General features: G+C 71.2%; 57 protein-coding genes and 1 pseudogene (1 of these 58 only partly in view). 19 read left to right on the top strand and 39 right to left on the bottom strand.

The genetic code is table 11. From position 1 onward, the window contains the following. Both ABH937_RS01845 and lepB read left to right on the top strand, forming a co-directional pair. A protein-coding gene (locus ABH937_RS01845) for a transcriptional regulator (protein WP_370216900.1) crosses the window boundary here: on the top strand, positions 1-14 show its final stretch. It extends 748 nt beyond the left edge of the window; the window shows 14 of its 762 coding nt (coding positions 749-762); its start codon lies off the left edge, out of view; the stop codon is at positions 12-14. Positions 15-107: 93 nt separating this feature from the next. Then, the gene (gene lepB, locus ABH937_RS01840) at positions 108-968 is read left to right on the top strand and encodes a signal peptidase I (protein WP_370216899.1); all 861 of its coding nucleotides are present in this window, start codon (positions 108-110) and stop codon (positions 966-968) included. Here the strand turns inward: lepB and ABH937_RS01835 are convergent. Continuing rightward, on the bottom strand, positions 959-1,342 hold the full coding sequence (locus tag ABH937_RS01835) for a bleomycin resistance protein (protein WP_370216898.1): 384 nt from the start codon (positions 1,340-1,342) through the stop codon (positions 959-961). The genes lepB and ABH937_RS01835 overlap by 10 nt on opposite strands. Before the next feature lie 95 nt (positions 1,343-1,437). Here ABH937_RS01835 and ABH937_RS01830 point away from each other — a divergent pair, with 95 nt between their 5' ends. From ABH937_RS01830 to ABH937_RS01810, 5 genes and pseudogenes are all read left to right on the top strand, one after another. Next, complete coding sequence (locus tag ABH937_RS01830) at positions 1,438-2,277, top strand: hypothetical protein (protein WP_370216897.1); 840 nt, start codon at positions 1,438-1,440, stop codon at positions 2,275-2,277. Beyond that, positions 2,267-6,508, top strand: coding sequence for a caspase family protein (locus ABH937_RS01825; protein ID WP_370216896.1), 4,242 nt, complete (start codon positions 2,267-2,269; stop codon positions 6,506-6,508). The genes ABH937_RS01830 and ABH937_RS01825 overlap by 11 nt, the downstream gene beginning before the upstream one ends. Positions 6,509-6,613: 105 nt before the next feature. Continuing rightward, positions 6,614-7,384: pseudogene (locus ABH937_RS01820) on the top strand (ADP-ribosylglycohydrolase family protein); the annotation flags it as partial. Positions 7,385-7,393: 9 nt separating this feature from the next. Next, positions 7,394-7,894 (top strand): GNAT family N-acetyltransferase, encoded by a 501-nt coding sequence (locus ABH937_RS01815; protein ID WP_370216895.1) that lies wholly within the window; start codon positions 7,394-7,396, stop codon positions 7,892-7,894. A gap of 106 nt (positions 7,895-8,000) precedes the next feature. Continuing rightward, positions 8,001-8,981: a serine hydrolase gene (locus ABH937_RS01810; RefSeq protein WP_370216894.1), complete on the top strand. Its 981-nt coding sequence runs from the start codon at positions 8,001-8,003 to the stop codon at positions 8,979-8,981. Positions 8,982-9,043: 62 nt separating this feature from the next. On the opposite strand, the gene pyk is transcribed toward ABH937_RS01810, so the two are convergent. Further along, positions 9,044-10,489, bottom strand: a complete 1,446-nt coding sequence (gene pyk / locus ABH937_RS01805; protein WP_370216893.1) for a pyruvate kinase — start codon at positions 10,487-10,489, stop codon at positions 9,044-9,046. 268 nt (positions 10,490-10,757) lie between these two features. On the opposite strand from pyk, the gene ABH937_RS01800 reads away from it, so the two are divergent. The 3 genes from ABH937_RS01800 to ABH937_RS01790 are packed head-to-tail and all read left to right on the top strand — an operon-like array spanning position 10,758 to position 14,171. Continuing rightward, the gene (locus ABH937_RS01800; protein WP_280687076.1) at positions 10,758-11,870 is read left to right on the top strand and encodes a hypothetical protein; all 1,113 of its coding nucleotides are present in this window, start codon (positions 10,758-10,760) and stop codon (positions 11,868-11,870) included. After that, positions 11,870-13,579, top strand: a complete 1,710-nt coding sequence (locus ABH937_RS01795; protein WP_370216892.1) for a substrate-binding domain-containing protein — start codon at positions 11,870-11,872, stop codon at positions 13,577-13,579. The genes ABH937_RS01800 and ABH937_RS01795 overlap by 1 nt, the downstream gene beginning before the upstream one ends. Beyond that, complete coding sequence (locus ABH937_RS01790; protein WP_370216891.1) at positions 13,566-14,171, top strand: hypothetical protein; 606 nt, start codon at positions 13,566-13,568, stop codon at positions 14,169-14,171. Before ABH937_RS01795 ends, ABH937_RS01790 begins: the two co-directional genes overlap by 14 nt. A 52-nt stretch (positions 14,172-14,223) precedes the next feature. Here ABH937_RS01790 and ABH937_RS01785 read toward each other — a convergent pair whose 3' ends face one another. From ABH937_RS01785 to hisI, 22 genes are all read right to left on the bottom strand, one after another. Next, positions 14,224-14,535: a hypothetical protein gene (locus ABH937_RS01785; protein ID WP_370216890.1), complete on the bottom strand. Its 312-nt coding sequence runs from the start codon at positions 14,533-14,535 to the stop codon at positions 14,224-14,226. Positions 14,536-14,646: 111 nt separating this feature from the next. Then, entirely contained in the window at positions 14,647-16,104 is a 1,458-nt protein-coding gene (locus ABH937_RS01780) for an aldehyde dehydrogenase family protein (protein WP_280687072.1), read from the bottom strand. Positions 16,105-16,149: 45 nt separating this feature from the next. Continuing rightward, entirely contained in the window at positions 16,150-17,022 is an 873-nt protein-coding gene (locus tag ABH937_RS01775) for a helix-turn-helix transcriptional regulator (protein WP_280687071.1), read from the bottom strand. 154 nt (positions 17,023-17,176) lie between these two features. Further along, entirely contained in the window at positions 17,177-17,599 is a 423-nt protein-coding gene (locus tag ABH937_RS01770) for a PIN domain-containing protein (RefSeq protein WP_370216889.1), read from the bottom strand. Then, positions 17,596-17,874, bottom strand: a complete 279-nt coding sequence (locus ABH937_RS01765) for a CopG family transcriptional regulator (RefSeq protein ID WP_370216888.1) — start codon at positions 17,872-17,874, stop codon at positions 17,596-17,598. Before ABH937_RS01765 ends, ABH937_RS01770 begins: the two co-directional genes overlap by 4 nt. Positions 17,875-18,103: 229 nt before the next feature. Then, positions 18,104-19,564, bottom strand: coding sequence for a glutamate synthase subunit beta (locus ABH937_RS01760; protein WP_370216887.1), 1,461 nt, complete (start codon positions 19,562-19,564; stop codon positions 18,104-18,106). Continuing rightward, complete coding sequence (gene gltB, locus ABH937_RS01755; RefSeq protein ID WP_370217128.1) at positions 19,557-24,161, bottom strand: glutamate synthase large subunit; 4,605 nt, start codon at positions 24,159-24,161, stop codon at positions 19,557-19,559. Before gltB ends, ABH937_RS01760 begins: the two co-directional genes overlap by 8 nt. A 418-nt stretch (positions 24,162-24,579) precedes the next feature. Beyond that, positions 24,580-25,323, bottom strand: a complete 744-nt coding sequence (locus ABH937_RS01750) for a VIT1/CCC1 transporter family protein (protein ID WP_280687067.1) — start codon at positions 25,321-25,323, stop codon at positions 24,580-24,582. A gap of 231 nt (positions 25,324-25,554) precedes the next feature. After that, positions 25,555-26,481 (bottom strand): prolipoprotein diacylglyceryl transferase, encoded by a 927-nt coding sequence (lgt, locus tag ABH937_RS01745; protein WP_370216886.1) that lies wholly within the window; start codon positions 26,479-26,481, stop codon positions 25,555-25,557. Positions 26,482-26,601: 120 nt separating this feature from the next. After that, a complete protein-coding gene (locus tag ABH937_RS01740; protein WP_370216885.1) occupies positions 26,602-27,465 on the bottom strand; it encodes a DsbA family protein in 864 nt (287 codons plus the stop codon). A 105-nt stretch (positions 27,466-27,570) separates the two neighbouring features. Then, positions 27,571-28,089 carry a MauE/DoxX family redox-associated membrane protein gene (locus tag ABH937_RS01735; protein WP_280687064.1) on the bottom strand — a complete coding sequence of 173 codons (519 nt, stop codon included), beginning with the start codon at positions 28,087-28,089 and terminating at the stop codon, positions 27,571-27,573. A 114-nt stretch (positions 28,090-28,203) separates the two neighbouring features. After that, positions 28,204-28,407, bottom strand: a complete 204-nt coding sequence (locus tag ABH937_RS01730) for a hypothetical protein (RefSeq protein WP_280687063.1) — start codon at positions 28,405-28,407, stop codon at positions 28,204-28,206. A gap of 236 nt (positions 28,408-28,643) precedes the next feature. Continuing rightward, on the bottom strand, positions 28,644-29,453 hold the full coding sequence (gene trpA / locus ABH937_RS01725; protein WP_370216884.1) for a tryptophan synthase subunit alpha: 810 nt from the start codon (positions 29,451-29,453) through the stop codon (positions 28,644-28,646). Next, positions 29,450-30,691: a tryptophan synthase subunit beta gene (gene trpB, locus ABH937_RS01720; protein ID WP_370216883.1), complete on the bottom strand. Its 1,242-nt coding sequence runs from the start codon at positions 30,689-30,691 to the stop codon at positions 29,450-29,452. The genes trpA and trpB overlap by 4 nt, the downstream gene beginning before the upstream one ends. Before the next feature lie 40 nt (positions 30,692-30,731). Continuing rightward, entirely contained in the window at positions 30,732-30,884 is a 153-nt protein-coding gene (trpM, locus tag ABH937_RS01715) for a tryptophan biosynthesis modulator TrpM (RefSeq protein ID WP_370145997.1), read from the bottom strand. A 4-nt stretch (positions 30,885-30,888) separates the two neighbouring features. Beyond that, positions 30,889-31,701, bottom strand: a complete 813-nt coding sequence (gene trpC / locus ABH937_RS01710) for an indole-3-glycerol phosphate synthase TrpC (RefSeq protein WP_370216882.1) — start codon at positions 31,699-31,701, stop codon at positions 30,889-30,891. A 232-nt stretch (positions 31,702-31,933) separates the two neighbouring features. Continuing rightward, the gene (locus ABH937_RS01705) at positions 31,934-32,374 is read right to left on the bottom strand and encodes a DUF2752 domain-containing protein (RefSeq protein WP_370216881.1); all 441 of its coding nucleotides are present in this window, start codon (positions 32,372-32,374) and stop codon (positions 31,934-31,936) included. Between the two features lie 184 nt (positions 32,375-32,558). Continuing rightward, on the bottom strand, positions 32,559-32,852 hold the full coding sequence (locus ABH937_RS01700) for an HGxxPAAW family protein (protein ID WP_370216879.1): 294 nt from the start codon (positions 32,850-32,852) through the stop codon (positions 32,559-32,561). 118 nt (positions 32,853-32,970) lie between these two features. Beyond that, the gene (locus ABH937_RS01695; protein WP_370216878.1) at positions 32,971-33,597 is read right to left on the bottom strand and encodes a TIGR02234 family membrane protein; all 627 of its coding nucleotides are present in this window, start codon (positions 33,595-33,597) and stop codon (positions 32,971-32,973) included. 48 nt (positions 33,598-33,645) lie between these two features. Then, entirely contained in the window at positions 33,646-34,188 is a 543-nt protein-coding gene (locus ABH937_RS01690) for a Uma2 family endonuclease (protein WP_370216877.1), read from the bottom strand. A gap of 49 nt (positions 34,189-34,237) precedes the next feature. Further along, the gene (locus ABH937_RS01685; protein ID WP_370216876.1) at positions 34,238-35,755 is read right to left on the bottom strand and encodes an anthranilate synthase component I; all 1,518 of its coding nucleotides are present in this window, start codon (positions 35,753-35,755) and stop codon (positions 34,238-34,240) included. Between the two features lie 40 nt (positions 35,756-35,795). Next, positions 35,796-36,179: a phosphoribosyl-AMP cyclohydrolase gene (gene hisI / locus ABH937_RS01680; protein ID WP_280687054.1), complete on the bottom strand. Its 384-nt coding sequence runs from the start codon at positions 36,177-36,179 to the stop codon at positions 35,796-35,798. 111 nt (positions 36,180-36,290) lie between these two features. Here hisI and ABH937_RS01675 point away from each other — a divergent pair, with 111 nt between their 5' ends. Further along, positions 36,291-36,836: a hypothetical protein gene (locus ABH937_RS01675; protein WP_370216875.1), complete on the top strand. Its 546-nt coding sequence runs from the start codon at positions 36,291-36,293 to the stop codon at positions 36,834-36,836. Between the two features lie 22 nt (positions 36,837-36,858). On the opposite strand, the gene hisF is transcribed toward ABH937_RS01675, so the two are convergent. From hisF to hisD, 8 genes are read right to left on the bottom strand one after another with little or no spacing between them, the layout of a single operon-like run. After that, positions 36,859-37,629 carry an imidazole glycerol phosphate synthase subunit HisF gene (hisF, locus tag ABH937_RS01670; protein ID WP_280687052.1) on the bottom strand — a complete coding sequence of 257 codons (771 nt, stop codon included), beginning with the start codon at positions 37,627-37,629 and terminating at the stop codon, positions 36,859-36,861. Beyond that, on the bottom strand, positions 37,626-38,054 hold the full coding sequence (locus ABH937_RS01665) for a Rid family hydrolase (protein WP_280687051.1): 429 nt from the start codon (positions 38,052-38,054) through the stop codon (positions 37,626-37,628). Before ABH937_RS01665 ends, hisF begins: the two co-directional genes overlap by 4 nt. Further along, complete coding sequence (gene priA / locus ABH937_RS01660) at positions 38,054-38,776, bottom strand: bifunctional 1-(5-phosphoribosyl)-5-((5-phosphoribosylamino)methylideneamino)imidazole-4-carboxamide isomerase/phosphoribosylanthranilate isomerase PriA (RefSeq protein WP_280687050.1); 723 nt, start codon at positions 38,774-38,776, stop codon at positions 38,054-38,056. The genes ABH937_RS01665 and priA overlap by 1 nt, the downstream gene beginning before the upstream one ends. Positions 38,777-38,797: 21 nt before the next feature. Beyond that, complete coding sequence (hisH, locus tag ABH937_RS01655) at positions 38,798-39,433, bottom strand: imidazole glycerol phosphate synthase subunit HisH (RefSeq protein WP_280687049.1); 636 nt, start codon at positions 39,431-39,433, stop codon at positions 38,798-38,800. Between the two features lie 20 nt (positions 39,434-39,453). Next, entirely contained in the window at positions 39,454-39,603 is a 150-nt protein-coding gene (locus ABH937_RS01650) for a hypothetical protein (protein WP_266298987.1), read from the bottom strand. Further along, the gene (hisB, locus tag ABH937_RS01645; protein ID WP_280687048.1) at positions 39,600-40,199 is read right to left on the bottom strand and encodes an imidazoleglycerol-phosphate dehydratase HisB; all 600 of its coding nucleotides are present in this window, start codon (positions 40,197-40,199) and stop codon (positions 39,600-39,602) included. The genes ABH937_RS01650 and hisB overlap by 4 nt, the downstream gene beginning before the upstream one ends. Then, positions 40,199-41,317, bottom strand: a complete 1,119-nt coding sequence (locus ABH937_RS01640; RefSeq protein ID WP_370216873.1) for a histidinol-phosphate transaminase — start codon at positions 41,315-41,317, stop codon at positions 40,199-40,201. The genes hisB and ABH937_RS01640 overlap by 1 nt, the downstream gene beginning before the upstream one ends. Further along, positions 41,314-42,648: a histidinol dehydrogenase gene (gene hisD / locus ABH937_RS01635; RefSeq protein WP_370216872.1), complete on the bottom strand. Its 1,335-nt coding sequence runs from the start codon at positions 42,646-42,648 to the stop codon at positions 41,314-41,316. Before hisD ends, ABH937_RS01640 begins: the two co-directional genes overlap by 4 nt. A 128-nt stretch (positions 42,649-42,776) precedes the next feature. Here hisD and ABH937_RS01630 point away from each other — a divergent pair, with 128 nt between their 5' ends. Together ABH937_RS01630 and ABH937_RS01625 are read left to right on the top strand one after the other, a co-directional pair. Further along, entirely contained in the window at positions 42,777-44,579 is a 1,803-nt protein-coding gene (locus ABH937_RS01630) for an oxidoreductase (RefSeq protein WP_370216871.1), read from the top strand. A 4-nt stretch (positions 44,580-44,583) separates the two neighbouring features. Then, on the top strand, positions 44,584-46,557 hold the full coding sequence (locus tag ABH937_RS01625; protein WP_370216869.1) for a hypothetical protein: 1,974 nt from the start codon (positions 44,584-44,586) through the stop codon (positions 46,555-46,557). Positions 46,558-46,581: 24 nt separating this feature from the next. Here ABH937_RS01625 and ABH937_RS01620 read toward each other — a convergent pair whose 3' ends face one another. The 3 genes from ABH937_RS01620 to ABH937_RS01610 form a co-directional block, all read right to left on the bottom strand. Beyond that, positions 46,582-46,803, bottom strand: a complete 222-nt coding sequence (locus tag ABH937_RS01620; RefSeq protein WP_370216868.1) for a DUF397 domain-containing protein — start codon at positions 46,801-46,803, stop codon at positions 46,582-46,584. A 76-nt stretch (positions 46,804-46,879) separates the two neighbouring features. Next, on the bottom strand, positions 46,880-47,077 hold the full coding sequence (locus tag ABH937_RS01615) for a DUF397 domain-containing protein (protein WP_370216867.1): 198 nt from the start codon (positions 47,075-47,077) through the stop codon (positions 46,880-46,882). Between the two features lie 5 nt (positions 47,078-47,082). Beyond that, positions 47,083-47,943: a helix-turn-helix domain-containing protein gene (locus tag ABH937_RS01610; RefSeq protein WP_370216866.1), complete on the bottom strand. Its 861-nt coding sequence runs from the start codon at positions 47,941-47,943 to the stop codon at positions 47,083-47,085. Positions 47,944-48,219: 276 nt separating this feature from the next. On the opposite strand from ABH937_RS01610, the gene ABH937_RS01605 reads away from it, so the two are divergent. The 5 genes from ABH937_RS01605 (at position 48,220) to ABH937_RS01585 (ending at position 50,467) form a co-directional block, all read left to right on the top strand. Continuing rightward, a complete protein-coding gene (locus ABH937_RS01605) occupies positions 48,220-48,459 on the top strand; it encodes a hypothetical protein (protein WP_370216865.1) in 240 nt (79 codons plus the stop codon). Beyond that, positions 48,440-48,766, top strand: a complete 327-nt coding sequence (locus ABH937_RS01600) for a hypothetical protein (RefSeq protein WP_280687039.1) — start codon at positions 48,440-48,442, stop codon at positions 48,764-48,766. The genes ABH937_RS01605 and ABH937_RS01600 overlap by 20 nt, the downstream gene beginning before the upstream one ends. Next, on the top strand, positions 48,763-48,960 hold the full coding sequence (locus tag ABH937_RS01595) for a hypothetical protein (protein WP_370216864.1): 198 nt from the start codon (positions 48,763-48,765) through the stop codon (positions 48,958-48,960). Before ABH937_RS01600 ends, ABH937_RS01595 begins: the two co-directional genes overlap by 4 nt. A 423-nt stretch (positions 48,961-49,383) precedes the next feature. Beyond that, positions 49,384-49,839, top strand: coding sequence for a hypothetical protein (locus tag ABH937_RS01590; protein ID WP_370216863.1), 456 nt, complete (start codon positions 49,384-49,386; stop codon positions 49,837-49,839). A gap of 289 nt (positions 49,840-50,128) precedes the next feature. Beyond that, positions 50,129-50,467 carry an iron chaperone gene (locus ABH937_RS01585; RefSeq protein WP_370216862.1) on the top strand — a complete coding sequence of 113 codons (339 nt, stop codon included), beginning with the start codon at positions 50,129-50,131 and terminating at the stop codon, positions 50,465-50,467. Between the two features lie 106 nt (positions 50,468-50,573). Here ABH937_RS01585 and ABH937_RS01580 read toward each other — a convergent pair whose 3' ends face one another. Next, the gene (locus ABH937_RS01580; RefSeq protein ID WP_370216861.1) at positions 50,574-51,575 is read right to left on the bottom strand and encodes a hypothetical protein; all 1,002 of its coding nucleotides are present in this window, start codon (positions 51,573-51,575) and stop codon (positions 50,574-50,576) included. A gap of 195 nt (positions 51,576-51,770) precedes the next feature. On the opposite strand from ABH937_RS01580, the gene ABH937_RS01575 reads away from it, so the two are divergent. Next, entirely contained in the window at positions 51,771-52,727 is a 957-nt protein-coding gene (locus tag ABH937_RS01575; protein WP_370217126.1) for a LysR family transcriptional regulator, read from the top strand. A gap of 114 nt (positions 52,728-52,841) precedes the next feature. On the opposite strand, the gene ABH937_RS01570 is transcribed toward ABH937_RS01575, so the two are convergent. The 3 genes from ABH937_RS01570 to ABH937_RS01560 form a co-directional block, all read right to left on the bottom strand. After that, complete coding sequence (locus tag ABH937_RS01570; RefSeq protein ID WP_370216860.1) at positions 52,842-54,116, bottom strand: amidase domain-containing protein; 1,275 nt, start codon at positions 54,114-54,116, stop codon at positions 52,842-52,844. 7 nt (positions 54,117-54,123) lie between these two features. Further along, the gene (locus ABH937_RS01565) at positions 54,124-54,441 is read right to left on the bottom strand and encodes a type VII secretion target (protein WP_280687034.1); all 318 of its coding nucleotides are present in this window, start codon (positions 54,439-54,441) and stop codon (positions 54,124-54,126) included. 86 nt (positions 54,442-54,527) lie between these two features. Next, a complete protein-coding gene (locus ABH937_RS01560) occupies positions 54,528-54,953 on the bottom strand; it encodes a hypothetical protein (RefSeq protein ID WP_280687033.1) in 426 nt (141 codons plus the stop codon). Positions 54,954-55,140 lie beyond the last annotated feature (187 nt).

Genomic DNA, 55,140 nt, shown 5'->3' with positions numbered 1-55,140 from the left:
GCCCCAAGTACTGACCCGCCTCCTTACACCGCCCACAGCACGCCGCCGCCATGATGGCTGAGGCCCTCCCAGGGGCCAGGTCGCGTCAACAGGAACCGGGAGCGAACGTGGCGTACGTGGTGACCAGCGCGCAGGCGGACGCGAACGAGCCAGCCCCACCCTCACCCAAACAGCGCCGCCCCTTCTGGAAGGAACTCCCGATCCTGGTCGGCGTCGCACTCGTACTGGCGCTGCTGATCAAGACCGTTCTGCTGCAGGCCTTCTACATCCCCTCCCCCTCGATGACGAACACCCTGCGGGTCGGCGACCGCGTCATGGTCGACAAGTTGACTCCACTCCTGGGCGCGAAGCCGTCACGCGGCGAGGTGGTGGTCTTCCACGATCCAGGACACTGGCTGGACCAGGAGACCCTGAACAAGCCGAGCGCCAACCCCGTGCTGCACGGCGCTCAGACGGCGCTCAGCTGGGTCGGTCTGATGCCGTCGGCCGACGAGAAGGACCTGATCAAGCGGGTGATCGCGGTGGGCGGGGACACCGTCAGCTGCCAGGGCACCGGGCCGGTGTACGTCAACGGCAAGGCGCTGGACGAGCCGTACATCTACCCGGGCGCCACCCCGTGCGGTGACCGGAACTTCGGGCCGCTCACGGTGCCGGCGAACTCGATCTGGGTGATGGGCGACCACCGCAACGACTCCAGCGACTCCCGCTACCACCCGGACGAGCCGGGCGGCGGCGCGGTGCCGGACAGCGACGTGGTGGGCCGGGCGGTGGTGGTCGCGTGGCCGCTCACGCACTGGAGCGCGCTGCCGATCCCGGGCACGTTCACGCAACCCGGGATCGGCGTGCGGGCAGCGGGGTTGGCGGCGAACGCGCCGGCTGCGGCGGGGCTGTTGGGGGCCATCCCGGTCACGTTGCTGATTCGGCGCCGACGTGGGCGCGGGCGCGGGATCCGCCGGCATCAGGGCTGAGCGGGAAGCGGGCTGCCGACCCGCAGCAGATTGCCGCTGCGGTCGACGAGGGCGAATTCCCGCATCCGGTAGTCGGTGTCGGTGGGCGGTTCCAGGCGGCTGCCGGTGGCCGGGTCGTTGGGCACGCCGATCTCGGCCCACTGGCGGTGGAGGGCCCGCGCGTCCGCGACATGCAGGTAGCAACTGCCCGCCGTGGCGAGCGGATCGACGTCGGGCTGGTGCCAGAAGTGCAGTTCCACCGTGCCGCGGACCAGGATCAGGTAGTCGTACGTCTCCGGCGCCGGGCCACGCTGCTCGAAGCCCAGGCGAGCGTAGAAGTCGAGCGTCTCGCCCAGGTCGCGGCTGGGCAGGATGGGAACCGCGTACTCGTCCATGCGGCAGACGCTAGCGCGAGGCTCTGACTCCCGCCGTCACCACAGGCCCTACAGTGGCGTCTGCCAACTGGTGAGCGCGGAAGGGGAGTCGCGAGATGGCGCGGGTAGTCGCGGTGCACGGGGTGGGCCAGCAGCAGCTCGGCGAGCAGAGCCTGCTGCGGAGTTGGGCCCCGGCCCTGTCGGACGGCCTGCGCCGGGCCGGGGCAGCTGAACTCCCGGTTGCCGAGGTCGCGATGGGCTTCTACGGTGACCTGTTCCGTCCGCCGGGCGGGATGCTCGCGGCGGGCGACCCGCCGTACACCGCCGCCGACGTGGACGAGGGGCTTGAGCAGGACCTGTTGCTCGCCTGGTGGCAGGCAGCCGCCGAGGTGGACGAGCGGGTGGTGCCGCCCGGCGCCCAGACGCTGGCGCGGGCTCCGCGTTCCGCGCAGGCCGCGTTGCGGGCGCTGGCGAGTTCGCGGTTCTTCTCGGATCTCGCGCTGCGGGCGCTGGTGTTCGACCTGAAGCAGGTCAGTCGCTATCTGACGGATCCTCAACTCCGGTCGGTGGCGCGGGAACGGGTGACGGCACTGATCGGCGCGGACACCCGGGTGGTGGTGGGGCACTCGCTCGGCTCGGTGGTCGCGTACGAGGCGCTGTGCGCGCTGCCGGGGCACGGCGTGCGGGCGTTGGTGACACTGGGGTCGCCGCTCGGCATCCCGATGATCTTCGATCGGCTGCAGCCGGAACCCGGTGGCTGGCCGGGCGTGCTGGCCTGGACGAACGTGGCGGACGCGGGCGACGTGGTGGCCCTGGTGAAGGACCTGCGCCCCGCCTTCGGCGCACGGCTGCGCTCGGCGCTGGTCCACAACGGCAGCCACGCGCACGACGCGACCGCGTACCTGACCAGCGAGTTGACCGGCGCAGCCATTGCGGAGGGCCTGGATGGCGTCTGAGGTCCAGCCGCGCCGCTTCCTGATCGCCACGGCCGTCGCCCACTACAAGAACGCGTCCGCCTGGGACCGTCCGGGGCTGGTCGAGGCCCGGCAGGACATCATCGACCTGTTCACCGGCCGCTTCGGCTACCAGCACGTCAGCGATCTCGGCCTGGACCCGACGCAGAGTCAGCTGACGGAACGACTGAGGGCGTTCTGCCGCTCCGAGGAGCGCCGCGAGGACGACCTGATCGCCGTCTACATCGGCGGCCACGGCGAGGTACTGGACGAGGACGCGGGCGGCGGGCACGTGCTGCTGACCTCGGACACCGATCCGGACGACATCGCCGGCGCGCTGCTCACCGAGGAGTTGGCCCGCCAGTTGCTGGGCGGCACGAAGGTGCGCCGGCTGCTCCTGCTGCTGGACACCTGCTACTCGGGGCAGGGCGGTGCCGAGTTGGTGTCGGCAGCACTGGAGCGGATGAGTCCGCGCTGGGCTCGGCGGCCTGGCTCGGGGCTGGTGGTGGTGTCGTCGGCGCAGCCGTTGGAGCAGGCGGAGACGGGCGCGTTCCCGCGCCGGCTGCGGGAGGCGGCGCGCAGCCTGGCGACGGCGGGGCACGGTCCGCGGGCGCTGGCGCTGGACGCGGTGGTGCAGCACATGAACCGCGAGGGCGGGTTCCAGCGGGTGGGGCTGGCGCAGATCGGGTTGACGGGGGCGGTGCCGGAGTTCCTGCCGAACGCCCGGTACGAGCCGGAGTTGACGGAGGTCGACCTGGCGTTGCAGCAGACCTTGCGATGGCAGCGGCAGGCGGACCGGCGGGAGCAGGAGCTGAGCAACCGCTTCGCGTTGCGCGCGGCGGGTGGCGGCTCGAACTCGGGCGGGTGGGGCGACGGTCCTGACCCCTCGGGCTGGTGGTTCGCGGGCCGACGCACGGCGCTCGGCGAGATCACCGACTGGCTTCTCGCCCCGGCGGCGCAGCGCCCCGCGCTGGCGGTGACGGCCGGGCCGGGGTCCGGCAAGACGGCGGTGCTGGGGCTGGTGGCGATCTTGGCTCACGCCGAGCGTCGGCATACCGTCCCCGTCCACACGCTCGGCCTCGACGCCGGCCTGGTGAGCGCCGCGCGGGGCGTCGATGTGGCGATCTATGCGCAGGCCTTGACCGACCAGCAGGTCCTGGCGGGTATCGCGGCCGCGGCCGGGTCCGATGCGGTCACGGTCGGCACGTTGCTGGATGCGCTCACCGGACGGGAGCGGCCGTTGACCGTCGTGGTCGACGCTCTGGACGAGGCCGCCACTCCCGACAGTCTTTGCAGCACGGTGCTGCGCCCGCTGGTCGATTACGCGCGCGGGCGGATCCGCCTGCTGCTGGGGACCCGACCGCATCTGCTGCCGCAGCTCGGGGTGCGGCGCGAGGGCACGATCGATCTCGATGCGGAGCGGTACGCGGACCCGGAGGCGGTCCTCGTCTACACCGTCCGCAACCTGCTGCAGGGTGCGCCCGATTCGCCGTACCGTGTGTGCCCCGCCTCGCAGCGCCAGGCCGTCGCGGCCGCTATCGCGGAGGCGGCGGGTCGGTCGTTCCTGGTCGCGCGGATCACCGCGCGGACCGAGGCCGATGTGAGCGTTCCGGCCGACCCGGCCGATCCTGCGTGGCGCGCGGGTCTGCCGCGCCATGCGGGCCAGGCGATGGCCCGCGACCTGTCCGTGCGGTTGGGCCCGGACGCCGAGCGGGCGACCGACCTGCTGCGGCCGCTCGCCTATGCCCAGGGGCAGGGCCTGCCCTGGGAGAACCTCTGGGCCCCACTGGCGAGCGCGATCAGCGGGCGGCGGTACACGGACGAGGACGTGACCTGGCTGCGCCGGTCGGCGGGTTCGTACATGGTGGAAGCGGTGGAGGCGGACCGCTCGGCGTACCGGGTGTACCACCAGGCGCTGGTGGAGCACCTGCGGACCGGGGTGGACGCGGGTCGCGTGCACACGGCGTTCGCGCGGACGCTGGTCGAGCGGGTGCCGTACGGCTCGGACGGCACGCGGGACTGGGGGCACGCGCATCCGTATGCGTTGCGGTACTTGGCGGCGCATGCGGTGGGGGGCGGGGTGCTGGACGAGGCGCTGGGGGAGGTGGAATTCCTGGTGCACGCGGAGGCGGACGGGCTGGCGCCGCATCTGCGGGCGGCAGGGACGGAGGGGGCGCGGTTGGCGGCGGCGGTCTATCTGGCGTCCATCGGCACACACCGGAGCCTCGCCCCTGACCGGCGCCGCCAGTTGCTCGCACTCGACGCGGTCCGCTACCAGGACTCGGCGCTGTCCGCAGCGCTGAGCAGCAGGACAGGCCGAGGCGGCTGGACGGCGCTCCATGGCACCGCAGGGTCACTGTCGCACGCGCTTCGCAATGTCCTGAGCGGCCATGACGGTCCCGTGCAGGCCGTGGCGTGCACCATGCTGCACAGCCGTCCGATCGCCGTCAGCGGCGGCGACGACTTCACTGTGCGGCTGTGGGACCTGAGTACCGGTCGGCCTTTCCCCAAGCCTCTCCGCGGCCACATCAGCTGGGTGCAAGCGGTGGCGTGCACCATGCTGGACGGCCGCCCGATCGCCGTCAGCGGCGGCGACGACCACTCGGTGCGACTGTGGGACCTGGAAGCCCTGATTCCCCTCGGCGAACCTCTCACCGGCCACAGCGGCTCCGTACGAGCAGTGGCCTGCACCATGCTGGACGGCCGCCCGATCGCCGTCACCGGCGGCGACGATTCCTCGGTGCGGCTGTGGGATCTGATCACAGGTCAACCCATCGGTGTGCCCCTGACCGGTCACAACGGGTCCGTACGAGCAGTGGCCTGCACGATGCTGGACGGCCGCCCGATCGCCGTCACCGGCGGCAACGACCACACCATCCGAACCTGGGACCTGGAAACTCTGGCTCCCATCGGTGAGCCCTTCACCGGCCACATCGGCCGGGTGTATGCGGTGGCCTGCACCATGCTGCAAGGTCGGCCCATCGCCGTCAGCGGTGGCGAGGACCTCGCGGTGGGGATATGGGATCTGACTACAGGTCAACTCATCGGTGACCCTCTTGCCGGTCACAACGAGCCGGTGCGAGCGGTGGCTTGCACCGCGCTGGAGGGCCGCCCGATCGCCGTTACCAGCAGCAGCGACCGCAGTGTCCGAGTCTGGGATCTGACGACGAGTCGCCCCTTGGGCGGGCCCCTCTCTGGTCACAACGACTCGGTGTACTCAGTGGCGTGCTCGATGGTCAGCGGCCAGCCTGTTGCTGTCACCGGCAGCCTTGACGAGACGATGCGCGTGTGGGATCTGGCTGCCAACAGACCGATCGACGAGACATCCGAGGACGCCGGCATGGTGCAGGCAGTGACGTGCACCGTTCTGAACGACCGGCCCGTGACCGTCACCAGCAGCGACGACGGGACGGTCCGGGTGTGGGATCTGGCCACCGGCACGGCTCTCAGCAAGCCACTCGTCGGACGCCAATCCCGGGTGACTTCGGTGATGTGTACGGTGCTCGACAGACGGCCCGTCGCCGTCACCAGCGGGCGCGGCGGCTCGACGCGGATCTGGGACCTGGCTACCGGCACACCCGTCGGCATCCCCCTCTCCTTTCGCGTGCGCGGGGCCGGCGAGGTGGTGTTCGCGGCGGTCGACAACAGGACCATCGCGGTCACCAACGGTCGGGGCAACACGGTGCAGCGGTGGGAGATGGCTACCGGTGAGCCCATCGGCGGCCCGCTCATCGGGCATTCCGACAGGGTGCAGGTGGTGACATGCACGGTGCTCGGCGACCGGCCCGTCGCCGTGATCATCGTCAGAGGTGACGACAGGACGCTGCAAGTGTGGGACCTGGCCACCGGTCAAGCCGTCGGAAGGCCCCTCAGCGGTCTCATCCGGGCACAGGCCGTGGCGTGCACGGTGCTCGACAACCGCCCTGTCGCCGCTATCGGGAGCGACGACGGCACGGTGTGGGTATGGGACCTGAATACGGCTCAACCCGTGGGGCAGGTCCTCTCCGGCCACAAAGGCCCGGTGCAGGCACTGGCGTGCACGGTGCTCGACAATCGGTCCATTGCCGTCACGGGCAGCGACGACTGCACAGTGCGGGTTTGGGACCTGGCCAGCCGAACCTGCACAGCAGTCGTCCAGTTACCGTCGCCCTGCACCAGCCTTGCCGCCACCGATGGTGGCTACCTGGTCGCGGCCTTCAACCGCGACTTCGCGGTCTTCAAGCAACGACCGTGAGCACGCTGCCGCCACCCACAGCGGTCAGCAGTCCCCCACGAACTCCCCTCGCCCGCACGCCCACCAGGAACGCCCGCCACGCCTCGGCGCCGAACACCAGCGCCGGAGCACGGCGGGTTGGACCTGCCGGACATCTTCGCCCGGTTCCAGCGCTGGGCCGCGTCCGAACCCAAGGACATCGGGCTGCAGACCGAGGACGTACTGAGCAACGGCATGCCGTGGAACCTCGCCGCAGCCGTCCATTTCCAGGTCAACCTGCGCGCCGCCGGCAACGGTTCGCTGATGCGGGCCGCGACCTCGGCGGTGTACTTCGCCCGCGACGGGCGGCAGGCGACCATGGACGCCGCCCGCCGGATCGCCGCCCTGACCCACGGCGACGGCGCGGCCTGGGAGGGGACCGCCGTCTTCCACGAGTTGGTCCGGCTGGCCTTGCAGGGCGACGACCCGCTGGCCGCGCTCCCGGAGATCCTCACCCACGTCGACCCGGGGCACCGTGACCGCTACGCCACCGTCCTCGCGCCGACCTGGCACCCTGCCGACGCCACCGAGTTCAACGGCGCGGTCTGGCCCTGCCTGGGCTCCGCCGTCTGGGCTGTGCGCACCACCACCTCGTTCGAGGCGGCCGTGCGTGCCGCGGTCGACCTGGGCGGCGACACCGACACGGTAGCCGCCGTCACTGGTGGCCTCGCGGGAGCGATGTACGGTGTCGGCGCCATCCCCGGCCGCTGGACCGAGTCCCTGCACGTCCCGCTTCCCGGCCACGGCGGGCGGGTGCTGCAACTGGCAGAGCTGCTCGACCTCGCAGAGCGTCTCGCCTTGCGCGAACCTCCCGGCGCGCCACCCCACTCAGGTGGTCCCGGAGCACCAGCTGGGTAGAGTCGGCCAGTGCCCGAGCTGATACGGCTGCATGCCGACCATGCCCCAGCGGTCCTGGCCTTCGAGCTGGCGAACCGCGCCTATTTCGCCACCTCGATCTCCGACCGGGGCGACGAGTTCTTCGACCAATTCGCCGACCGGCACCGCGCGTTGCTGGCCGAGCAAGCGGCCGGCATCAGTGCCTTCTACGTGCTCGTCGCCGAGGATGGCTCGGTTCTGGGCCGGTTCAACCTGTACGACCTCGAGGACGGCACCGCCGTACTCGGCTACCGGGTCGCGCAGCACGTCGCCGGGCGTGGCGTGGCGACGGCGACGGTCCGGGAGTTGTGCCGGCTGGCGGCGGAGCGGCACGGGCTGCGCACCTTGCGGGCGGCCACCTCTCGCGCCAATGCCGCGTCGCAGAAGGTACTGGGCAAGGCCGGGTTCGTCCCGGTGGGCCCGGCCGATCCGGCCGACCTCGGCGGTAAGTCGGGCACCTGGTATCAGCGCGACCTCGTGCTCCAGCGGTAGACCGCGAGCAGGCCTGAAACCGCCGACGATCAAACGCGCGTGTTACGGACCGCGTGATCCAGTAGCGGTCCACGTACGGCCCGTCCAGTCCCACCAGAGGAGCCTCATGGCCACATTCCAGCACATCCGAATACCCCGCCCGCTCGCCCGCCTGAGTGTCGGCGCGGCGGCGACGCTGCTGGCGTTAGCCGTCCCCGCCGCCGCGCAGGCGGCGCCCGCCTCGGCGCCCGGCACCCCGACCTACTGCACCTCCGCCCACGATCCCCAGCTGGCGGCCCGGCTGTCCAAGGACATCGCCAGCGCCCTGGCGGGCCGTCAGGACACACTGGCCTTCGCGGTCTCGGACGACAAGACCGGCCTGTCCTGCACCGACCACGCCACCCAGCACTTCGACTCGGCGAGCGTCATCAAGGTGACCATCATGGGCGCGGTGCTGCGCCGCGCCGAGGACGAGCACCGGTACCTGACCGACTGGGAGGACAGCAACCTCCAGCAGATGATCGAGGCGTCCGACAACACGGCGGCCACCAACCTGTGGCAGAGCCTGGGCATGCCGCGCCTCCAGGCGTTCGTGAAGCAGGTCGGGATGGACGACACCCAGCTGGGCGCCGGCGGCTACTGGGGGCTTTCGCAGGTCACCGCGGCCGACGAGCTGAAGATGCTGAACGTCTTCTCCGGTACCCCGAGCGTGATCACGGCGGCGGCGCAGGCCTACGGCCTGACTTTGATGAACCAGGTGGATGCGGACGAGCGTTGGGGCACACCCTTCGGGGCGCCGGCGTCGATCTCCGTGCACGTGAAGAACGGCTGGCTGCCGCGGGCGACGCACGGGTGGCGGGTGCACAGCCTGGGCATCTTCACCGGGCCGGGCAAGGAGTACCGGATGGCGGTGCTGACCGAGGACAACACCACCGAGTCGGACGGGATCGACACGATCCAGGCGATCGCGCAGGCGGTGCACCGCGACCTCAACGGTGCTTCCGGCGGCCCGGCCGCCAAGGCGCTTCCGCATGCCGAGAGCAACGCCAAGGGCGCGGCCTCGGAGTCCTCCGACGGATCCGCACCGTTCGGGTCTGTCGCGAACTGACGGCCCACACGCAGTGGGGGCGCCCGCTCCACGCGGACGCCCCCACCCTGCGACGGACGACGTCAGTTGTCCAACTCCCCTACGTGGTGCACCCGCACCAGGTTCGTCGACCCCGCGAGGCCGGGCGGTGACCCGGCGGTGATGATCACGACGTCACCGCGCTCGCACCGCCCCAGGCTGAGCAGTTGCGCGTCCACCTGGGCCACCATCTCGTCGGTCGTCGGCACGAACGGGCCGAGGAAGGTCTCCACGCCCCAGGTGAGCGACAACTGGCTGCGCACCGCGGGCTCGTAGGTGAAGGCCAGGACCGGGATCGGCGAGCGGTACCGGGTCAGGCGGCGGGCCGTGTCGCCGCTCTGGGTGAAGGCGATCAGGTACTTGGCGCCCAGGAAGTCGCCGATCTCGGCGGCGGCGCGGGCGACCGCGCCGCCCTGGGTGCGGGGCTTGTTGCGGGCGGTCAGCGGGGGCAGACCGGCGTCCAGCACCTCCTCCTCGACGGCCTCGATGATCCGGCCCATGGTCTTGACCGTCTCGATGGGGTACTTGCCGACCGAGGTCTCGCCCGAGAGCATCACCGCGTCCGTCCCGTCGAGCACGGCGTTGGCGACGTCGGAGGCCTCGGCGCGGGTCGGGCGGGAGGCGTGGATCATCGAGTCGAGCATCTGGGTGGCCACGATGACCGGCTTGGCGTTGCGCTTGGCCAGCTTGATGGCGCGCTTCTGGACCAGCGGGACCTGCTCCAGCGGCAGTTCGACGCCCAGGTCGCCGCGGGCGACCATGATGCCGTCGAAGGCGTCGACGATCGAGTCCAGGCTCTCCACGGCCTGGGGCTTCTCGATCTTGGCGATGACGGGCAGGAAGCGGTTCTCCTCCCGCATCACGCTGTGCACGTCCTCGATGTCCTTGCCGCTGCGGACGAAGGAGAGGGCGATCAGGTCGGCACCGATCCGCAGGGCCCAGCGCAGGTCGGCGACGTCCTTGTCGCTGAGCGCGGGCACGGAGACGGCGACTCCGGGCAGGTTGAGGCCCTTGTGATCGGAGATCAGGCCGCCTTCGATGACGATGCAGTGGACGCGCGGGCCGTCCACGTGGGTGACTTCGAGGCAGACCCGGCCGTCGTCGATCAGGATCCGCTCCCCGCGCGCGACGTCGTTGGCGAGCCCGGGGTAGGTGGTTCCGCAGCGCTCCCGGTCACCGGAGACGTCCTCCACCGTGATGGTGAACTCGTCGCCGCGTTCGAGGAGTACAGGGCCTTCGGCGAACTTGCCGAGGCGGATCTTCGGACCTTGAAGGTCGACCAGGATGCCGACACTTCGGCCGGTCTCGTCGGCGGCCTTGCGGACCCGGCGGTACCGTTCCTCGTGTTCGGCGTGGGAGCCGTGGCTCAGGTTGAAGCGGGCGATGTCCATTCCGGCGTCGACCAGGGACTTGATCTGGTCGTACGAGTCGGCGGCGGGCCCGAGAGTACAGACGATTTTTGCTCGGCGCATGGCTCCGAGGGTATGCATTACCCGCGCGTAACAACGACGTTCCGACGGACCGTCATGTGACCACTGCGCAAAGCTTCGTTGAACTTTCTGACGCGCCGTGACATCGCTTGATCAACAACGAAATCGGGTACGGGAGAACCGAGCCGATACGGATCCGTGAAGGCCTGTTCACCCCCGGTTCACCGGGGTGACAGGCGCAGCTCCGGGGGCGGCGGGACGCTCTGGCCCTACAGTGCGACGGGGACGTGAACGGAACGGCGAACAGGGGACGGGGGATCGGATCGCCATGAGGCGACTGCTCGGGGTGTTGGTGGCCGTGTGCCTGCTGATCGGCGTGGTGGTGCTGGTCCAGGTGCAGCACCATGCGGCCAAGGCCGGGTCGACGAGCGGCGGCACCGTCGCGCTCTCCGGCGTGATCGGCTCGGAGAAGGCGGACTTCTTCGCCGACGGCCAGGTCCAGCAGGCCTTCCGGTCCCGGGGGCTGTCGGTCTCGGTCCAGCACTCGGGCTCCTGGCAGATGGGCGACGACGTGACGGGCAAGCCCTTCGACTTCGCGTTCCCGGCCAGTTCGGTGGCGGCCAAGGCGATCAGCACCACGATCACCACCACGCCGGTGCGGCCGTTCTACTCGCCACTGGTGGTGATCGCGCACGCGGACACCGCCCAGTTCCTGGCGCAGAACAACCTGGCGACCGAGGACAAGACCTCGCACGTCTGGACCTTCCACATGGCCGCCTACCTCAAGGACGTCCAGAGCAAGCTGAGTTGGGAGGATCTGCCGGGCGGCGCCCGGCCGGGCTACGTGGCCGGGAAGATCTACGTCGCGACCACCGACCCGAACAGCTCCTCCTCCGCCTCGCTCTACCTCGCGGTGATGTCCTACCTCGCCAACAACAGCCAGGTGGTTTCGGACCAGACCGGAATCGACCAGGTCACCCCGCTTCTGCGCTACCTGATGGCGAATCAGGGGGCGCTGCTCTCCAGTAGCGACCAGCTGTTCCGGGACTTCGTGGCCAACACCGGGAAGCCGCTGAGCTGGACCTACGAGTCCGAGGTCGCCGAGCAGGCGATGAAGGGCACGCTGCCCGACGACACCGTGGTGCTCTACCCTGACATCGACATCCAGAGTGACCACACCGTGGTCGAGTTGACGAAGCCGGCCGACGCCCTCGCACAGGCCCTGCTGACCGACCCGACGCTGATCAAACTGGAGGCCCAGTACGGCTTCCGGCCCACCAACGACCCGCAGGCGATGGTCCAGGCCCTGACCGCGAAGACCAAGAAGCAGCAGACCGGCTTCCCGCTCGACCTGAGCTCGCTGGGCACCTTCCAACCGCCGGCACCGACCACCGACATCCTGAAGAAGCTGGTGGCGGCGTCCTCCTCGGGGAGCAGCTGATGAACGAGCCGATCACCCGCCGCTCCCTGGTGGGCGCGGTGGCGCTCGGCCTCGCGGCGCTGGCCACCGGCTGCGACAGCGGCGGCAAGCCCGGGCCCGGCCCGACCGCGAGCGATCCGGCCGGCCCGGTCAGCCCCACCGCCGCCGGCTCCGCCCCCACCGCCCCGCCGTCCAGCGGCGCCCCGTACACCCTGCGGGTGCTGGCCGGCAGCGAGGTCCAGGACATGCAGCCGGTGCTGGAGGACGTCCAGAAGGCCACCGGGGTCACCGTCCAGCTCAGCTACACCGGCACCCTGGCCGGCGCCGCGGCCCTCGCCTCGGGCCAGGCGGACGGGCACTACGACGCGATCTGGTTCGGGTCCAACCACTACCTGCGGCTGGACCCGGGCTCGGCCGGCAAGCTGCTCTCGGAGACCTCGGTCATGGTCTCGCCGGTGGCGCTCGGGGTGCGCGCCTCGGTGCTGGCGGCGCTCGGCTGGGATCCGGCGAAGACGACCTGGTCGCAGGTGGGCCAGGCGGTGACGGCGGGCAAGCTGACCTTCGGCATGGCGGACCCCTCGCAGTCCAACTCGGGTCTCTCCGCGCTGATCGGGCTGGCCTCGGCGTTCTCCGGCGCCCAGGCGGCGCTCACCCAAGACGACGTGACGAAGGCCGCCCCGGCGCTGCAGAGCTTCTTCACGGGGCAGAAGCTGACCTCGGGCTCCTCCGGCTGGCTGGCCCAGGCCTACCAGCGCGCGGCGCAGGGCGGTTCGGGCGCCTCGGTGGGCGCGCTGGTGAACTACGAGTCGGTGTTGCTCTCGCTGAACCGCACGCTGCCCGCCGACGCCCAACTGACCGTGATCCGGCCCACCGACGGCGTGGTGTCGGCCGACTACCCGCTCACCCTGCTGAGTTCGGCCGGTGCCCCGGCCCGGGACGCGTTCGCCCGGCTGACGGCCGACCTGCTGCGTCCCGAGGTCCAGCGCGAGATCTCGGACACCACCGAACGGCGCCCGGTGGTGCCGGGCGTGGCGCCGGGGGCGGGCCTGGGCACCGACCGGCGGCCCGAGTTGCCGTTCCCCGGCAGCCGGGCCGTGGCGGACGCGCTGCTGGCCGCGTACCAGAACCAGCTGCGCCGGCCCTCCCGGACGGTCTACGTGCTGGACACCTCGGGGTCGATGGCGGGGCCCCGGCTGGACGGGCTGAAGCAGGCGCTCGGCCAGCTCACCGGTGCCGGCGGCAGTCTGGCGGCCAACGGGTTCCGCGAGCGCGAGGAGGTCACCCTGATCTCCTTCGCCGACGGCGTGAAGTGGGAGCACACCCACCAGGTCCCGGCCACCGCGCCGCAGGCCGAGCTGGCGGCGATCGCGGCGGACGTGCAGAGCCTGACGGCCGGCGGCGGCACCGCGATCTACAGCACGCTGGAGCACGCCTACCAGCTGGTCGAACAGCAGCAGCAGGCGTCGGCAGCGGACGACCGGTTCACCTCGATCGTGCTGATGACGGACGGCGAGAGCAACGAGGGCGCCACCACGGACGACTTCGCCGCCTTCTACAAGGTGCTGCCGCCCGCTCTCCAGGCGGTGCCGGTCTTCCCGATCCTCTTCGGCGAGGGCGCGAAGACCCAGTTGCAGGGGATCGCGGACACCACCGGCGGCAAGCTGTTCGACGCGACCGCGGGGCCGAGCGCGCTGGACGGGGTGTTCGAGGAGATCCGTGGCTACCAGTAACCGGCGCCGGGGCGGGCTGCCGGGTTGGTTCGGCAGCCGGGCGCACTATCTGGGCAGCGGCGCCGCGGTGCTGGGCCTGGGGGTCTCGCTGGCCGAGGGGCTCGGGGCGACCGGGGTGGCGGTGGTGGGTGGGCTGTATGCGGCGGGGGCGGTGCTGGGGGTGGTCTTCGAGCCTCCGCAGCCGGTGCCGGATCCTGAACCGGATCCCCAGCCCGAACCGGTTTCACAGCCCGAGCCCGAGCCCGAGCCCGACACCGAGTTGTCGGAGTCGCTGGAACGGCTGGCCGAGCAGCGCGAGCGCGTGGCACTGGCGCGCTGGCCGGAGCAGGGCGGCACGCTGGCCCGCTACCTGCTCGACCAGCTGACCGAGAAACTGACCGAGAAGCTGAACGAGCGGCGGAACGACACCGAGGCCGCGCCCGAGCGACCGAGCCGGCTGGTCGATGCGGCGATGGCCGCGCTGGAGCACTACGAGCGGGACCTCTCCTGGCAGCGCCTGGAGCCGGGCGGGCGGCCGCCGGAGGAGGCGCTGGCCGAGCGGGTGGGGGAACTGCTGGACGGCCTGGCGCCGGCGGCCCCGCCACAGCGGTGAGGGCCGGTACGGCGTACCGGCCCTCACACCCTGCTACTGCGCTGCCTGCCGCTCAGTGCGCCGAGTGCCGCTCGGCGCCCCGGTGCCGGTGGCCCTTGAGTTCGGCGTGCGCGGGCAGCGCACCGGTCAGCGCCCGCTCCTCGGTCATCCGGCGCCCGCCATGGCTGAAGGGCGCCTCGCCGGCCAGCGCCGCGTAGGTGCCGTAGCCGACCGGGGTGCCGCCACCGGTGCCGGTGTGCAGCACCGGGCCGAAGGCGCGGGGCCTGCCACCACCGGAGGCGGCCATGCCGCGGCGCTCCAGGATCTCCTGGGTGCCGCGGCGGAGTTTGACGCTGGTCTTCTTGCCCGCCGGTCGCTTGGTCATCACTGGCCTCCCATCGACGCCTCTCTGCGATGGTATGTCCAGCCATGCCCTATTTCACCCGTTCGGGACTCCGCTCGATCACAGCTCCGTCCGATCGCGAGCTGCGCCCGATCAGAACGGGAAGCGGCTGCGCCCGTGCTGGATGGAGATCCACTTGACCGTGGTGAAGGCCTCCACCGTGGACTCGCCGTTCAGCCGGCCCACCCCGGAGTTCTTCTCGCCGCCGAACGGCACGATCGGCTCGTCGGCGATGGTGCCGTCGTTGACGTGGATCATGCCGGTCTCGATCCGCTGCGCCACCCGCACACCACGCTCGATGTCGCCGGTGTGCACGGCGCCGCTGAGCCCGAAGGGGGTGTCGTTGGCGAGCGCCACCGCCTCGTCCTCGCCGTCGAACGGGACCAGCAGGACGACGGGGCCGAACAGCTCGCGCCGCAGGATCGGGGCCTGCGGGTCCAGGTCGGTGAGCACCACGGGCGCCATCAGGGTCCCGACGGTGGTGCCGCGCAGCAGCGCGGTGGCGCCGTCGGCCAGCGCCTGGTCGACCTGGGCGACGAGCGCGTCGGCCTGGGTGGTGTTGATCAGCGGGCCGATCTGGGTGGCGGGGTCCTGCGGGTCGCCGACGGTGAGCGAGGCGACCTTGGCGACGAACTTCTCGGTGAACTCGGCGAGCACCGAGCGGTCCACCAGCACCCGGTTGGCGGCCATGCAGACCTGGCCCTGGTGCGCGAAGCGGCTGAAGGTGGCCGCGTCCACCGCGTAGTCGACGTCGGCGTCGTCCAGCACGATCAGCGCGCTGTTGCCGCCCAGTTCCAGCACCGAGCGCTTGAAGTGCGAGGCGGCCACGGTGGCCACGTGCCGGCCGACCCGGTCCGAGCCGGTGAACGAGATCGCCTTGGGCACCGGGTGCTCGAGCAGCGCGTCGCCGATCTCGGCGATGTCGGTGACCACCACGTTGAGCAGGCCGCCCGGCAGGCCGGCCTCTTCGAAGATCTTGGCGATCAGGGTGCCGCCGACGATCGGAGCGTCCTGGTGCGGCTTGAGCACCACCGCGTTGCCGAGCGCGAGCGCGGGGGCGACCGGCTTCATGGAGAGGAAGAGCGGGAAGTTGAAGGGGCTGATCACCCCGACCACGCCGACCGGCAGCCGGTAGAGGCGGTTCTCCTTGCCGTCCACCGGCGAGGGCAGGATCCGACCCTCGGGGCGGATCGCCAGCTGCATCGCCTCGCGCAGCATGTCCTTGGTCAGCGACAGCTCGAAGGCGGCCTTGAGGTGGGTGCCGCCGAGTTCGGCGATGATGGTCTCGGTGATCTCCTGCTCGCGGTCCTCGATGATCCGCAGGGCGCGCTCGAAGACCTGGCGACGGGTGTAGGGGTTGGTCGCCGCCCAGGCGCGCTGCGCCCGCTCGGCCGCCCGGTAGGCCTGGTCGACCTCCGCGACGGTGGCCACCGTGATCACGGCCAGCTTCTCGCCGTTGTAGGGGTTGATGTCGACGATGTCCCAGGAACCACTGCCCCTGCGCCATTCACCGTCGATGTACTGCAGGGCGAGTTCCGAAAAGTGCGACACCTGGCTCCCCTTCACAAGCTGACAGGGGATCATCCTACTGATATGTCAGGCGTCTTGGAGTAGCGAACGGAGAAGCTCGCGACTGCGTTCGGGCGTCAGGCTGTCGGCTCGCAACCGGGCCAGGGAGTCGGCGTACTCGGCCACCTCGCGCGGGCGGTCCAGGTAGAGCGCGGTGGTGAACTGCTCCAGGTAGACGACTTCGGCCAGGTCGGGCTCGCGGAAGGCCAGCAGCGAGAAGGCGCCGGTCTCGGCGGACAGGCCGTCGAAGCCCAGCGGCATCACCTGCAGCTCGATCTGCGGCCGGTCGGCCAGCTCCAGCAACCGGGTCAGCTGACCCTGCATCACCGCCGGACCGCCGCACGGGCGCCGCAGCGCCGCCTCGTCGATCACGGCGACCAGGCGCGGGCCGCCCTCGCGGACCAGCAGCCGCTGGCGGCGCATCCGCACCTCGACCCGGCGCTCGATCTCCTCCTGCGGGGCGCTCTGCGCGCCGAGCTGGATCACCGTGCGGGCGTACTCCTCGGTCTGCAGCAGCCCGGGCACGAACTGCACCTCGTAGGAGGAGATGGTGCCGGCCGCCTCCTCGAAGCCCAGGTAGGTCTGGAACCAGCCGGGCACCACGTCGGCGTAAGCGTGCCACCAGGGCGTCGCGTTGGCGGCGCGCACCATCGAGAGCAGCTCGGCGCGCTGGCCGGGGTCGGTGATGCCGTAGAGCGAGAGCAGGTCGGCGACGTCGCGCTCCTTGAAGCTGACCCGGCCCAGCTCCATCCGGCCGATCTTCGACTCGGAAGCGCGGATCTCGTACCCGGCGACCTCCCGGGTGACGCCCTGCGCCTCACGCAGTCGGCGCAACTGGGACCCCAGCAGCAGCCGTCGGACCGTCACCCCGCTCCCGGTCTGACCGGTGCCGCTGCTCATCGCGCCTGCTCCTCACCTTGGCTCCGGGCCGCAGTCTGCCATGTCCAACTGACACAAGCACGGGATGGAAGCTGTGAGTTCACCCAGGAGCGCACCTCGCGCACCCGACGAACCGTCATCTTTCCCAGCGGAGTTGACGCGGTGATCGCGTTACTCAGACCTTCTTGACGACGATGTGATCCGGCACGAGCCGCTCCAGGTCATCGATGTCGGACGTGAGGACCGTCACCTGGCCCTGCTGGCCCAGCGCGACGACGGCGAGCATGGCATCGATCGCGTACTTGTGACCCTGCAGGCCGGCTTCAGCGAGGAGCCGACGAGCCTGCCTGGCCTGGTCCCGCCCCAGTTCGGCCACCTTGACCCGGGACAACACCCAGTCCCAGCGCTGCTCGTGAGTCCTGGCGTCGTACGCCTCCGCCAACGTCATGGGTGAGGTCACGACCTCGGCCTCGCCCCGGGCGGCCAGGTCGAGCCGAGCGATCATCATCCGGTCGCCACGGACCGCGAGCGACAGCGCCTCGCAATCCAGTACGAACACGCGAAGCTGCTTGGCAGCCCCCTCACCGCGCTTCTTCACGCGGCGTCTCCGGCGCGCCCGCCCCGAGCGGCCCGGCGGCGCTCGTGCTCCGCGTCCAGGTCGTCCAGCTCCCGATGGGCAGCCGCGCGCTCGTCGGGCGTGACCGCCCCGTGCTCGTCCTCAAGCCATCCGACGAGTTCCTGGAGCCGATCTCGGTCGCGCTTGTACTGAAGGGCCTCGGCGACATACGCCGAAATGCCGCGCTCGGCCGCATCCGAGCGGATCTCCTCCAGGAGTTCCTCCGGGATGGTGACTGTGATCTTCTTCGAGGCCATATAATCAACCATACTTGCCATAATCCATGCCCGCAATGTCCGTGCCGAGGCTCGGAGAACACCGACGGCGCCTGCCCCCGCTTGGTCGGGGAGGGGCAGGCGCCGTCGTTCGTGCTCCGTTGCGGACCGGCGGCTCTGACGGTGCAACGGGTTTGGTGCGGCCCGCTGGGAAGCGGGCGGTGTGCGGGAGGGTTTTCCCGGTGTGGCTTTCGGTGGGGCTGTCGGTGTGTCAGACCACCAGCGGACGGTCGGTGGGGCGGATCGGGGCGGGCAGCGCGGTCTTGCCGCCCAGGTAGGCGTCGACCGCGGCGGCCGCCGAGCGGCCCTCGGCGATCGCCCAGACGATCAGCGACTGGCCGCGGCCCGCGTCGCCGCAGACGTAGACGCCGTCGACGTTGGTGGCGAACTTCGAGTCCCGGGCCACGTTGCCGCGGGCGTCGAGCTCGGCGCCCAGCTGCTCGACGAGACCGTTGCGAACGTCGGTCCCGGTGAAGCCCATCGCCAGGGTGACCAGCTGCGCGGGGATCGAGCGCTCGGTGCCGGGCACCGGCTCGAACCGACCGTCCTTGAACTCGACCTCGACCAGGTGGAGTTCCTGGACGTTGCCGTCCTCATCGCCGGAGAAGTGGGTGGTGTTCACGGAGTAGACCCGGTCACCGCCCTCCTCGTGCGCGGAGGTGACCTTGTAGGTCATCGGCATGGTCGGCCACGGCTGGTGGCCGGGGCGCTCGTCGCCGGGGCGCGGCATGATCTCCAGCTGGGTGACCGAGGCCGCCCCCTGGCGCAGCGCGGTGCCCAGGCAGTCGGCGCCGGTGTCGCCGCCGCCGATCACGATGACGTGCTTGCCCTTGGCGCTGATCGGGGCCTCGACGAAGTCGCCCTCCTGGACCTTGTTGGCCAGCGGCAGGTACTCCATCGCCTGGTGGATGCCCTTGAGCTCGCGCCCGGGCACCGGCAGGTCGCGGGCGGTGGTGGCACCGGCGGCGACCACCACCGCGTCGAAGCGCTCGCGCAGCTGCTGGCCGGTCAGGTCGGAGCCGATCTCCACGCCGGTGCGGAACCGGGTGCCCTCCGCGCGCATCTGCTCGATGCGGCGGTTGATGTGGCGCTTCTCCATCTTGAACTCGGGGATGCCGTACCGCAGCAGGCCGCCGATCCGGTCGGCGCGCTCGTAGACCACGACGGTGTGGCCGGCCCGGGTGAGCTGCTGGGCGGCGGCGAGTCCCGCCGGCCCGGAGCCGACGACGGCGACCGTCTTGCCGGAGAGCCGCTCGGGCACCTGCGGGCGGACCCCGCCGTTGTCCCAGGCCTTGTCGATGATGGTGACCTCGACGTTCTTGATGGTCACCGCGTCCTGGTTGATCCCGAGCACGCAGGCCGACTCGCACGGCGCGGGGCACAACCGCCCGGTGAACTCCGGGAAGTTGTTGGTCGCGTGCAGCCGCTCGATCGCGCCGGCCCAGTCGTCCCGGAAGGCGAGGTCGTTCCACTCGGGGATCAGGTTCCCCAGCGGGCAGCCGTTGTGGCAGAACGGGATGCCGCAGTCCATGCAACGCCCGGCCTGCTTGCTGATGATCGGCAGCAGGCTGCGCTCGACGTAGACCTCGTTCCAGTCCCGCAGCCGCACGTCCACGGGACGGCGCTCGGCGAGCTGCTTTCCGGTGGTCAGGAAGCCCTTGGGGTCAGCCATGTGCCGCCTCCATCATCTTGCGAGTGGTCTCGGACTCGGAGAGTCCATCGCGCTCAGCGGCGTCCTTGGCGGCGAGCACAGCCTTGTAGTCGGTCGGCATGATCTTGGAGAAGCGGGAGACCCCGCTGCCCCAGTCGGCCAGCAGCTCGGCGGCAACCGTCGAGCCGGTCTCCTCGTAGTGCTGCTGCACGGTCTCGCGCAGCCATTCGCGGTCCTTGGCGTCGGGGGCCTCGATGCCCACCAGACCGCCGTTGACGTTGGCCGGACGCAGGTCCAGCACGTACGCCATGCCGCCGGACATGCCCGCGGCCAGGTTGCGGCCGGTCTCGCCGAGGATGACGACCCGTCCGCCGGTCATGTACTCCAGGCCGTGGTCGCCCACGCCCTCGACCACCAGGGTGGCACCCGAGTTGCGCACCGCGAACCGCTCACCGGCCTTGCCGCGCAGGTGGATCCGGCCGCTGGTGGCGCCGTAGCCGATGGTGTTGCCGGCGATCACGTGCGCCTGCGCGTCGGCGCCGATGGCGGCCGCGTCGCGGGCCGGGCGGACCACCAGCACGCCGCCGGACAGGCCCTTGCCGACGTAGTCGTTGGCGTCGCCCTCCAGCCGCAGCGTGATGCCGCGCGGCACGAAGGCGCCGAAGGACTGGCCGGCCGAGCCGGTGAAGGTGACGTCGATGGTGCCCTCGGGCAGGCCCTCGCCGCGGTACCGCTTGGTCACCTGGTGGCCGAGCATGGTGCCGACCGTGCGGTTGACGTTGCGGATCGGCAGCTGGATCCGGACCGCCTCGCCGCGCTCCAGGGCGTCCTCGGCCAGCTCGATCAGCTGGTTGTCGAGCGCCTTGTCCAGCGCGTGGTCCTGCGTGGTGGTGCGGTGCAGCGCGGCGCCTTCGGGCAGTGCGGGGACGTGGAAGAGCGGGGTCAGGTCGAGCCCGGCGGCCTTCCAGTGGTTGATCGCGGCGCCGGCGTCGATGTGCTCGGCGTGGCCGACGGCCTCCTCGATCGAGCGGAAGCCCAGCTCGGCCAGCGTCTCGCGGACCTCCTCGGCGATGAACTCGAAGAAGTTGACCACGAATTCGGGCTTGCCGGAGAACCGCTCGCGCAGCACCGGGTTCTGGGTGGCGACGCCGACCGGGCAGGTGTCCAGGTGGCAGACCCGCATCATGACGCAGCCGGAGACCACCAGCGGCGCGGTCGCGAAGCCGAACTCCTCGGCGCCGAGGAGGGCGGCGATCACCACGTCGCGGCCGGTCTTGAGCTGGCCGTCGGTCTGCACCACGATCCGGTCGCGCAGCCCGTTGAGCAGCAGGGTCTGCTGGGTCTCGGCCAGGCCGAGCTCCCAGGGACCGCCCGCGTGCTTCAGCGAGGTCAGCGGCGAAGCACCCGTGCCGCCGTCGTGGCCGGAGACCAGCACCACGTCCGCGTGCGCCTTGGAGACGCCCGCCGCGACCGTGCCCACGCCGACCTCGGAGACCAGCTTCACGTGGATGCGGGCGTCCGGGTTGGCGTTCTTGAGGTCGTGGATCAGCTGGGCCAGGTCCTCGATGGAGTAGATGTCGTGGTGCGGCGGCGGCGAGATCAGGCCGACGCCCGGGGTCGAGTGCCGGGTCTTGGCGACCCACGGGTAGACCTTGTGGCCGGGCAGCTGGCCGCCCTCGCCGGGCTTGGCGCCCTGGGCCATCTTGATCTGGATGTCGTCGGCGTTGACCAGGTACTCGCTGGTGACGCCGAACCGGCCGGAGGCGACCTGCTTGATCGCCGAGCGGCGGGCCGGGTCGTGCAGGCGCTCCGGGTCCTCGCCGCCCTCACCGGTGTTGGACTTGCCGCCCAGCTGGTTCATCGCGATGGCCAGCGTCTCGTGCGCCTCCATCGAGATGGAGCCGTAGGACATGGCGCCGGTGGAGAACCGCTTGACGATCTCGGAGACCGGCTCGACCTCGTCGATGGAGATCGGCGCCCGGCCCTTGCCGTCCAGCTTGAAGAGACCGCGCAGCGTCATCAGCCGCTCGGACTGCTCGTTCACCCGCTCGGTGTACTGCTTGAAGATGTCATAGCGCCGGGTGCGGGTGGCGTGCTGCAGCCGGAAGACGGTGTCCGGGTCGAACAGGTGCGGCTCGCCCTCGCGGCGCCACTGGTACTCGCCGCCGATGTCCAGCGCGCGGTGCGCGGCGGAGATGCCGGAGGCGGGGTAGGCCTTGGCGTGCCGGGCGGCGGTCTCCTTGGCGATCTCGTCCAGGCCGATGCCGCCGAGCTTGCTGGTGGTGCCGGTGAAGTAGGCGTCCACCGTCTCCTGGGCGAGGCCGATGGCCTCGAAGACCTGCGCGCCGCGGTAGGAGGCGACGGTGGAGATGCCCATCTTGGACATCACCTTGAGCACGCCCTTGCCGAGCGCCTTGATCAGGTTCTTGATCGCCCTCTCGGGCTCGATCCCGGTCAGGAAGGTGCCCTGGGCGACCAGGTCCTCGACCGACTCCATCGCCAGGTACGGGTTGACCGCGCCGGCGCCGTAGCCGACCAGCAGCGCCACGTGGTGCACCTCGCGGACGTCGCCGGCCTCGACCAGCAGCGAGATCGCGGTGCGCTGCTTGGTGCGGATCAGGTGGTGGTGCACCGAGGAGGTGAGCAGCAGCGAGGGGATCGGCGCGTGCTCGGCGTCGGAGTGCCGGTCGGAGAGCACGATGATCCGCGCGCCGTCGGCGATCGCCGCGTCGGCCTCGGCCGCGATGGCCGCCAGCCGGGCCGCCAGCGCCTGGCCGCCGCCGGAGACCTTGTAGAGGCCGGAGAGCGTGACGGCCTTCAGGCCCGGCTGGTCGCCGTCGGCGTTGATGTGGATGAGCTTGGCCAGCTCGTCGTTGTCGATCACCGGGAAGGTGATGCCGACCGCGCGGCAGTGCGCGGCGTCGGTGGCCAGCAGGTTGCCCTCGGGGCCGAGGTTGCTCAGCAGCGAGGTGACCAGCTCTTCGCGGATCGCGTCCAGCGGCGGGTTGGTGACCTGGGCGAAGAGCTGCACGAAGTAGTCGAAGAGCAGCCGGGGCTTCTCGGAGAGGGCGGCGATCGGCGAGTCGGTGCCCATCGAGCCGAGCGCCTCACCGCCGGTCTTCGCCATCGGCGCCAGGATGACCCGCAGCTCCTCCTCCGTGTAGCCGAAGGTCTGCTGACGGCGCGTCACCGAGGCGTGGGTGTGCGCGATGTGCTCGCGCTCGGGCAGCTTGGCCAGTTCGATCTGGCCGGCCGCGACCCACTCGCCGTACGGGTGCGCGCCGGCGAGCTGGGCCTTGAGCTCCTCGTCCTCGACGATCCGGTGCTCGGCGGTGTCGATCAGGAACACCTTGCCGGGCTGCAGCCGGCCCTTCTTGACCACCTTCTCCTGGTCCAGGTCGAGCACGCCGACCTCGGAGGAGAGCACCACCAGGCCGTCCTCGGTGATCCAGTACCGGGCCGGGCGCAGGCCGTTGCGGTCCAGCACCGCGCCGATCTGGGTGCCGTCGGTGAAGGTGACGCAGGCCGGTCCGTCCCAGGGCTCCATCAGGTTGGAGTGGAACTGGTAGAAGGCGCGCCGGGCCGGGTCCATGGTGGCGTGGTTCTCCCAGGCCTCCGGGATCATCATCAGCACCGAGTGCGGCAGCGAGCGTCCGCCGAGGTGGAGCAGCTCCAGGACCTCGTCGAAGGAGGCCGAGTCGGAGTGGTCCGGGGTGCAGATCGGGAAGATCCGGCTGAGACCCTGCCCGTTCTTGTTGGCGGGGATCAGGTCGGTGGCCAGCTGCGACTCGCGCGCGGTCATCCAGTTCCGGTTGCCCTTGACGGTGTTGATCTCACCGTTGTGCGCGACGAACCGGTAGGGGTGGGCGAGCGGCCAGCTCGGGAAGGTGTTGGTGGAGAACCGGGAGTGGATCAGGCCGATCGCGGAGGCGTAGAGCCGGTCCGACAGGTCGGGGAAGAACGGCTCCAGCTGCCCGGTGGTGAGCATGCCCTTGTAGACGATGGTGCGGGCGGAGAGCGAGGGGAAGTAGACCCCGGCCTCGCGCTCGGCGCGCTTGCGCACCACGAAGGCCACCCGGTCCAGCTCGATGCCGGTCCGCTCGCCGCTCGCCGCCGCCAGGAAGAGCTGACGGAAGCGCGGCATCACCGAGCGGGCGGTGGCGCCCAGCAGGTCGGGAGCGGTGGGCACCTCGCGCCAGCCGAGGACGGTCAGGTCCTCCTCGGCGGCGATCGCCTCGATGGCGGCGACCGCGGCGGCGTCGGCCGCGTCCTCGTCGGGGAGGAAGGCGATGCCGACGGCGTAGTGGCCGGCGGCCGGCAGCTCGAAGGCGACCTGGGCCCGCAGGAAGGCGTCCGGGATCTGGGTCAGGATGCCGGCGCCGTCGCCGGAGTCCGGCTCGGCGCCGGTGGCACCGCGGTGCTCCAGGTTGCGCAGCACGCACAGCGCCTGCTCGACGATGGTGTGGTCGGCGATGCCGGTCAGCGTGGCGACGAAGCCGACGCCGCAGGCGTCGTGCTCGTTTCGTGGGTCGTACAGGCCCTGAGCAGCAGGTCGCGCATCCGGAACGAGCGCATACGGGGAGCGGCTGCTGCCCTGGGGCTCGTTGTCGGAGTGCATGGATGCAGACAGCATCGGCTCTCCCGTCGTCGTCTTGGCAAGAGGTGCAGTTGCAACAGGGACGACGTTGGCCCTCTGCGATTTCGTGCAGGTTACATGATGCCGCATATCCCGGGTAGTGGACTTTCTCGTCCACATGGCGGACAACACCCCCCTGGTCAGGGGCGGTTACCGGCCGGTATCGGCGAGCTGGAGAGGCAGACGCTCATCCGCAAGCTGCCACCAGTGTGCCCCGCTGTTCGCGGCCCGAAACAGGAGCGAAACGACACGGATGCGCGGGCCCCGGCCGACCACCTGCGATTCCGGCCCCGAAATACGCCACGAGGCGCTGGACCGATGGTCGGCAGCGCCTCGCAGTCAATATTCTGCATGAATATGCAGGAGCATGCGTGATCTTCCACACACGACTGACACTCCGTCAGCCCACATGGCCACCGATCAGCCAGCCGAGCAGGTAGGTCACCCCGGCCGCGCAGGCGCCCAGCACCAGCTGACGCAGTCCGCTGTACCACCAGCTGCGGGCGGTCACCCTGGCCACCACGGCGCCGCAGCCGAACAGGCCGAGCACCGCCAGCAGCAGCGCGGGCACCAGCGAGGTGGCGCCCAGCAGGTAGGGCAGCAGCGGCAGCAGCGCGCCGAGCGCGAAGCAGCCGAACGAGGAGAGCGCGGCGACCAGCGGGCTGGGCAGGTCGTGCGGGTCCACCCCCAGCTCCTCGCGGGCGTGCACCTCCAGGGCCTGCTCGGGGTCGCGGGTCAGCTGGCGGGCCACCTCGTGGGCCAGCTCCGGATCGACACCGCGCGACACGTAGAGCTGGGCCAGCTCGACCAGCTCGCCCTCGGGGTTGCGGCGCAGCTCCAGCCGCTCGGCCTCGATCTCGGCCTGGACCAGCTCGCGCTGCGAGGCCACCGAGGTGTACTCCCCCGCCGCCATCGAGCAGGCGCCCGCCGCCAGGCCGGCAAGGCCGGTGAGGATCACCGTGCTGTTGCTCGCCGCACCGCCGACCACGCCGGTCATCAGAGCGAAGTTGGAGACCAGCCCGTCCATCGCGCCGAAGATCGCCGGACGCAGCCAGCCGCCGTTGACATCGCGGTGGTGGCCCTCGGCCGGGACCCGCGGCTGGGCCGGCTCGCCGAGGACGGGTTCGGTGATGGTGATGGACATGGTGCTGGCCCTCCTGTTGCCGACTTCCCCCACTGCGGGCGCCTGCGGGCACGGCGAACGGCCGTGAGCGTGGCTGGCCCCCAGGGCTTCTCACCCTTCGAAACTAGTCGGACGGTCTGACCATTTCCAGCAAGCAAGCCCTGGCTTACCTCGCTGACCTGCGCTTTTACCGGCTGGGCAGACGAACGGGCCCCGGAGTGCGTGCACTCCGGGGCCCGTTCTGACGGTCCGTCAGCTACTGTGGTGCGACTCCTCGGTGGGCCCGGCGGGCTGGTCAGCGTCCTCGGAGGACGCCGCGGACGACTCCTCGTCGACCGCCGGGGACACCGCGGCGGCGGGGTCGATCGAGTCCGGCGCCTCCCGGCCCGGCCGCTTCCTGCCGACCACCACCAGGTAGGTCACCGCGCCCACGAAGACGACGATCGAGGTCCAGTCGTTGAGCCGCAGGCCCAGCACGTGGTGCGCCTCGTCGATCCGCAGGTACTCGATCCAGGCCCGGCCCACCGTGTAGGCGGCGACGTAGAGCGCGAAGGCCCGGCCGTGGCCGAGGCGGTACCTGCGGTCGGCCCAGATCACCAGGAACGCCACGCCGACGCACCAGATCGACTCGTAGAGGAAGGTCGGCTGGAAGATCCCGTCGGTGACCGTGCCGTCCGGGTTGACCTTGTGGATGTGCAGGCCCCAGGGCAGCGAGGTCGGCCTGCCGTACAGCTCCTGGTTGAACCAGTTGCCCCACCGGCCGCAGGCCTGGGCGAGCGCGATGCCCGGTGCGATGGCGTCGGCGTACGCGGGCAGCGGCACGCCCCGGCGGCGGCAGCCGATCCAGGCGCCGACCGCGCCGAGCGCGATCGCGCCCCAGATGCCGAGGCCGCCCTCCCAGATCTTGAAGGCGTTCCACGGGTTCTGCCCCGCACCGAAGTACAGCTGGTGATCGGTGATCACGTGGTAGAGCCGGCCGCCGACCAGGCCGAACGGCACCGCCCAGACGGCGATGTCGCCCACCGTGTGCCTGGCGCCGCCGCGGGCGACCCAGCGCCTGCTGCCGAGCCAGACCGCGACGGCGACACCGATGATGATGCAGAAGGCGTACGCGCGCAGCGGGACCGGTCCGAGGTACAGGACGCCCCGGGACGGGCTGGGGATGTAGGCGAGTTCCATAGCGCTTCCGACGCTACCGCGCGCCGGCCTCGGGTCGGTACCAGCAGCGGTTCCGGTTTCGAAACAGCCCCCTCCCGGCGGCACTCGGCGAGCACCGCCGGGAGGGCGATGGGCCACCGCTCAGCTGGTCGGCGCCTGGTTCGGGTCGGTCTCGGCGGCCGTGCTGCTCGGCGCCGGGCTGGCCGAGGCGCTGCCGGTGGTGCCCAGCGGCTTGCCCTGGTTGGCCTCGTTGACCCACTTCACCAGGTTGTCCGGAGTGATGTCCTCGGTGCCGTTCTTGGGGTAGATCGACTTGCCGTTGAGCAGCACGGTCGGCGTCGAGGTGTAGCCGGACTTGTCGAAGTCCTGCTCGACGGCCGAGACCCAGCTGCCGTACTTGTTGGTGTTGACGCAGGCCTCGAAGGTCGGCGAGTCCAGACCCGGGACCTGCTTGGCCAGGTCGATCAGCTTGGACTTGTCCTTCCAGGAGTCCACCGTCTCGTCCGGCTGGTTCTTGTAGAGCACGTCGTGGTAGGCGCGGAAGTAGCCCGCGTCCTGGGCGCAGGCGAGCGCGTTGGCGCCGTTCTTGGAGCCCTTGCCGCCGTCGTGCCGGTCGATGAACGAGACGATGTGGTAGTTGTTGTACAGCTTGCCCTGGTCCTGCAACTGGTCGATGGTGGGCGCGAATTCACGCTCGAAGGCGCCGCAGGCGGGGCACCGCGGGTCCTCGTAGACGACGAGCGTCGAGGGGGCGTTGGCCGGGCCGTCGGGGATCACCAGGTTCTTGGGGCCGATCGCACCCGCCGGCGCCGCCTTCGGGGTGTCCGAGCTGGACCGGCCGCTCTGCACCGCGAAGCCGATGCCGGCGGCCCCCGCCAGGACCACCAGCACGGCGCCGACCACCAGCAGCTTCTTCTTGCGGGCGTCCTTGGCCTCCCGGGCGACCCGCTCCTCCTTCATCCGCTCGCGGGCCGTGCGCTTGCCGTCTCGGTTCTTCTCGCTCATGTCTCTGCTTCCAGGCTTCCAGGAGAAATCGGTGCCGCTATCAGGAGAGGGCCGGGGTCAGGGGGCCGCTGTCAGGGGAGGGCCGGGGTCACCGGAGGTGGGGGCTCACAACGAGAGCCAGGCGTCCACCGACGCCTTGGTGCGCGGCCGGAACACCAGCCAGAGCGCCATCAGCAGGAAGCCGATGTCGCGCAGGATCTCCTGCAGGTACTGGGTCTGCGAGGCGGCCACCGCCCCGCCGCCGCCGAAGCAGCCGCAGTCGACCGAGATGCCGCGGGCCCAGGTCGAGGCGATGCCCGCGATGAAGACGAGCAGCAGGACCACCGAGATCACCGCGGCCACCCGCACCGCGAGGCCGATCAGCAGCAGCACCGCGAGCGCCAACTCCAGGAACGGCAGGCCGTATCCGACCGGCTTGACCAGCGACTCGGGCAGGATCCGGTAGGCCCGCACGGCCTGGGCCGCGACCGCCGGATCGGAGATCTTGGCGAGCCCCGCCCAGCCCCAGACCACCGCGAGGCCCAGCCGCACCGCAGTACTGAGCCACTCGAAGGCCGAGCCCGTGGCCCGGCGTCGCAGCACCGACTCGCTCTCGGCCACCCGCGCCACCCCCTTCTCAGACATCCGCCGCCCGGCGCACCGCGCCTGCGGGAGCTACCTGATGAACCGTAGGGGATTGACGCTGTTTACTCCAATTGCTGCACAAATGACCGAGTCACCCGAAAGAGGGATGATGAGCTATCTGTCCCTTTTGACGATCTGTCCGGGACCGACCCGCCCGGGATCGTGCGAGGCCTGATCCGCGTGGTGCTGACGGGCCGCCAACTCGGCGCCGCGCTTGGCCAGCGCATGGCCCACCACATGCTCCCCGCCGAAGGCGCCGGCCAGCACCAACGCGGCGGCGGCTGCCCTGAGCAGGACACCACGATGCAGACCGGTCACGGCGGCGCTCCCTCCGGTGGATCACGGGTAGGTCATCGCGGTTGCTGCGGAGTGCACGAACGGCAACGGGCAGAACCGTTCCCAAAGTCGCATCCGGTGCAACGCCTCGGGCAAACCGATGACACGTCAGGCCGTGCGGATTCACCCGTACGGGCTGGACGCGGACAGGAGGACAGAACGACCCGCCACCTCCGAGGAGATGACGGGCCGTCAGCAGGGCCGGGCGATGCGGTGACTCAGCGCCGGCGCACGCCCTCGGCGAGGTCGGCGGCCAGCTCGCGGACCGCCGCGAGCGCAAGCCGCTCGTCGCCGTCCGCGTCCAGGATCCGCTGGACGAAGGCCGATCCGACGATCACGCCGTCGGCGAAGCCGGCCACCTGCGCCGCCTGCGCCGCGGTGGAGACGCCCAGGCCCACGCAGACCGGCAGGTCGGTGGTGGCCCGGGTGCGGGCGACCAGGTCCTCGGCCAGCTCGCCGACCTGGGCCCGGCTGCCGGTCACGCCCATCACCGCGGCCGCGTAGACGAAGCCGCTGCCGGCCGCCGTGACCTCGGCCAGCCGCTTGTCCCGGCTGCTCGGCGCGACCACGAAGACGGTGTCCAGACCGTGCTCGGCCGCCGCCGCGCGCCAGGCCTCGGACTCCTCCACCGGCAGGTCGGGCAGGATGACGCCCGCTCCCCCGGCCGCGGCCAGATCGGCGGCGAACCGGGCGGTGCCGTAGCGGTCCACCGGGTTCCAGTACGTCATCACCAGCACGGCGGCCTCGGGGTGGGCCCCGGACACCTCCTGCACGGTGCGCAGCACGTCCTTGATCCGCACCCCGCCGCGCAGCGCGATGTCGTCGGCGGTCTGGATGGTCGGGCCGTCCAGCACCGGGTCGGAGTGCGGCAGGCCGACCTCGACGATGTCGCAGCCGCCCTCCAGCAGGGCGTTGACTGCCCGGATCCCGCCGTCCACGGTCGGGAAACCGGCCGGCAGGTAGCCGATCAGGGCGGCGCGGTTCTCGGCCGCGGCGGCGGCGAGCACGCCACTGAGCTTGGAGGTCATCGGGTCTCCCCCTGGGCAGCGGCGGCGGTGTCGTAGAGGCCGAAGTACTGGGCGGCGGTGTGCATGTCCTTGTCCCCGCGGCCCGAGAGGTTGACCAGGAGGGTCGCGTCCGGGCCGAGCTCGCGGCCGAGCACCAGCGCGCCGGCCAGCGCGTGGGCGCTCTCGATGGCCGGGATGATGCCCTCGGTGCGCGACAGGAGGCGCAGCGCCCGCATCGCCTCGTCGTCGGTGACCGGGCGGTACTCGGCCCGCCCGGTGTCCTTCAGCCAGGCGTGCTCGGGGCCGATGCCCGGGTAGTCCAGGCCCGCCGAGATCGAGTGGCTCTCGATGGTCTGGCCGTCCTCGTCCTGCAGCACGTAGCTGCGCGCGCCGTGCAGCACGCCCGGCTCGCCCTTGGTCAGGGTGGCCGCGTGGCGCGCGGTGTCGACGCCCTCGCCGGCCGCCTCGCAGCCGATCAGGCGCACCCCGGCGTCCGGGATGAACTCGTGGAAGATGCCGATCGCGTTGGAGCCGCCGCCCACGCAGGCGACCACGGCGTCCGGCAGCTTGCCGGTGCGCTCGATCACCTGGGCCCTGGCCTCGACGCCGATCACCCGGTGGAAGTCGCGGACCATGGCCGGGAACGGGTGCGGCCCGGCCACCGTGCCGAACAGGTAATGGGTGTTGTCGACGTTGGCCACCCAGTCGCGGAAGGCCTCGTTGATGGCGTCCTTGAGGGTACGGCTGCCGGACTTGACGGCCACCACCTCGGCGCCGAGCATCCGCATCCGGGCCACGTTGAGCGCCTGGCGCTCGGTGTCGACCTCGCCCATGTAGATGGTGCAGTCGAAGCCGAAGAGCGCGCAGGCGGTGGCGGTGGCCACGCCGTGCTGGCCGGCGCCGGTCTCCGCGATGATCCGGGTCTTGCCCATCCGGCGGGTGAGCAGGGCCTGGCCGAGCACGTTGTTGATCTTGTGCGAGCCCGTGTGGTTGAGGTCCTCGCGCTTGAGCAGCACCCGCGCGCCGCCCGCCTCGGCGGAGAACCGGTGCACGTCGGTGAGCGGGCTGGGGCGGCCGGTGTAGTCCTTGAGCAGCAGGTCGAGCTCGGCGGTGAAGGCCGGGTCGTGCTTGGCCTTCTCGTACTCGTCGGCGACCTGCTCGACGGCGGCGACCAGCGCCTCGGGGATGAAACGGCCGCCGTAGGCGCCGAAGTAGCCCCGGGCGTCAGGGACCTGAGGGCCTGTCAGATTTTCGGACACGAAGAATCCTGGTGTGATGGTGAACGGACGGGAACGGGCTTCAGCCGTGCATCGTCCGTCGCCATCGACGTCCCGGGACCTGCCCGGGCTCGCAGCCGATCACGTACCGCACCCGCCGCCCGAGCACCCGGCGCGCGGGGGCGCGGCAGCCGCGCGGGCGGCAACCGGGGGCGAGGCGGGGGGCGAGGGCCATTGCGTCAGCCCTGCTGCTTGTTGCGCAGGGCCGGGTGCGCGCCGGCCGCGACCAGGTCGGCGACGGCCGCCTTCGGGTCCTTGCCGGTCACCAGCGACTCGCCGACTAGGACCGCGTCGGCGCCCAGGTTGGCGTAGGCGATCAGGTCGTGCGGCCCGCGCACGCCCGACTCGGCGACCTTGACGATGCTGTCCGGGATCGCGTGCACCACGTTGCCGAAGGTGTCGCGGTCGACCTCGAGGGTCTTCAGGTTGCGGGCGTTGACCCCGATGATCCGCGCACCGGCGTCCACCGCGCGGCGGATCTCCTCCTCGTCGTGCACCTCGACCAGCGGGGTCAGCCCGATCGACTCGGCCCGCTCGATCAGCGAGACGAGCGCCGGCTGCTCCAGCGCGGCCACGATCAGCAGCGCGAGGTCGGCCCCGTGCGCGCGGGCCTCCCAGAGCTGGTAGGCGGTGACGATGAAGTCCTTGCGCAGCAGCGGGGTGTCCACGGCCGCCCGGACCGCGTCCAGGTCGGCGAGCGAGCCGCCGAACCGGCGCTGCTCGGTGAGCACGCTGATCGCGGCGGCGCCGCCGGCCGAGTAGTCCACGGCCAGCGCGGCCGGGTCGGCGATCGCGGCCAGCGCGCCCTTGGACGGGCTGGAGCGCTTGACCTCGCAGATCACCCGGACGCCCTCGCCGCGCAGCGCGGCCACGCCGTCCTTGGCGTCCGGCGCCTTGGCGGCCAGTTCCTTCAGCTCGTCCAGGGAGACCCGGGCCTGCCGCTCCGCGAGGTCCTCGCGGACCCCGTCGATGATCTCGTCGAGCACGCTCATGCGCGGGTGGCCCCCATCGAATCTGATAGCCGGATGGTGCCGTCAGCGGCGCGAATCCGATCGGACGCGCCCCCTTCGACGCTGTCGATGGTATCGGCACCGGGGCGCGCGGGGCGCATTCGCCCGGCGCGCGTCTCGCGGAGCGGTACGGCTACCGGCCAGGTCACGGGCCGTTCGACCGCTGGCCGGGCCGCCGGGCAGCCGCCGGTGAGGCTGCCGGTGGAGCCGCCGCTCAGACCAGCGGCGGTGCCAGCCCCGCGCCGCCCGGCAGGTTGCGGACCACCGTGAAGGCGAGCAGCACCAGCAGCAGCACGACCAGCCGCCCGCGGGTCAGCACCAGATGCGGCGGCCGCCCGCCGGTCAGCGCCGACCAGAGCCAGCGCACCCAGAACACCCCGAGCACCGCGAAGAGCGCGACGGCGAGCAGGTTGTCGTGGCAGGCGGTGGTCAACTCGCCGCGGCTCAGCGCGTGCACGCAGCGCAGCCCGCCGCACCCCGGGCACCACCAGCCGGTGGCCTGCAGGAAGGGGCAGGTCGGATAGTGGCCCGGGGCGTTCGGGTCCACCGCCGAGACGTACAGCGTGGGCAGCGCGACGGCGGCGAGTGCCGTGAGCGGACGGGCGATGCGGCGCAGGACTGGCGCGGGGCCGGCCGGGGTGCTGGGGGCGGTCACGGTGCTGATTCTGCCCTCGTCCGGGTGAGCCACGCGCTACCCCGCGCGGGTGGCGGTGCGGCACGGCACCCGGCGGGGGCGCGGACGGCGCGACGCGAGCCCCCGCAAGCACGCGGACCGGGGCGCCCGGCAGCGTGCGTGCGGGCGCCCCGGTCCGGGGCGGTGCGGCAGTGAGTGGTGCGCCTCAGTGGGCGGCGACGGCGGCCGGCTCGGCCGTGGCCGCGACGTCAGCCTTGGCGGCGGCCCTGGCGCGCGCCTCGGCGATGACGGTCGCCGTCGTGTTGTCCGCGACCTTGCCCATGCCGGCCATCGACATCGCCTTGGCGACCACGCCGCCGACCAGGATGACGGCGATCCCGACCCAGAAGATCGGCACCGAGGCCATGATCATCGCGGCGCCGCTGACGCAGAAGCCGAGGAAGACGATGGCCGACCCGGTCCAGGCGGCGGGGGTGTGTCCGTGGGCTTGCGACGACATCTGGGTGCTCCTTGGTTCTACGGTCCTACCGGGGGTCGGTGCCGGCCTCGGCGGATTGTCACCCTCCATTGTTGCGGACGCCTCGCGACGCCCCAAAGCCGGGTCCGAGTGAGGACGGTCACGGTTGACGCGACCCGACGGCGGGCACGGTCGGGTCCTCGCCCCGGTCCAGCGCCTTCCACAGATCGGCGGGCGTCTGCGGGCCCGCCGGCTGCGCCTTCGGCTGCTTCGCGACCGGGGCGTCGTAGCGCGTGCCCATGCTCGGCCAGGCCCGCCCGCGCAGCAGCGTGAGCACCCCGGCCGCGGCCAGCAGCAGGCCGCCGAGCAGCGCCACCCAGGGCCAGGCGGTGTGGCTGACCTGCTCCGCGGAGGTGCCCAGCAGCCCGAGCTTCTTCGCCGCCTCGCTGTCCACCGCCGTGCTGTTGGTCGCGCCCAGCCCCGCCGCCACCGCAGCCCCGACCCCGGCCAGCGTCACCAGCGCGCCGACCGCGTACCGCCCGACCCCGCGCACCGCGAAGATCGCCACCGCCGAGGCCAGCCCGACCAGCGCCATCGCCTGCGGCAGCCCCGACACCTCACTCCCGGGCGCACTCACCGCGAGCCCCTTGACCTGCCCCTCGGCCCAGGTCCGCCCCACCGCCACCAGCACCAGCGTCGCCCCACCCACGGTGAGCAGCAGCATCATCGCCAGGCTGCGCCGATCGGCGGCGGTGCGGGTGGGAGCGGGGGCGGGCGTGGCAGTCATCCGTCCACTATCCCCCGGGATGCCTGCCGCCCGGACACCGGGTCGTCCTCAGTCGCGGGGGAAACCGCCGGTCCTGATGGTGATGGTGCGGCCGTCGAGGGGCAGCACGAGGTCCTCGCCGAACGGGACGGGCTCGCTCAGCTCGTACCGGCCGCTCTGTGGAGAGCTGTGCAGGGTGCAGAGGGCGGTGGACGGGTCGATGACCACGTAGATCGGGATGGCGCACTCGGCGTAGAGCCCGAGCTTCTTGACGAAGTCGTTGTCCTGATTGGACTTCGAGACGACCTCGAGGACGGCTTCGAGGTCGTGCCACTCGTAACGGCCTCGGCCGTTGAGCTCCGCGCCGGGGGCGACGACCGCGAGGTCGGGTGCGTAGCCGTAAAGGCTGGACGGAAAGTCCACCATGACGTCGGAGATGTAGTCACCCCGCTCGGCCAGCTGGTCCTCGATCTGCCGAGCCGCCTTGAAGATGACCTTCATCTGCGTCAGGCCCTGAGGCCTCATGATGATCTTCCCGTCCGTGATCTCGACGTGGTAGCCACGCGGGAAGTCGACAGCCTCGTGCACATCCCAGGCGCTCTCGGTTGCCATCGCGGTCATCCTCGCCACCTCCCTGTGAGACACAACGATCGGGCGTCCTTCACGCTACCGGCGCGCGCAGCGTGTTGGCCGTGGCGACGGCGCGCAGTACGGCGGCGGCCTTGTTGCGGCACTCGGTGTCCTCGCTCGCCGGGTCGGAGTCGGCGACCACGCCCGCGCCGGCCTGGACGTAGGCGGTGTGGTCGCGCAGCACGGCGGTGCGGATGGCGATCGCGGTGTCGGCGTCGCCGGCGAAGTCGAGGTAGCCGACGCAGCCGCCGTAGAGGCCGCGGCGGGTGGGTTCGAGCTCCTCGATGATCCGCATCGCGCGGGGCTTGGGCGCGCCGGAGAGGGTGCCGGCCGGGAAGCAGGCGGTGAGCACGTCGAAGGCGGTGCGGCCGGCGGCGACCTCGCCGGTGACGGTGGAGACGATGTGCATCACGTGGCTGTAGCGCTCGACCGACATGAAGTCGACCACCTCGACGCTGCCCGGGGTGCAGACCCGGCCCAGGTCGTTGCGGCCGAGGTCCACCAGCATCAGGTGCTCGGCCCGCTCCTTGGGGTCGGCGAGCAGCTCGGCGGCCAGCTCGGCGTCCTCCTGCGGGGTGGCGCCGCGGTGCCGGGTGCCGGCGATCGGATGGACCATCGCCTGGCCCTGCGTCACCTTGACCAGCGCCTCCGGGCTGGAGCCGACCACGTCGAAGCCGCCCTCGGCCTCGCCGTCCGGGCCGGGGAACCGGAACAGGTACATGTACGGGCTGGGGTTGGTGGTGCGCAGCACGCGGTAGACGTCGAGCGCGGAGGCGGGGCAGGGCGCCTCGAAGCGCTGTGAGGGGACCACCTGGAAGGCCTCGCCGGCCCGGATCCGCTCCTTGACCTGCTCGACGGCGGCCCGGAACGGCGCCCCGCCGAACGGTGACACGGCGTCAGCCGCGGTGGGGGTGAAGGTGGCCAGGCCCGGATCGACCGGCTTGGCCAGCTCCGCCTCCATCGCGTCGAGCCGGGCCACCGCGTCCGCGTAGGCCTCGTCGGCGCCGCTGGCCAGGTCGTTGTGGTTGACCGCGTTGGCGATCAGCAGCACGCTGCCGTCCACGTGGTCGAGCACCGCCAGGTCGGTGGCGAGCATCATGGTGAGCTCGGGCAGCCGCAGGTCGTCCGGGTTGAGGTCGGGCAGCTTCTCCAGGCGGCGGACGATGTCGTAGCCGAGGTAGCCGACCAGGCCGCCGGTGAGCGGCGGCAGGCCGTCGTCGAGGTGCCGGGGGGTGTGCAGGGCGGCCAGGGCGGCCCGCAGCACCTCCAGCGGGTCGCCGGTGCGCGGGATGCCGACCGGGGGGTTGCCCAGCCAGCGGGCCCCGCCGTCCGGGCCGACGGTCAAGGTGGCCGCGCCGCGCACCCCGACGAACGAGTAGCGCGACCAACTGCGGCCCTGCTCGGCCGACTCCAGCAGGAAGGTGCCGGGCCGCTCGCCCGCCAGCGAGCGGTAGAGGCCGATCGGCGTGAGGCCGTCCGCCAGGAGCCTTCGGGTGACCGGGATGACCCGGGTGTCGACGGCGAGCTTGCGGAAGGCTTCGAGGTCCATCAGGCGGGCACCGATCTCTCAGGGGTTGGCGGGAGTGCGGTCAGCGGGGCAGCAGCACGTCTTCGTCGAAGCAGGTCCGGGCGCCGGTGTGGCAGGCGGCGCCGACCTGGTCGACCCGGACCAGCAAGGTGTCCCCGTCGCAGTCCAGCGCCACCGACTTCACGTGCTGGAAGTGTCCGGAGGTGTCGCCCTTCACCCAGTACTCCCGGCGGCTGCGGCTCCAGTAGGTGCAGCGCCCGGTGGTCAGGGTGCGGTGCAGGGCCTCGTCGTCCATCCAGCCGAGCATCAGCACCTCGCCGGTGTCGTGCTGCTGGGCGATGGCGGGCAGCAGGCCGTCCTCGGTGCGCTTGAGGCGGGCCGCGACGGCCGGGTCGAGGGCGGTGCTGCCGGGGACGGCGGGGACGGACGGCGGTACGGATGACATGCGGACATTGTCGCAGGCACCGGGCGCCGGCGGGGAACCCCGACGATCTTTCGGACGGCAGTTGTGGCAACTGGGCCACGAGGCGTACCGCACTGCGGGATTCTGGTGCGCATGACCCAGCCCGCACGCCGCACCGGCCCGTTGCTCGCGCTCGCCGTCGTGCTGCTGCTCACCGCCGGTGCGGTGACGGCGGCGCTGCTGTGGCCCGGTGGCAAGCACTCGGCCGCCGCGCCGCCGCCCGCGCCCTCCGCGTCCCCGTCTCCCAGCCCCTCGCCGTCCCCCTCGCCCAGCCCCAGCAAGCAGCTGCCGTACCCCTGGTACCCGGTCGGCGGCTGCCTGGACGACCCGCAGTTGAGCCCCGTGATCACCGTGTCGCAGGCCCGCGCGTGCGACCAGCCGCACGACGCGGAGGCGATCGGCAACCCGACGCTGCCCGACGGGCTCACCAAGGAGAGCCAGCTCGGCCTCGCCCTGGTGAAGGCCTGCCAGCCGGTGGCGGCCGACTGGGAGGCGAAGCAGGGCGGCGGGACGTGGTACCCCTTGCAGTTGGAACCGTCGCTGACGTACTACCAGCAGGGCTACCGGGACGCGACCTGCCTGCTGGCCGCCTCCCGCGCGCAGGGCGGGCCGAAGCTCACGGCGCCGCTGAAGAACTGAGCCGTTGCCGCTCCGGCGCCCGCTACCGGACCGGGTGCCCGGCCTCGCGCAGCGCGTCCTTCACGTCGCCGATGAGCAGGTCGCCGAAGTGGAAGACGGAGGCGGCCAGCACCGCGTCCGCGCCCGCGGCGACCGCCGGGGCGAAGTCGGCGAGCTTGCCGGCGCCGCCGGAGGCGATCACCGGGACGGCGACCCGCTCGCGCACCGCGTGGATCATCGCCAGGTCGTAGCCGTCCTTGGTGCCGTCCGCGTCCATCGAGTTGAGCAGGATCTCGCCGGCGCCCAACTCGGCGGCGCGCTCGGCCCATTCGACCGCGTCCAGGCCCGTGCCACGCCGCCCGCCGTGGGTGGTGACCTCGAAGCCCGAAGCGGTCTCGGTGCCCGGCTGGACCCGGCGGGCGTCCACCGAGAGGACCAGCACCTGGCGGCCGAAGCGCTCGGCGATCTCGCGGATCAGCTCGGGCCGCGCGATCGCGGCGGTGTTGACGCCGACCTTGTCGGCGCCGGCCCGCAGCAGCTTGTCGACGTCCTCGACGGACCGGATGCCGCCGCCCACGGTGAGCGGGATGAAGACCTGCTCGGCGGTGCGGCGCACCACGTCGTAGGTGGTCTCCCGGTCGCCGGACGAGGCGGTGATGTCCAGGAAGGTCAACTCGTCGGCGCCCTGGGCGTCGTAGGCCCGGGCCAGCTCCACCGGGTCGCCGGCGTCGCGCAGGTTCTGGAAGTTGACGCCCTTGACCACCCGGCCCGCGTCCACGTCCAGGCAGGGGATCACACGTACCGCGAGCGTCACTGCTGTCCTTCCAGGGTCTGCGCCAATCCGGCGCGGTAGGCGTCGAGTTCGACCTCGACCAGCATCCGGGAGTCGATCAGCCCGTCGACCACCACCATGGTGGCCACCGGGCGGACCGCGTCGAAGAGCTGCTTGTGCGCGCGGCCGACCTCGTCGACGTCGCGCAGATGGCTGATGTACATCCGGGTGCGGACCACGTGGTCCGCCGTCAGGCCGTACGCGGCAAGGGCTTCGAGGCCGATCCCGAAGGCGCTCAGGGTCTGCGTGAAGGGGTCGCCCTCGCGCTCGATCTGCCCGTCCACCCAGGCGGTACAGCCGGCGACGTACACCTGGTCGCCGACCGCGACGGCCCGGGCGCAGCCGAAGTCCTCCTCCCAGGGAAGGGAGCCGAAGACCCTGCCGCGCACGATCTGACGATCCGTCACTAGGACACAGCCTCCAGGGCCTGCTCAAGGGTGAACTTCTGCTCGTAGAGGGCCTTGCCCACAATCGAGCCCTCGACACCTTCGGGCACCAGGGTGGCGATGGCGCGCAGGTCGTCCAGCGAGGAGACGCCGCCGGAGGCGACCACGGGCCGGTCGGTGCGGGCGCAGACGTCGTGCAGCAGCTGCAGGTTGGGGCCGGTCAGGGTGCCGTCCCGGTTGACGTCGGTGACCACGTAGCGGGCGCAGCCCTCGGCGTCCAGGCGGGCCAGCACCTCGTACAGCTCGCCGCCGTCCTTGGTCCAGCCACGGCCGCGCAGCGTGGTGCCGACCACGTCCAGGCCGACCGCGATCTTGTCGCCGTGCTCGGCGATCACCTTGGCCACCCACTCGGGGCTCTCCAGCGCGGCGGTGCCCAGGTTGACCCGGGTGCAGCCGGTGGCCAGGGCGGCGGCGAGCGAGGCGTCGTCGCGGATGCCGCCGGAGAGTTCGACCTTGATGTCCAGGCGCCCGGTGACCTCGCGCAGCAGCTCGCGGTTGTCGCCGGTGCCGAAGGCGGCGTCCAGGTCGACCAGGTGCAGCCATTCGGCGCCGGCGCTCTGCCAGGCCAGCGCGGCGGCCAGCGGCTCGCCGAAGGAGGTCTCGGTGCCGGAGGCGCCCTTGACCAGGCGCACGGCCTGACCGTCACGGACGTCGACGGCGGGGAGCAGTTCGAGGCGGCTCATTTACGTACAACCTTCGTGGAACTAGAGGGTGTTGACCCAGTTGGTCAGCAGGGCGGCACCGGCGTCGCCGGACTTCTCGGGGTGGAACTGGGTGGCCCAGAGCGGGCCGTTCTCGACCGCCGCGACGAACGGCTGCCCGTGGGTGGTCCAGCTGACCAGCGGGGCGTTGATCTTCTCGTTGGTGATCTCCAGCTCCCAGCGCCGCACCCCGTAGGAGTGCACGAAGTAGAACCGGCTGTCCTGGTCGAGGCCGGCGAAGAGCCGGCTGCGCTCGGGCCAGGAGACCGTGTTCCAGCCCATGTGCGGGATGATCGGCGCGTCCAGCGGCTCGACCGTGCCGGGCCACTCGTCGCAGCCCGCCGTCTCCACCCCGTGCTCGACCCCGCGCTCGAAGAGGATCTGCATGCCCACGCAGATGCCCAGCACCGGACGGCCACCGGCCAGCCGGCGCCCGATGATCTGCTCGCCGCGCACCGCCTTCAGCCCGCGCATGCACGCCTCGAAGGCGCCGACGCCGGGCACCAGCAGGCCGTCCGCGTCCAGTGCCTGCTGGAAGTCGGAGGTCACCGTGACGGTGGCGCCGGTGCGCTCGACGGCCCGCTGCGCGGAGCGGAGGTTTCCTGATCCGTAGTCGAGGACCACGACGTTCTTGCCCATATCGGGGACAGCTCCAGGGTCTAGAGGCGCAGGACGCCGGCGGCCAGGCAGAACGCCGAGCTGATGGCGAGCAGGAAGACGACGCCCTTGGGCAGCTTCTGCTTCCAGAACGAGTACACGCCGCCGGCCAGGAACAGCCCCACGACGATCAGCACGGTGGCCGTGTTCACAGCGCGCCCTTCGTCGAGGGGAGGATGCCGGCCGCCTTCGCCCGCGGGTCGAACTCCGAGGCGTAGCGCAACGCCCGGGCCAGCGCCTTGAACTGGCACTCCACGATGTGGTGCGCGTTGCGCCCGTACGGGACGTGCACGTGCAGGGCTATCTGCGCCTGGGCGACGAAGGACTCCAGGATGTGCCGGGTCATCGTCACGTCGTAGCTGCCGATCATCGGCGCCATGTTCTCGGGCTCGGTGTGCACCAGGTACGGGCGACCGGAGAGGTCGACGGTCACCTGGGCCAGCGACTCGTCCAGCGGGACGGTGCAGTTGCCGAACCGGTAGATGCCGGTCTTGTCGCCGAGCGCCTGCTTGAAGGCGGCACCCAGCGCGAGGGCGGTGTCCTCGATGGTGTGGTGGGTGTCGATGTGCAGGTCTCCCTCGGTCTTCACGGTGAGGTCGAAGAGGCCGTGGCGGCCGAGCTGGTCGAGCATGTGGTCGTAGAACCCGACGCCCGTGGAGATGTCGGTCTGGCCGGTGCCGTCGAGATCGATCTCGACCAGGACCGTGGTCTCCTTCGTGGTGCGCTCAACGCGCCCGATGCGGGACATCAGTTCTTACAGCTCCTTGGTGACAGTTCCTTGGTGACGGTGCGGACGGCGTCCAGGAAGGCGTCGTTCTCGGCGGGGGTGCCGGCCGTGACGCGCAGGTACCCGGGGACGCCGTTGTCGCGGATCAGCACGCCGCGGTCGAGGATCGCCCGCCAGACGGCGCGCTGGTCCTCGAAGGTCCCGAACTGGATGAAGTTCGAGTCCGAGTCGGTGACGGTCAGGCCCAGCGCGCGCAGCGCCTCGACCAGCCGGTCGCGCTCGCCCTTGAGCTTCTGGACGTAGCCGAGCAGCGTGTCGGTGTGCTCCAGGCAGGCCAGCGCGGTCGCCTGGGTGACGGCCGAGAGGTGGTAGGGCAGCCGGACCAGTTGCACGGCGTCCACCACGGCCCGGTCGGCGGCCAGGTAGCCCAGGCGCAGGCCGGCCGCGCCGAAGGCCTTGGACATCGTCCGGGTGACCACCAGCAGCGGGCGGCCCTCGATCAGCGGCAGCAGCGAGGCGCGGTGCGAGAACTCGACGTAGGCCTCGTCCACGATCACCACGGTCGGCTTGACCGCCTGCGCGGCGTCGTGGAGCGCGAGCACGGTGTCGCGCTCCACAGCGGTGCCGGTCGGGTTGTTCGGCGAGCAGATGAAGAGCACGTCCGGGCGGTGCTCGGCGAGTGCCGCGATCGCCGCGTCCACGTCGATGGTGAAGTCGGCGTTGCGCGGACCGGCGATCCAGCGGGTGCCGGTGCCCCGGGAGATCAGCTCGTGCATCTGGTAGGACGGCTCGAAGCCGAGCGCGCTGCGGCCCGGGCCGCCGAAGGTCTGCAGCAGCTGCTGGATGACCTCGTTGGAGCCGTTGGCCGCCCAGACCTGGCCGAGCTCCAGCGGGTGCCCGGTGGTGCGGGTCAGGTAGCGGGCCAGCTCGGTGCGCAGCTCGACCGCGTCCCGGTCCGGGTAGCGGTTGAGCTTGCGGGCGGCGTCGGCGACCCGCTCGGCGATCCGGGCCACCAGCGGCTCGGGCAGCTGGTACGGGTTCTCGTTGGTGTTCAGCTGGACCGGGACGTCCAGCTGCGGGGCGCCGTAGGGCGACTGTCCGCGCAGCTCGTCACGGACGGGCAGGTCGTCGATCTTCAAGAGTTCGGCACCGTCCAGTCGCTGTGCTGCTCCAGTTCGCCTTCGGCAAAACGTGCCCGGACGGCATCGCCGTGGCCGGGCAGGTCCTCGGCGTTGGCGAGGTTCACCACGTGCGCGGCGACGTCCGCCAGCGCCTCGCGGCTGTAGTCGATCACGTGGATGCCGCGCAGGAAGGACTGCACGGACAGGCCCGAGGAGTGGCAGGCGCAGCCGCCGGTGGGCAGCACGTGGTTGGAACCGGCCGCGTAGTCGCCCAGCGAGACCGGCGCGAACCGGCCGACGAAGATCGCGCCCGCGTTGCGCACCCGGGCGGCGACGGCGGCCGCGTCCCGGGTCTGGATCTCCAGGTGCTCGGCGGCGTAGGCGTTCACCACGGCCAGGCCCTGCGCCAGGTCGTCCACCAGCACGGTGCCGGACTGCCGGCCGGTCAGCGCGGTGGTGACCCGCTCGCGGTGCTTGGTCTCGGCCACCTGCTTGGCCAGCTCGACGTCGACCGCGTCGGCCAGCGCGAGGGAGTCGGTGACCAGCACCGAGGCGGCCATCGGGTCGTGCTCGGCCTGGCTGATCAGGTCGGCGGCCACCTCGGCGGGCACCGCGCTGTCGTCGGCCAGCACGGCGATCTCGGTCGGTCCGGCCTCGGCGTCGATGCCGATCCGGCCCTTGAGCAGGCGCTTGGCGGCCGCCACGTAGATGTTGCCCGGGCCGGTGACCAGGTTGACCGGCGCGCACTCCTCGGTGCCGTAGGCGAACATCGCGATCGCCTGGGCGCCGCCGACCGCGTACACCTCGGTGACGCCGAGCAGCGCGCAGGCCGCCAGGATGGTCGGGTGCACCTGGCCGCCGTGGTCCTTCTGCGGCGGCGAGGTGACCGCGATGCCCTGGACGCCGGCCTCCTGGGCGGGCACCACGTTCATCACAACGGAGGACGGGTAGACGGCCAGCCCGCCCGGCACGTAGAGGCCGACCCGGTCCACCGGCACCCACCGCTCGCTGACCGTGCCGCCGGGCACCACCTGGGTGGTGTGGTCGGTGCGGCGCTGCTCACGGTGGACCAGGCGGGCCCGGCGGATCGACTCCTCCAGGGCCGCGCGGACCTTCGGGTCCAGGGCGGTCAGGGCGGCGGTGATCGCCGCCTCGGGCACCCGGGTGGTCGCCAGCGTGACGCCGTCGAAGCGCTCGGTGATCTCGATCAGCGCCGCGACCCCGCGATGGCGTACGTCCTCGCAGATCGGCCGCACCGTCTCCAGGGCGGCTTCCACGTCGAACTCGGCACGGGGCAGCAGGTCACGCGGGTCGCTGGTGGAGCCGCGCAGGTCGATTCGAGAGATCACACGGCCCAGTGTAAGGAGTGGCCGGAATGGGTGGCCCCACATATCAGTCCGTGATACGAACGCTGAGACGTCCGCTGCGCGGCGTCCAGGGGCAGGGAACAGCAGGGGACGCGGGGATGGCGGGGAACATGGGGAGCACGGGGAACTCGGGAACGCAGGCGGCGCCGGCCGACTGGAACCCGGTCGAGCAGCGGTTATGGGAAGCCTTCCGGCGTGGCGAGGTCTACGACCTGTCGGTCGGCGACCGGCACGCGGACGATCCGGCCTCACCGGCCGGCTGGGGCCCGGAGCGGACCGTACGGGCCGAGGTGCTGGCGCTGCTGCTGCTCGCCGGCCCGGCCGCCATACCCGGCACGGTGCGCGGCCTCAAGCTCACCGGCGCGCTGGTCACCGGGCGCCTGGACCTCGCCGGCGGGCGGATCACCGACTTCCTCGAACTGCGCGCCTGCCGCTTCGACACCGGCGTGCTGCTCTCCGAGGCCCAGGCGGGCACGGTGCGCTTCGACGGCTGCTGGCTGCCCCGGCTGGACGGCTCCCGGCTGACCACCGCCGGCGATCTGGTGCTGGCCCGCTGCGTGGTGCCGTTCGGGGTGCGGCTGACGGACGCGCAGATCGGCACCGACCTGATCGTCAACTACCTCATGGCGGGCTGCGACCAGTACCAACACGCCTTCTCGGCCGACGGCATGACGGTCCATCAGGACTTCGAGGCCGACCGGCTGATCACCTACGGCGACCTGAGCCTGCGCACCGCCAAGATCGGCGGCCGGCTCTCGCTGCGCGGCGCCGAGCTGCGCGCCCGCCCCGGGCAGAGCAACTGCCTCAACGCGGCCCGGATCAACGTCGGCAGCACCTGCTACCTGAGCGGCTGGCTGCCCGCCGGGCCGATCCGACCGCACCCCAGCGCCCACCCGCTCGCAGTGCAGGGGGTGCTCTACAGCCTGCGCAACGCCGACCCGGGGCCGTTCTACCGCGCGCAGACTTCGGACCCGCGCGCGGAGGAGGTGGCGGAGACCGCTCCGGGAGTCCCGGGGCCACGACCCGAGGCCGAGGCTCTCGCCGGGACGCCTATGGCGCAGGGCAGCGCGCCCGGTGACATGTACGGCCACGGATTCGGCGAGGCGGCCGCGCTCGGCAGCCTCAGCGTGCCGTTCCGCGCCTTCGGCGGGGTCCGCCTGGAGGACGCCCGCTTCGAGTCCGCCTGCCTGATCGCCAACGCCGAGTTCCACCTGGCGGACGGCCAGGAACTCTCGCTACGCCGGATCCAGACCCCCGAACTGCGCTTCACCTGCCCGACCCCGCCTACCGGCACCGTCGCTCTCTCCCGGGCCCGGATCGGCAATCTGGTCGACTCCCCCAGCGCCTGGCCGACCAACCACAAGGTCCGGCTGACCGGCTTCGCCTACGAGTACCTGCGCCCACCGGAGGGCAGCGCCTTCACCGTCGCCCAGCGGGTCAACTGGCTGGACCACGCACTGGACGCCTACCACCCCGAGCCCTACGAGCAGTTGGCCGCCGCCCTGCGCCGCGACGGCCTCGACGAGGACGCCCGCGAGGTGCAGTACGCCAAGCAGCACCGCCGCACCCAGAACCTGCCCCTGCTGGGCCGACTCTGGTGCCGCTTCCAGGACATCACGGTGGGCTACGGCTACCGCCCGCGCCGCGCGGCGGCCTGGCTGCTGGCCGCCTGGCTGCTGGGCACCCTCTGGTTCGCCGGCCACCAGCCGCCGCCCGCCAAGCTGGACGAACACCCGCACTGGAACGCCGCGTTGTACTCGGCCAGCCTGGTGCTGCCGATCGTCAACCTGGGCCAGGACGGCTGGGCACCGGCCGGTTTCAGCCAGTGGCTGAGCGCCGGCCTGGTGATGACCGGCTGGCTGCTGGCGACCACGGCGGTGACGGGGGCGACCCGCGTGCTGCAGCGGGGCTGACACCGTGGCGCAGAACGTGCACAACGAGTTCCACGGCCGGGCCGAGTTCGTGGTGCAGGCCGGCAGCATCACCGGGCCGATCACCTACGTCGCCGCGCCGCTCACCGAGGAGGAGCAGGCCGCCCGCCGATTCGCGCGGATGGTCCATCTCCAGTGGTCACGCGAGGCCGGCCTGCGCGGACTGCTCGACCCAGCTCCGCTGTCCACTCGCTGGGTCGACGCCCACCACGAGTACGGCGACCACGTGCGTCTGGCCGGGCAGGTCGAGCAGGCGCAGGCGGGCGACCTGGCCGCGTTCGCGGCGGCTTTCCTGGCACTGCCGAAGCAGCGGTTGGTCCTGCTCGGCGAGGCCGGTTCGGGCAAGTCGAGCGTGGCGGTGCTGCTGACGCTGCGCCTGCTGGCGGACCGGACGGCCGACGACCCGGTGCCGGTGCTGCTCTCACTGGGCTCCTGGGATCCGCTGCGAGAACACTTCCAGGCCTGGCTGGCAGCCCGGCTGGCCGAGGACTACCCCAAGGCGCAACGACAGCTGCTGCTCGACGCCCAGCTGATCACGCCGGTGCTGGACGGGCTCGACGAGATGTCACCACCGCGCCGGGCCGCCGCACTTGATCGGCTGAACAAGGGTGCGGCGGGTACCGCCCCGCTGATCCTGACCTGCCGTGCTGCCGACTACACCGGCGGCGTGCTGCGGTCCGCCGCGGTGGTGCGGGCGCAGCCAGTGATGCCGCAGGACGCACTCGCCTACCTGGAGGCGGTGGTGCCACCACAGCGACACGGGCCATGGCAGCCGGTCTTCGCGGTACTGGCGGGCGAGCTGTCCGGGCCACTGCTGACCGTCTCGGCCAACCCCCTGATGCTCGGCCTGATCCGCGCGGTACATGGCGCCGGCCACCCGGACCCGGCGCATCTGCTGTCCTTCACCGAGGTCCGCGAGCTGGAGAACCATCTACTCGACGGCCTCCTCCCAAGCGTCTTCACCGATGTGCCGGCAGCGCCGGCACAACCGGCAGCGCGGCGACGCCGCTGGGCGCTCGATCGCGCCGAGCGCTGGCTGGGCTTCCTGGCCACCGATCTGACGGTCCGCCACTCGGATGACCTCTCGTGGTGGCAGCTGCATCAGCGGGTTTCCTCGTGGCGGCGGGCGCTGCTGACCGGGGCAGCCACCTGGCTGCTCGCCATCCCGCTGCTGGCAGCGGACCTCCTCGCGATCGGCCAGCCGTACCAGGTCCTGCCCTGGGGTGCTCTGCTGTTCGGCGGCGGCGTCCTCGGCTTCTCGGTCGGCGGATGCGCCGGGGCTGCCGGGGCTCGCGGAAGTGCCATCAGGCCGGCGGTGCTCCGGACCACCGAACGACCGGGCCCCGCCGTGCTCGGCGCGCTGCTGCGCCGGCCTTGGGCTGCGCTTCTGCTGTGCTGCTGGCTATTCTGGGCGGCGGCAAACGGCATCTCGTTCGTCCGCTGGACGCAGCACCGGTCAGGGCCGGTGCCGAACCTCTTCCCGCTGGCGTCCTTCGCGGCACTCGTCGGTACCGTCGCGATCCAGTGGCTGTTCAACCTGCTGACCGCGCCGATCAAGCGGGAGGAACTGGCCGATCCAGCAAGCGCGTTGGCACGCGGCCGACGGAGCGCGGTGCGACCCGCCCTCGGGGTCGGTCTGCTGTCGGCAGTCGGCTGCGCGCTCTTCTTCGTCGTCGTGGGCGCAGGCATGTCGCTGACGTGGTCAGACGCATGGGTCGGGATGTCCGTACTGGCGATCGAGGCCGGCGTGCTGGGCGCGGCGATCGGGCTGGTCCGCACATCGTGGTTCGCCTACCGCCACGCCCACCTCCACCACGCCCTCAGCGGCCGCCTCCCCTGGCGCCTGTCGAAGTTCCTGGCTGATGCCCACCGCCTCGGCGTGCTGCGGCAGGTCGGCCCGGTCTACCAGTTCCGCCACGCCCGCCTGCGGGAGCGGCTCGCGGAGCGCCGGGCACGCTGAGCCGGTCGGGCTCCGCGCCTCCGATCAGCGATCGGCCACCACGAGCCGGTCACCGCCCGCCGCATCGGCGAACGCTGCCCAGGCCTTCGCGGAGAAGCGGAGGGCGGGGCCGGCGGGGTCCTTGCTGTCCCGGACGGCGATGTCGCCGGAGGCGGCGGCGCACTCGACGCAGTTGTCGTTCTGGTTGCTCCGGCTCGACTTCTGCCAGGCCACCGGGAGTGCAGAGGCGTCGGGGAAGTAGCTCACTTGATCCTGTCTCTTCTCGATAGTGGAACGACCTCGCTCCCTCAGGGAGGGCGGAGGCCAGGTGCGAGGGTCGATGTCAGGCGGAGAAGTCTCCGTGACTGTCGAACTCCCCGTTCTGTACGCCGAGCAGGAATCGCGCCCACTTCCCCGGAGTGGTCCGAACGATAATTTCAGCAGAATCGGACTCGCGAACCTCTACCATTCCGTCGACAGTGCGGACCTCAATGCACTCATTGGCACTTCCGCTGAACGACGACTTCTGCCAAGGGGTCATAGATCTCAGCCTTTCAAGTCTTGCATGAGCTTACGGATAAAATCGCGGGAGGCATCTGGCGAGAGCGCCGTACCGTCGACCTCCGCAACCATGCTGCGGTAAGTCCGCAACTCCGCCTCGGCATGAATGAACTGCGGACTCTGGGTCAAGTCGATCTGCACCGTGTCAAGCTCCGGAACCGCACCCACGGCCAAGGTCAGGTTCTCTCCGGCGCCCGGGAAGGTATCCACATCGAACGGGATGGCGCGGACGGTGACATTGGGGCGTTCCGAATCCTCCAAGAGGCTCTTCAGCTGGTCGCGCAACACAGCGGGGCCGCCGAACTGCATGCGCAGGGCTGCCTCGTGGATGTATGCCGCGTACGGCTTGCCGTCGAGCACGACCCGTTGCCGCTGCACGCGGAACGCAGTGCGTGCGTCCACCTCATACCTGGGGAGCGGAGGCCTGATGCGTGCGAAGACGGCACCGGCATACGCGCCCGTCTGCACCAGCCCAGGAATATAGGTAGTCGCCCAGGTAATCAGACCTCTTTCGTCATCGGCGTAGTACTCCATCTCCGCGATGTCGAGAAAGCCGGCGGGGAGACGGCCTCGATACTCATCGAACCATCGTTTTCCGCGATCTTGCGTCATGGCCGCGAGCGCACCGATCAACTCGTCATCAGTGCATTTACTTGCGATAGCCCAGGACTGGAGCCGCTCGGGACTGATCCCAGCCTTACCCGACTCCATCTGGCTGATTTTCGGGGTATCGGTACCGAGCGCCGCAGCCATGGCCTGCGGGGTCATCCCCGCGTACTCACGCAGCTTGCGCAGCTCGATGCCCAAGCGCTGCTGACGGACAGTCGGCGACAGGCGGGGTGGCATGCGGTCCGGCGCTCCTTCCTCGACAGGTGCTGACAGTCTGCCGTCCAGTGACTGAGCAGGTCCAACCCGGGCGAGTGGCGGGCCCACCGGCAGAGTCACCCATACGAGCGACTACCAAATCGGTAGCAATATTGGCCCCTCATGCCCTAGCGTGTTCCATGCCGAACAGAGCGTCGACGGACCGTCAACTGTCGGACCTACGACGCTGCTTTCCGCGCACAGCCATCCGCATACTCAGCAGACCCGGCCAGCCGGGACCGCCAAGGAGACAGCACCATGGCAGCACGAGTCACCATGCCCATCGACCCCTCCGAGCAGCGCGCCATCACCTCCGCCGCCGCCCTCACCGCCATCCTCACCGAGGCCGACATCACCATCCCCTCCCTCGGCGTGGACTGGCCCACCATCACCGGCCACTACCTCGTCACCCTCGGGCGGGTCCGCCCCGACGTGGCCGACGAGTTGACCGCCCTGCTCCGCGACGGCCTGAACGCCCGTGCCCAGCACCAGCGTTGAGTCCCCCGAGGACCGCGCCTGCCGCGAGCAGCGCGAAGCCGCCGAACTCGCCGTCGCCGCCCTGGTGGACGCCCTCGCGCTGGCCGGACTTCCGCCGCTGGTGGCCCTGGAGGGCGGCGCCCGGATCACCATCACGCCCGCCGGGGCGCACATCGAGATCGGCGGTTGCGGCGTCCGCACGCTCACCGCGATCACCGACCACATCGCCGCTCACGCGCACTGCACGGGCCGGGTCCTCCGGGGTTCCGTCGTGCCCACTGGGCTGGCCGAACTGCCCTCTCTGCGCGAGGAACTGAGCCACCCGTGAAGAAGAGCGTCATGACCCTGCACGTCTACCGGATCACCGCCACCGGCCGGCGCATCAAGCTCTCCTCCCGCCGGATCCGGTCCGACGAGCCGGACACCCGCCCGTTGCCCGATGTGTGGCCGCGCTGCCGCTGCCGTCGGTGCGAGCGCCCGGTCTCCTCTCCCGTGAGCGCCGTGGGAGGGACGGGGCCGTGAGGCAACGTAGCCAAGGAGTGGCAGATGCGGCGCCAGAGAGAACGGTTTCAGCCGAAACCGGTTGGTGCAGAAGTTATTGATGAGATGCCAGGGATTAAGCAGGCGAGACGCGGGGCCGCACCGGCGTCCCCGACTTGGGCCCTGACTGCCGTCGTCAGGCCCTGGTGGGTGGCACTGCCGGGTCGGCCGGCCCGGTCAACCGGACCCGGCTGCCGGAGGTCGGGCTCCAGGTGGCAACGGCGGGCAGCCGGGCAGCGGCTGTGTGTCCGGGAATCTCCGGTGAACTTCCGCCTCCCCTAGCACAAGCGTTCTCCAGCCTCGACCATCGGACCGGGCCGGCCACCAACACACCGCCTGCCCCCATGCCCCCAAGGGCATGGCCGTTGCCGGCCTTTGTGGGCTGGATGAAACACGGGGGAAGCCATGCCCAAGCTGTTGAAGACACCCAAGCTCCGCCGCACCATAGCCATGGCCGCCGCCGTGCTGACCATCGCCGGCGGTGCCACCCTCACCACCGCCGGCACAGCCAACGCGAACGTCGGCGGCGAGCAATGTGGCCCCTCTCAGGGCCCCTGGTGGGGCTGGACCCTGCAACCCTGCGTCGATGAGGTCTCCCCCGGCGTGTACTACAGCAGGGTCCTCATGATGGGTGGCAGCACCGACGTGCGCGTCTACACCGGCGTCTACGACAAGTGCAACGGCGTCACCTACGGCATTCCCGGTGACTCGCCCGCCAACGACATCTTCCCGGGCACAGCCTGGTTCTACAGCTACCAAACCCCCTACATCAACTGCTCCCAAGGCGTGTGGGGCATCGCGCGGGTCGCTGACGACGGGATCGGAGCTTCTTGGGCCTGGTCACAGGGCATGTTCGGCTGAGCGGAACACCGCACGGCTCCGGCCTTGGCGCCGTGCGGTGTTCCGTCGAGCGCTGCCCGAGGCGCCTCTAGGGCTCGCGGTAGTCGTCGAAGTTGTCATGCCGCGACACTAGCGTCTACATCTGTGTAGACAGTACCGGAGTCGCGTGTCTGCAGATGCCGATCACGGCATCGATCACCGCGTGGGTGCCGCACTCCACCCGTGCCTACCGTGAGTGGCGGCGCGGCGCAGCTCCCGGGGTCCGCTGATGAGGCGGCGTTCCGGGTGAGGCACGACAACAATGGATCACATGGACGCCGTGCAGGAGTACATCGACGGGATCGCTCCCGAACACCGCCCTCTCTTCGATCGGGTGAGCGGCCTGATCCTGGAGGCGTTCCCGGAGGCGGGCCTGGTGCTGTCATACGGGATGCCGACCTACCGAGTTGGAAAGCGCAAGCTTCATGTCGGCGCCTGGCAGCACGGTGTCTCGATCTACGGGTGGGGCAAGGACCGCGATGCGGGCTTCAGCTCCCGACACCCCACGCTCGTGAGCGGGAAGGGGACCATTCGGCTGCGGTCCCAGGACGCGGTAGTAATCACCGATGACGAGCTGCGCGATCTCATCCGCGCCACACTGGAAGCCTGAGCGAACCTGCCGTCGCGGCGGACCCAGCCTCGTCAACGCCGCGTGTTCCGGGGGATCGGGTGAGGCCCGGATGCCACTGGGAGCCGCTGGGAGCCGCTGGGAGCCGCTACTGACCGTGATGACGGCTGCGGCCAGGTGACTCCCCGTCAGGTGGCCGAGGGGCCGGCCGTTCCAGGCCGCGGGTGCTCGCCACCACCGCGTACCCGAGCAGCCCGAGGCCCAGCACCGTGGGCAGGCCCCACAGCAGACCGGCCTGCTCCAGCGAGGCCGAGTCCGCCAGCACCGGCCGCAGCGGCGAGTCACCGCCCGGCAGGTAGAACGCACTGACCGGGGCGCCCCCGGGTGCCGGGCAGGAGCCGGTGGTGCGCAGCGGCTCGATGCCGCCCGGCAGGTCCAGGTAGCACTGGCGGTAGTGGGTGCCGTGGCTGCCGATCTCGGAGTCCTCGTAGGCGATGTGGACGGTCCCGTGGGTGCCGAGCGCCATCACCGCCACCGCCCCCGCGGACGCGGTCGCGTAACAGAGCGCGAGGGCGCCCAGCACGTAGGCCACCTTCACTGCGCGCGGCGCGGTCCGCCTGCCGTAGACCAGCCGGCGCACCGGCAGGAACCAGCCGACGATCAGTCCGATACCGCCGATCACGATGCCGATGCCCAGGTCCACGAAGCCCAGCAGCGCCTGGACGATGACCAGCAGCAGCACCAGCGCCCAGCCCAGCACCGCCCGCCCCGGGGTGCGCGGGCGCAGCGGTTTGCGCTCCCGCTCCTCCAGCGCCTTGCGGTCGCCGAGCGCCGAGCGCGTCAACCCGTTGTCCGGGTCCAGGTGGCCGAGGCCGCGTTGCTTCAACTGCTCGCGCAGCACCGACCCGGGCCGATGGCTCGCCATCCGCCACGCCTCGCCCACCCGCGCCACGTCCGCGGTGCCGGGCTGCTCGCCCGGGTAGCAGTCGGTGAAGCAGAGCAGCACGCTGCGGATCTGCGAGACGCCGTACCTGCTGCGGCTCAACTGGTAGAGCCGATCGAGGTCGAACCCGACCTTGGTGAGCTGCCTGCGCTGCTCCTTCGTCAACGCCGGAAGCCCAGGTGAGCGCCAGTCCTGTGGATCGTCCATGGTGTCCCCCGTTCGCCTGTCGGGCGGACCATACCGCACGGCGCTCACAGGGTGTTCGTGCGTTCGACGCGTCCACAGGTCCATCACTTCCGGATCCCCTGACGGGACAGCGGCACACCGACAACCCGCCTGTCGCGTATCTGATTACTATGCGATTCGACTGCTCAAGCAGTGCGAGGACCCGGGGGCGTGCGCGTGGAGCTGGAGCTTCGACACCTACAGGCTCTGTGCGCGATCGCGGACGCGGGGAGCCTGGGCCGGGCCGCGGCCGAGTCGGGGTACTCGCAGCAGGCGATGAGCACGCAACTGCGCAGGATCGAACTCCACTTCGGCGAGGCGCTGTTCGAGCGCAACGCTGCGGGCGTGCGGCCGACCAGGTTCGGTGTGGAGGTGGTCGCGCGGGCCCGGGACGTGCTGGCCCGGGTCGAGGCCATCGGACGGGGCCCGGTCGAGGACGCGGCGCCGCGACCCGTGTTGCGGCTGGCCGCCACCAACTCCCCGATCCTGTCGGGCATGGTCGGACGCCTGCGGACCGAACTGCCTGATCTGGTGCTGACGGTGAGCAGCGTGTACCGGTCCTCCCAGATCGTCGAGCTCCTGGAGACGGGCATGCTCGACGCCGCCATCGGCGTGGACTACCCGGGTCTGGAGCTGCGGCACTCCATCGCCATCGAGCATCGCGGGATCGTCACCGAGCCCTCGTTCGTGGCCCTGCCCGCCGGGCACCGGCTGAAGCACCGCACGGCGGTCGAGCTCGCCGACCTGGCCGAGGACCCCTGGTTCCTCACCCCCGACGACGGTGCCGGCTGGCCCGGCGTCTTCTACGCGGCCTGCGCGGCGGTCGGCTTCGCGCCGGCGATGGTGCACGAGTTCCTCGGCGACCGGCTCCAACTGCTGGACATGATCGCCGACGGCCTCGGCGTCTCGCTGGTGCAGGCGACGACCCGGACGATCCCCGGCGTCATCGTCCGGCCCCTGATCGGCACGCCCGTCTGGTGCCGCTACCTGCTGGCCTGGCGCAAGGAGAGCGTGGCCGAGGACGTGGCGGCGACGCTCTTCGGCGCGGCCGCCGCCTCGTACCGGGACCTGATAGCGCGGTCGCCGCACTTCAAGACGTGGGCGGCGGGGACCTACCGCGGGACGCTTCCGTAACGGCACTGCCACGCGTGTTGAGGCGAGGACAGGTCAATCGCTGTGCCCGGCCGCACTGTTCGGCGCAGCCGCGGTGAGAGGTCGTGCGGTGCGGGGTGGAATCGGAACTCGCGGTCAGTACCAGTTCGGTTGGGGGCGGACGAAGAGCACGTTCTGCTGCCCCTCGGCCCGGACCTCGTGCTCGGTGCGTCCGTCCAGGCTGACGTTGAGCCGCGGATCGGAGTGCTGGGTGTAGCGGACGTCGCCGTCCGGGGTCACGGCGGTGACGATCGCGGTGTGGTGGATCTGGCCCTGCGGGAGGCTGGGGTCCTGGTTGTTGTTCTCCTGGAAGAAGACGATGTCACCCGGCTTCACCTGATCCTGTGTCACCTCCTGGCCGCCGTTGCCGGTCAGGAAGTCGTGCAGGTTCTGGGCGGCGCTCCAGCTGTCGCTGTGCTCCTGCCCGGCGATGAAGCCCAGGCCGAAGTCCCAGCCACTCTGGCCGGCGATGCTCTGGTTCCAGCCGCTCGAGTCGTACGTGTTCCAGCCCTTGTACTGCATCCCGGCCTCGTGCAGCGCGTTCGAGGTGAAGTTGGTGCAGTTGTCCTCGCCGCTCACGTCCCCGTGGCCGTCGTTCCAGTGCGCCTGCGCGTACTGCACGAACGCCACCCGGTCGTACTTGCCGTCCGTGCCGTGCAGTTCGGCCTTGACGGAGTCGGGGATGCCGGGCAGGCCGGCGATGGCGACCGGCTCGGAGAGCATGAACTGGTGCTGCTGGAGCGGGGTGAGGCCGTTCCACCAGTCGGTGACCAGTTGCGGGTTGTCACCGCTCGGGATGTCGCCCTGGTAGGCGGCGAGTTCGACGTTGGAGGCCTCGCCCTGGATCTGGTCCAAGGCCTGACCCAGGTCCGTCACATTGGTGTCGTTGCCCAACTTGGCGAGCTCGGCGGCCACTTGCTGGTCGGCCTGCGCGGCCTCGCCCAGCGCCTCGACGAGCAGCCCGTTGACTTCGGCGAGCGCGTCGCGGTTGTCGGGCGAGTCGGCTCCGCCGGGCGGGATGCTGGCACCCGCGCCTTCGAGGTCGACCGACAGGTTGAACTGCTGGGCGAGGGCCAGTGCGCGGTTGAGCGTGCTCTGGGCGTACTCGATGCTGTGGGTCAGGCCGTGCAGCACCATCGCCACACCGCGCATGATGTCGGAGGCGGCCTCCAGCGCGTCGGCCTGGCCGGAGAGCCTCTGACCGGCCGCCTGGCCGACCGCGTCCTGCCAGTGGTCGCCGAGCGGGCCGACGCCCTGCGCGTGCAGGTCGTTGGAGGCATCGGTCGCCTCCTGGGCGGCGAGCATCCAGCCGTCGGCGGCCGTCATCCACTGCGTGGGGTCGGCCTGTTGCAGGTCCGCGAGGGTGATCATGGCGGCCTCAGCTCGCGTTCAGGTCGGCGACCGCCTGCTGGAAGCGGCGGCCCGCCTCGGCGTCGGCCGCGTCATAGGAGTTGGCAGACTGGTTCAACTGGTCGGAGTAGGCCCGCAGTTGGCCGACGATGTCGTTCAGCCGAGCCTGCCAGTTGGTGGCGCAGGTGGTCAGCGCCGAGGAGGACTGCCAGGCGGGCTGCGCCTGAGCCACCGTCAGGCTGTCGTCCAGCAGGTGGTCGGCGGTCGGCGAGGCCTGGTCGGAAATCGCGCGCACCGCCCTGGCCGTGCCACGCACACCGTCGGGATGGACCTGGATGTCATTCATTTCTTTCGCGCTCCCCCGTCATCCACCGGCGGCGAGCCACCCCCGGTGGCAGGATACTAGCGCGTGCCCGGGCCCGTGGTCTGCACTCAATCGCAGGCGTACGGAGCCAAGTTGCCCGGCATGAAGTCCTGGTGCACCGCCAGCACGTCGACCAGCAGCAGCACCACCGCGACCAGCAGCAGCAGCGCCAACAGCGCCGTCCCGAGGCCGACCCCGGCACTACCGTCGCGCGGGGAACGGACCAGCGCCCACACCGCGACCGCCGCGCCCGCCAGGGTCAGCAGCAGCGCCGCAGCGCTCGCCACGCTGGCGAGCGCCGGCACCCCCGCGACGTGGTGGCAGTGCGCGAGCACCTGGGTCACCTGCTGGTCGTAGACGTGGGCCTCGAAGGACAGCCCGGCGACCCCCAGCGCGAGCAACCCGAAGACCACCGCGATCCGCCGTCCGAACCGCCCGGCCCCTGCCTCGGCGGCGGGCGAGCGAAGTCCCTGCTGTGCCGGCCTGTCGTTCATGTCAGTTCCCCCTCGTGAGGCGCGCCACGTGCCTTCAACCTGGGGAATTGTACGGACGGACGGGAGTAGTGCGCCCACCAGGGCCACGGTGTCCGCTAGGGCCTGTACGGCGGATCTTTCCGGGCCCGCGACGCCGGGCATCCCGGCTGGACGCACGCCCGAATCGCCCAAGTACGTCCAGTACGAG

The sequence above is a fragment of the Kitasatospora sp. GAS1066B genome (assembly GCF_041262605.1).
Lineage (GTDB): Bacteria > Actinomycetota > Actinomycetes > Streptomycetales > Streptomycetaceae > Kitasatospora.
This window is presented reverse-complemented; position numbering and strand designations above follow the sequence as displayed.

Excerpts from the sequence above, each read along its gene's own strand:
- ABH937_RS01675 (WP_370216875.1), top strand. The coding sequence starts at position 36,291 with ATGACCCAGCCCGCACGCCGCACCGGCCCGTTGCTCGCGCTCGCCGTC.
- ABH937_RS01765 (WP_370216888.1), bottom strand. The coding sequence starts at position 17,874 with ATGGCCTCGAAGAAGATCACAGTCACCATCCCGGAGGAACTCCTGGAG.
- gltB (WP_370217128.1), bottom strand. The coding sequence starts at position 24,161 with ATGCACTCCGACAACGAGCCCCAGGGCAGCAGCCGCTCCCCGTATGCG.
- ABH937_RS01740 (WP_370216885.1), bottom strand. The coding sequence starts at position 27,465 with ATGAGCGAGAAGAACCGAGACGGCAAGCGCACGGCCCGCGAGCGGATG.
- ABH937_RS01750 (WP_280687067.1), bottom strand. The coding sequence starts at position 25,323 with ATGTCCATCACCATCACCGAACCCGTCCTCGGCGAGCCGGCCCAGCCG.
- hisB (WP_280687048.1), bottom strand. The coding sequence starts at position 40,199 with ATGTCCCGCATCGGGCGCGTTGAGCGCACCACGAAGGAGACCACGGTC.
- ABH937_RS01570 (WP_370216860.1), bottom strand. The coding sequence starts at position 54,116 with ATGATCACCCTCGCGGACCTGCAACAGGCCGACCCCACGCAGTGGATG.
- ABH937_RS01800 (WP_280687076.1), top strand. The coding sequence starts at position 10,758 with ATGAGGCGACTGCTCGGGGTGTTGGTGGCCGTGTGCCTGCTGATCGGC.
- ABH937_RS01695 (WP_370216878.1), bottom strand. The coding sequence starts at position 33,597 with ATGACTGCCACGCCCGCCCCCGCTCCCACCCGCACCGCCGCCGATCGG.
- trpM (WP_370145997.1), bottom strand. The coding sequence starts at position 30,884 with ATGGCCCTCGCCCCCCGCCTCGCCCCCGGTTGCCGCCCGCGCGGCTGC.
- ABH937_RS01615 (WP_370216867.1), bottom strand. The coding sequence starts at position 47,077 with ATGACCCCTTGGCAGAAGTCGTCGTTCAGCGGAAGTGCCAATGAGTGC.
- ABH937_RS01565 (WP_280687034.1), bottom strand. The coding sequence starts at position 54,441 with ATGAATGACATCCAGGTCCATCCCGACGGTGTGCGTGGCACGGCCAGG.
- ABH937_RS01580 (WP_370216861.1), bottom strand. The coding sequence starts at position 51,575 with ATGGACGATCCACAGGACTGGCGCTCACCTGGGCTTCCGGCGTTGACG.
- ABH937_RS01685 (WP_370216876.1), bottom strand. The coding sequence starts at position 35,755 with ATGGACCTCGAAGCCTTCCGCAAGCTCGCCGTCGACACCCGGGTCATC.
- ABH937_RS01795 (WP_370216892.1), top strand. The coding sequence starts at position 11,870 with ATGAACGAGCCGATCACCCGCCGCTCCCTGGTGGGCGCGGTGGCGCTC.
- trpC (WP_370216882.1), bottom strand. The coding sequence starts at position 31,701 with ATGAGCGTGCTCGACGAGATCATCGACGGGGTCCGCGAGGACCTCGCG.
- ABH937_RS01735 (WP_280687064.1), bottom strand. The coding sequence starts at position 28,089 with ATGTCTGAGAAGGGGGTGGCGCGGGTGGCCGAGAGCGAGTCGGTGCTG.
- ABH937_RS01830 (WP_370216897.1), top strand. The coding sequence starts at position 1,438 with ATGGCGCGGGTAGTCGCGGTGCACGGGGTGGGCCAGCAGCAGCTCGGC.
- ABH937_RS01700 (WP_370216879.1), bottom strand. The coding sequence starts at position 32,852 with ATGTCGTCGCAAGCCCACGGACACACCCCCGCCGCCTGGACCGGGTCG.
- ABH937_RS01810 (WP_370216894.1), top strand. The coding sequence starts at position 8,001 with ATGGCCACATTCCAGCACATCCGAATACCCCGCCCGCTCGCCCGCCTG.
- pyk (WP_370216893.1), bottom strand. The coding sequence starts at position 10,489 with ATGCATACCCTCGGAGCCATGCGCCGAGCAAAAATCGTCTGTACTCTC.
- ABH937_RS01775 (WP_280687071.1), bottom strand. The coding sequence starts at position 17,022 with ATGAGCAGCGGCACCGGTCAGACCGGGAGCGGGGTGACGGTCCGACGG.
- ABH937_RS01690 (WP_370216877.1), bottom strand. The coding sequence starts at position 34,188 with ATGGCAACCGAGAGCGCCTGGGATGTGCACGAGGCTGTCGACTTCCCG.
- ABH937_RS01825 (WP_370216896.1), top strand. The coding sequence starts at position 2,267 with ATGGCGTCTGAGGTCCAGCCGCGCCGCTTCCTGATCGCCACGGCCGTC.
- priA (WP_280687050.1), bottom strand. The coding sequence starts at position 38,776 with ATGAGCCGCCTCGAACTGCTCCCCGCCGTCGACGTCCGTGACGGTCAG.
- trpA (WP_370216884.1), bottom strand. The coding sequence starts at position 29,453 with ATGACCTCCAAGCTCAGTGGCGTGCTCGCCGCCGCCGCGGCCGAGAAC.
- ABH937_RS01760 (WP_370216887.1), bottom strand. The coding sequence starts at position 19,564 with ATGGCTGACCCCAAGGGCTTCCTGACCACCGGAAAGCAGCTCGCCGAG.
- ABH937_RS01835 (WP_370216898.1), bottom strand. The coding sequence starts at position 1,342 with ATGGACGAGTACGCGGTTCCCATCCTGCCCAGCCGCGACCTGGGCGAG.
- lgt (WP_370216886.1), bottom strand. The coding sequence starts at position 26,481 with ATGGAACTCGCCTACATCCCCAGCCCGTCCCGGGGCGTCCTGTACCTC.
- ABH937_RS01630 (WP_370216871.1), top strand. The coding sequence starts at position 42,777 with ATGGGGAGCACGGGGAACTCGGGAACGCAGGCGGCGCCGGCCGACTGG.
- ABH937_RS01585 (WP_370216862.1), top strand. The coding sequence starts at position 50,129 with ATGGACGCCGTGCAGGAGTACATCGACGGGATCGCTCCCGAACACCGC.
- ABH937_RS01785 (WP_370216890.1), bottom strand. The coding sequence starts at position 14,535 with ATGACCAAGCGACCGGCGGGCAAGAAGACCAGCGTCAAACTCCGCCGC.
- hisI (WP_280687054.1), bottom strand. The coding sequence starts at position 36,179 with ATGTCATCCGTACCGCCGTCCGTCCCCGCCGTCCCCGGCAGCACCGCC.
- ABH937_RS01590 (WP_370216863.1), top strand. The coding sequence starts at position 49,384 with ATGCCCAAGCTGTTGAAGACACCCAAGCTCCGCCGCACCATAGCCATG.
- ABH937_RS01610 (WP_370216866.1), bottom strand. The coding sequence starts at position 47,943 with ATGCCACCCCGCCTGTCGCCGACTGTCCGTCAGCAGCGCTTGGGCATC.
- ABH937_RS01605 (WP_370216865.1), top strand. The coding sequence starts at position 48,220 with ATGGCAGCACGAGTCACCATGCCCATCGACCCCTCCGAGCAGCGCGCC.
- hisH (WP_280687049.1), bottom strand. The coding sequence starts at position 39,433 with ATGGGCAAGAACGTCGTGGTCCTCGACTACGGATCAGGAAACCTCCGC.
- ABH937_RS01560 (WP_280687033.1), bottom strand. The coding sequence starts at position 54,953 with ATGAACGACAGGCCGGCACAGCAGGGACTTCGCTCGCCCGCCGCCGAG.